Source organism: Halorubrum sp. GN11_10-6_MGM (assembly GCF_005435165.1).
GTDB lineage: Archaea > Halobacteriota > Halobacteria > Halobacteriales > Haloferacaceae > Halorubrum.
In genome coordinates, this window is the sequence record NZ_SGUC01000021.1 from 1 (window position 1) to 50,658 (window position 50,658).

50 protein-coding genes and 1 pseudogene are annotated in these 50,658 nt (G+C 66.7%); 26 read left to right on the forward strand and 25 right to left on the reverse strand.

What is annotated here, in order from left to right; translation table 11 throughout:
* Positions 1-841, forward strand: an 841-nt coding sequence (locus EXE46_RS10940; protein WP_137688432.1) for a glycosyltransferase family 4 protein, incomplete at its 5' end; no start/stop codon positions are given.
* On the forward strand, positions 838-1,623 hold the full coding sequence (locus tag EXE46_RS10945) for a class I SAM-dependent methyltransferase (RefSeq protein WP_137688433.1): 786 nt from the start codon (positions 838-840) through the stop codon (positions 1,621-1,623). The genes EXE46_RS10940 and EXE46_RS10945, both read left to right, overlap by 4 nt.
* Before the next feature lie 14 nt (positions 1,624-1,637).
* Here the strand turns inward: EXE46_RS10945 and EXE46_RS10950 are convergent, their stop codons facing one another.
* Together EXE46_RS10950 and EXE46_RS10955 are read right to left on the reverse strand one after the other, a co-directional pair.
* Positions 1,638-1,823 (reverse strand): hypothetical protein, encoded by a 186-nt coding sequence (locus tag EXE46_RS10950; RefSeq protein ID WP_137688434.1) that lies wholly within the window; start codon positions 1,821-1,823, stop codon positions 1,638-1,640.
* Between the two features lie 84 nt (positions 1,824-1,907).
* Positions 1,908-2,888 carry a formyltransferase family protein gene (locus EXE46_RS10955; protein ID WP_137688435.1) on the reverse strand — a complete coding sequence of 327 codons (981 nt, stop codon included), beginning with the start codon at positions 2,886-2,888 and terminating at the stop codon, positions 1,908-1,910.
* Between the two features lie 180 nt (positions 2,889-3,068).
* Between EXE46_RS10955 and purS the strand changes: the two genes are divergently transcribed.
* Positions 3,069-3,320 carry a phosphoribosylformylglycinamidine synthase subunit PurS gene (gene purS, locus EXE46_RS10960; protein WP_137688436.1) on the forward strand — a complete coding sequence of 84 codons (252 nt, stop codon included), beginning with the start codon at positions 3,069-3,071 and terminating at the stop codon, positions 3,318-3,320.
* Positions 3,321-3,408: 88 nt separating this feature from the next.
* A complete protein-coding gene (gene purQ, locus EXE46_RS10965) occupies positions 3,409-4,086 on the forward strand; it encodes a phosphoribosylformylglycinamidine synthase I (RefSeq protein ID WP_137688437.1) in 678 nt (225 codons plus the stop codon).
* Positions 4,087-4,119: 33 nt separating this feature from the next.
* Here purQ and EXE46_RS10970 read toward each other — a convergent pair whose 3' ends face one another.
* A complete protein-coding gene (locus tag EXE46_RS10970) occupies positions 4,120-4,491 on the reverse strand; it encodes an SHOCT domain-containing protein (protein WP_137688438.1) in 372 nt (123 codons plus the stop codon).
* Positions 4,492-4,648: 157 nt separating this feature from the next.
* On the opposite strand from EXE46_RS10970, the gene EXE46_RS10975 reads away from it, so the two are divergent.
* Positions 4,649-5,041: a VOC family protein gene (locus tag EXE46_RS10975; RefSeq protein WP_137688439.1), complete on the forward strand. Its 393-nt coding sequence runs from the start codon at positions 4,649-4,651 to the stop codon at positions 5,039-5,041.
* A gap of 110 nt (positions 5,042-5,151) precedes the next feature.
* Complete coding sequence (gene ilvD / locus EXE46_RS10980) at positions 5,152-6,939, forward strand: dihydroxy-acid dehydratase (RefSeq protein WP_137688440.1); 1,788 nt, start codon at positions 5,152-5,154, stop codon at positions 6,937-6,939.
* Between the two features lie 321 nt (positions 6,940-7,260).
* On the opposite strand, the gene EXE46_RS10985 is transcribed toward ilvD, so the two are convergent.
* Complete coding sequence (locus tag EXE46_RS10985) at positions 7,261-7,512, reverse strand: hypothetical protein (RefSeq protein WP_137688441.1); 252 nt, start codon at positions 7,510-7,512, stop codon at positions 7,261-7,263.
* A gap of 211 nt (positions 7,513-7,723) precedes the next feature.
* Between EXE46_RS10985 and EXE46_RS10990 the strand changes: the two genes are divergently transcribed.
* On the forward strand, positions 7,724-8,290 hold the full coding sequence (locus EXE46_RS10990; protein WP_137688442.1) for an NYN domain-containing protein: 567 nt from the start codon (positions 7,724-7,726) through the stop codon (positions 8,288-8,290).
* Between the two features lie 448 nt (positions 8,291-8,738).
* Here EXE46_RS10990 and EXE46_RS10995 read toward each other — a convergent pair whose 3' ends face one another.
* Positions 8,739-9,401 carry a S26 family signal peptidase gene (locus EXE46_RS10995; protein ID WP_137688472.1) on the reverse strand — a complete coding sequence of 221 codons (663 nt, stop codon included), beginning with the start codon at positions 9,399-9,401 and terminating at the stop codon, positions 8,739-8,741.
* Between the two features lie 153 nt (positions 9,402-9,554).
* Between EXE46_RS10995 and EXE46_RS11000 the strand changes: the two genes are divergently transcribed.
* Both EXE46_RS11000 and EXE46_RS11005 read left to right on the forward strand, forming a co-directional pair.
* Positions 9,555-10,739: a glycine cleavage system aminomethyltransferase GcvT gene (locus EXE46_RS11000; RefSeq protein ID WP_137688443.1), complete on the forward strand. Its 1,185-nt coding sequence runs from the start codon at positions 9,555-9,557 to the stop codon at positions 10,737-10,739.
* A gap of 55 nt (positions 10,740-10,794) precedes the next feature.
* Positions 10,795-12,537 carry a formate--tetrahydrofolate ligase gene (locus EXE46_RS11005; protein WP_137688444.1) on the forward strand — a complete coding sequence of 581 codons (1,743 nt, stop codon included), beginning with the start codon at positions 10,795-10,797 and terminating at the stop codon, positions 12,535-12,537.
* A 45-nt stretch (positions 12,538-12,582) separates the two neighbouring features.
* On the opposite strand, the gene moaC is transcribed toward EXE46_RS11005, so the two are convergent.
* Positions 12,583-13,095 carry a cyclic pyranopterin monophosphate synthase MoaC gene (moaC, locus tag EXE46_RS11010; protein ID WP_137688445.1) on the reverse strand — a complete coding sequence of 171 codons (513 nt, stop codon included), beginning with the start codon at positions 13,093-13,095 and terminating at the stop codon, positions 12,583-12,585.
* Positions 13,088-14,584: an NAD(P)H-hydrate dehydratase gene (locus EXE46_RS11015; RefSeq protein ID WP_137688446.1), complete on the reverse strand. Its 1,497-nt coding sequence runs from the start codon at positions 14,582-14,584 to the stop codon at positions 13,088-13,090. The genes moaC and EXE46_RS11015 overlap by 8 nt, the downstream gene beginning before the upstream one ends.
* Before the next feature lie 262 nt (positions 14,585-14,846).
* Here EXE46_RS11015 and EXE46_RS11020 point away from each other — a divergent pair, with 262 nt between their 5' ends.
* The 3 genes from EXE46_RS11020 to EXE46_RS11030 all read left to right on the forward strand — a co-directional run bounded on the left by EXE46_RS11020 (position 14,847) and on the right by EXE46_RS11030 (position 18,252).
* Complete coding sequence (locus EXE46_RS11020) at positions 14,847-15,911, forward strand: glycosyltransferase (RefSeq protein ID WP_137688447.1); 1,065 nt, start codon at positions 14,847-14,849, stop codon at positions 15,909-15,911.
* Complete coding sequence (locus tag EXE46_RS11025) at positions 15,912-17,693, forward strand: DUF2070 family protein (RefSeq protein ID WP_137688448.1); 1,782 nt, start codon at positions 15,912-15,914, stop codon at positions 17,691-17,693.
* A 91-nt stretch (positions 17,694-17,784) separates the two neighbouring features.
* Entirely contained in the window at positions 17,785-18,252 is a 468-nt protein-coding gene (locus tag EXE46_RS11030; RefSeq protein WP_137688449.1) for a hypothetical protein, read from the forward strand.
* A gap of 40 nt (positions 18,253-18,292) precedes the next feature.
* Here the strand turns inward: EXE46_RS11030 and EXE46_RS11035 are convergent, their stop codons facing one another.
* The gene (locus EXE46_RS11035) at positions 18,293-19,306 is read right to left on the reverse strand and encodes a lysylphosphatidylglycerol synthase transmembrane domain-containing protein (protein WP_137688450.1); all 1,014 of its coding nucleotides are present in this window, start codon (positions 19,304-19,306) and stop codon (positions 18,293-18,295) included.
* Positions 19,307-19,458: 152 nt separating this feature from the next.
* Between EXE46_RS11035 and EXE46_RS11040 the strand changes: the two genes are divergently transcribed.
* The 5 genes from EXE46_RS11040 (at position 19,459) to EXE46_RS11060 (ending at position 24,512) form a co-directional block, all read left to right on the forward strand.
* Positions 19,459-20,319, forward strand: a complete 861-nt coding sequence (locus EXE46_RS11040; protein WP_137688451.1) for a hypothetical protein — start codon at positions 19,459-19,461, stop codon at positions 20,317-20,319.
* Positions 20,320-20,353: 34 nt separating this feature from the next.
* The gene (locus EXE46_RS11045) at positions 20,354-21,388 is read left to right on the forward strand and encodes a glycosyltransferase family 4 protein (protein WP_137688452.1); all 1,035 of its coding nucleotides are present in this window, start codon (positions 20,354-20,356) and stop codon (positions 21,386-21,388) included.
* 89 nt (positions 21,389-21,477) lie between these two features.
* Complete coding sequence (proC, locus tag EXE46_RS11050) at positions 21,478-22,254, forward strand: pyrroline-5-carboxylate reductase (RefSeq protein WP_137688453.1); 777 nt, start codon at positions 21,478-21,480, stop codon at positions 22,252-22,254.
* On the forward strand, positions 22,247-23,146 hold the full coding sequence (proB, locus tag EXE46_RS11055; protein WP_137688454.1) for a glutamate 5-kinase: 900 nt from the start codon (positions 22,247-22,249) through the stop codon (positions 23,144-23,146). The genes proC and proB overlap by 8 nt, the downstream gene beginning before the upstream one ends.
* Positions 23,130-24,512 (forward strand): glutamate-5-semialdehyde dehydrogenase, encoded by a 1,383-nt coding sequence (locus EXE46_RS11060; protein WP_137688455.1) that lies wholly within the window; start codon positions 23,130-23,132, stop codon positions 24,510-24,512. Before proB ends, EXE46_RS11060 begins: the two co-directional genes overlap by 17 nt.
* A 265-nt stretch (positions 24,513-24,777) precedes the next feature.
* On the opposite strand, the gene EXE46_RS16860 is transcribed toward EXE46_RS11060, so the two are convergent.
* Together EXE46_RS16860 and EXE46_RS11065 are read right to left on the reverse strand one after the other, a co-directional pair.
* The gene (locus EXE46_RS16860) at positions 24,778-24,936 is read right to left on the reverse strand and encodes a hypothetical protein (RefSeq protein WP_158413947.1); all 159 of its coding nucleotides are present in this window, start codon (positions 24,934-24,936) and stop codon (positions 24,778-24,780) included.
* Between the two features lie 201 nt (positions 24,937-25,137).
* A complete protein-coding gene (locus EXE46_RS11065) occupies positions 25,138-25,398 on the reverse strand; it encodes a hypothetical protein (RefSeq protein ID WP_137688456.1) in 261 nt (86 codons plus the stop codon).
* A 412-nt stretch (positions 25,399-25,810) separates the two neighbouring features.
* On the opposite strand from EXE46_RS11065, the gene EXE46_RS11070 reads away from it, so the two are divergent.
* Together EXE46_RS11070 and EXE46_RS11075 are read left to right on the forward strand one after the other, a co-directional pair.
* Positions 25,811-26,815, forward strand: a complete 1,005-nt coding sequence (locus EXE46_RS11070; RefSeq protein ID WP_137688457.1) for a Cdc6/Cdc18 family protein — start codon at positions 25,811-25,813, stop codon at positions 26,813-26,815.
* Between the two features lie 682 nt (positions 26,816-27,497).
* Positions 27,498-28,625: a PD-(D/E)XK nuclease family protein gene (locus EXE46_RS11075; protein WP_137688458.1), complete on the forward strand. Its 1,128-nt coding sequence runs from the start codon at positions 27,498-27,500 to the stop codon at positions 28,623-28,625.
* 159 nt (positions 28,626-28,784) lie between these two features.
* On the opposite strand, the gene EXE46_RS11080 is transcribed toward EXE46_RS11075, so the two are convergent.
* A complete protein-coding gene (locus tag EXE46_RS11080; RefSeq protein ID WP_137687562.1) occupies positions 28,785-29,003 on the reverse strand; it encodes a hypothetical protein in 219 nt (72 codons plus the stop codon).
* 121 nt (positions 29,004-29,124) lie between these two features.
* On the reverse strand, positions 29,125-29,931 hold the full coding sequence (locus EXE46_RS11085; RefSeq protein ID WP_137688459.1) for a hypothetical protein: 807 nt from the start codon (positions 29,929-29,931) through the stop codon (positions 29,125-29,127).
* 249 nt (positions 29,932-30,180) lie between these two features.
* Here EXE46_RS11085 and EXE46_RS11090 point away from each other — a divergent pair, with 249 nt between their 5' ends.
* The 6 genes from EXE46_RS11090 (at position 30,181) to EXE46_RS11115 (ending at position 37,869) form a co-directional block, all read left to right on the forward strand.
* A complete protein-coding gene (locus tag EXE46_RS11090) occupies positions 30,181-31,950 on the forward strand; it encodes a transposase (protein WP_199234154.1) in 1,770 nt (589 codons plus the stop codon).
* Positions 31,951-32,287: 337 nt separating this feature from the next.
* Positions 32,288-33,121, forward strand: a complete 834-nt coding sequence (locus tag EXE46_RS11095; protein ID WP_137688460.1) for an MBL fold metallo-hydrolase — start codon at positions 32,288-32,290, stop codon at positions 33,119-33,121.
* 95 nt (positions 33,122-33,216) lie between these two features.
* Positions 33,217-34,989, forward strand: a complete 1,773-nt coding sequence (locus EXE46_RS11100; RefSeq protein WP_137688461.1) for an alanine-zipper protein — start codon at positions 33,217-33,219, stop codon at positions 34,987-34,989.
* A gap of 108 nt (positions 34,990-35,097) precedes the next feature.
* The gene (locus EXE46_RS11105; protein ID WP_137688462.1) at positions 35,098-36,003 is read left to right on the forward strand and encodes a hypothetical protein; all 906 of its coding nucleotides are present in this window, start codon (positions 35,098-35,100) and stop codon (positions 36,001-36,003) included.
* A gap of 461 nt (positions 36,004-36,464) precedes the next feature.
* Positions 36,465-36,845: a DUF5805 domain-containing protein gene (locus EXE46_RS11110; RefSeq protein WP_137688463.1), complete on the forward strand. Its 381-nt coding sequence runs from the start codon at positions 36,465-36,467 to the stop codon at positions 36,843-36,845.
* Positions 36,838-37,869, forward strand: coding sequence for a tyrosine-type recombinase/integrase (locus EXE46_RS11115; RefSeq protein ID WP_137688464.1), 1,032 nt, complete (start codon positions 36,838-36,840; stop codon positions 37,867-37,869). Before EXE46_RS11110 ends, EXE46_RS11115 begins: the two co-directional genes overlap by 8 nt.
* Before the next feature lie 272 nt (positions 37,870-38,141).
* Here EXE46_RS11115 and EXE46_RS11120 read toward each other — a convergent pair whose 3' ends face one another.
* The 5 genes from EXE46_RS11120 to EXE46_RS11140 form a co-directional block, all read right to left on the reverse strand.
* Positions 38,142-39,254: a TrmB family transcriptional regulator sugar-binding domain-containing protein gene (locus EXE46_RS11120; RefSeq protein WP_137688465.1), complete on the reverse strand. Its 1,113-nt coding sequence runs from the start codon at positions 39,252-39,254 to the stop codon at positions 38,142-38,144.
* 65 nt (positions 39,255-39,319) lie between these two features.
* Complete coding sequence (locus EXE46_RS11125) at positions 39,320-40,375, reverse strand: ABC transporter permease (RefSeq protein ID WP_137688466.1); 1,056 nt, start codon at positions 40,373-40,375, stop codon at positions 39,320-39,322.
* Positions 40,372-41,505 (reverse strand): ABC transporter permease, encoded by a 1,134-nt coding sequence (locus EXE46_RS11130; RefSeq protein WP_137688467.1) that lies wholly within the window; start codon positions 41,503-41,505, stop codon positions 40,372-40,374. Before EXE46_RS11130 ends, EXE46_RS11125 begins: the two co-directional genes overlap by 4 nt.
* Positions 41,502-43,076, reverse strand: a complete 1,575-nt coding sequence (locus EXE46_RS11135; protein WP_137688468.1) for an ABC transporter ATP-binding protein — start codon at positions 43,074-43,076, stop codon at positions 41,502-41,504. Before EXE46_RS11135 ends, EXE46_RS11130 begins: the two co-directional genes overlap by 4 nt.
* 32 nt (positions 43,077-43,108) lie before the next feature.
* On the reverse strand, positions 43,109-44,353 hold the full coding sequence (locus tag EXE46_RS11140) for a BMP family protein (protein ID WP_158413948.1): 1,245 nt from the start codon (positions 44,351-44,353) through the stop codon (positions 43,109-43,111).
* A gap of 218 nt (positions 44,354-44,571) precedes the next feature.
* Here EXE46_RS11140 and EXE46_RS17745 point away from each other — a divergent pair.
* Positions 44,572-45,437 (forward strand): annotated as a pseudogene (locus EXE46_RS17745) (phosphatase PAP2 family protein).
* 107 nt (positions 45,438-45,544) lie between these two features.
* Here the strand turns inward: EXE46_RS17745 and ftsY are convergent.
* The 8 genes from ftsY to EXE46_RS11185 all read right to left on the reverse strand — a co-directional run bounded on the left by ftsY (position 45,545) and on the right by EXE46_RS11185 (position 50,348).
* Positions 45,545-46,621 carry a signal recognition particle-docking protein FtsY gene (gene ftsY, locus EXE46_RS11150; RefSeq protein ID WP_137688469.1) on the reverse strand — a complete coding sequence of 359 codons (1,077 nt, stop codon included), beginning with the start codon at positions 46,619-46,621 and terminating at the stop codon, positions 45,545-45,547.
* 15 nt (positions 46,622-46,636) lie between these two features.
* Entirely contained in the window at positions 46,637-47,095 is a 459-nt protein-coding gene (gene pfdA / locus EXE46_RS11155; protein WP_137688475.1) for a prefoldin subunit alpha, read from the reverse strand.
* Positions 47,095-47,271, reverse strand: a complete 177-nt coding sequence (gene rpl18a / locus EXE46_RS11160) for a 50S ribosomal protein L18Ae (RefSeq protein ID WP_053771299.1) — start codon at positions 47,269-47,271, stop codon at positions 47,095-47,097. The genes pfdA and rpl18a overlap by 1 nt, the downstream gene beginning before the upstream one ends.
* A gap of 97 nt (positions 47,272-47,368) precedes the next feature.
* The gene (locus tag EXE46_RS11165; protein WP_137688470.1) at positions 47,369-48,184 is read right to left on the reverse strand and encodes an ABC transporter permease; all 816 of its coding nucleotides are present in this window, start codon (positions 48,182-48,184) and stop codon (positions 47,369-47,371) included.
* Positions 48,181-49,161 (reverse strand): ABC transporter ATP-binding protein, encoded by a 981-nt coding sequence (locus EXE46_RS11170; RefSeq protein WP_241981540.1) that lies wholly within the window; start codon positions 49,159-49,161, stop codon positions 48,181-48,183. Before EXE46_RS11170 ends, EXE46_RS11165 begins: the two co-directional genes overlap by 4 nt.
* A gap of 88 nt (positions 49,162-49,249) precedes the next feature.
* Positions 49,250-49,915, reverse strand: a complete 666-nt coding sequence (locus EXE46_RS11175; protein WP_137688471.1) for a translation initiation factor IF-6 — start codon at positions 49,913-49,915, stop codon at positions 49,250-49,252.
* Between the two features lies 1 nt (position 49,916).
* On the reverse strand, positions 49,917-50,195 hold the full coding sequence (locus EXE46_RS11180) for a 50S ribosomal protein L31e (RefSeq protein ID WP_004595726.1): 279 nt from the start codon (positions 50,193-50,195) through the stop codon (positions 49,917-49,919).
* Positions 50,196-50,348: a 50S ribosomal protein L39e gene (locus tag EXE46_RS11185; RefSeq protein ID WP_004050128.1), complete on the reverse strand. Its 153-nt coding sequence runs from the start codon at positions 50,346-50,348 to the stop codon at positions 50,196-50,198. It abuts the gene before it with no gap.
* Positions 50,349-50,658 lie beyond the last annotated feature (310 nt).

Consider the following 50,658-nt stretch of genomic DNA (forward strand, 5'->3'; position numbering starts at 1 on the left):
GGGGACGGCGGCGGGGGGGCCCGGACCCGGGGAGCGCCTGCGCGCCGAGCTCGGGCGACGCGGCGTCGCGGCGGTCGAGCGCCGGTTCCTCGGCGGGGTCGACGCCGCGGTGTACAACGCCGAGACGACGCGGCGCGACGCCGCCGGGCTCGGCGGTCCGGACCGGAGCGCCGTCGCGCCGCCCGCGGGCGACCGGTTCGAGCCCGTGATCTCCGCCTCCGAGATCCGCGAGCGGGCGCGGTCCGGCCCGCTGGAGGTGACGTTCCTCGGCAACGTCGTTCCCCGGAAGGGGCTCGACGCGCTCGTCGACGGGCTCGCCCGGCTCGATCGGAGCGGCGTCGAGTGGCGGCTGACGGTCGTCGGCGACCGGACGGTCGCGCCGGACCACGCCGAGGCGGTCGCGGACGCAGTCGCGGCAGCCGGGATCGGCGACCGGGTCCGCTTCGCCGGCCGCCTCGACGACGAGGCGGTCGCGGCGCGGCTCCGCGAGAGCCACGCCCTGGCGGTTCCCTCGCGCTACGAGCCGTTTGGCATGGTGTACTTGGAGGCGATGGGGTTCGGCTGCGTCCCGCTGGCGACGACCGCTGGCGGGGCCGGCGAGTTCGTCCGCGACGGCGAGTCCGGCGTCCTCGTCTCTCCGGACGACCCCCGCGCGGTCGCCGCGGCGTTCCGGGACCTCGACGACCGCGAGCGACTGGCCGAGATGGGGATCGCGGCGCGCCGGGAGTACGAGGCGCGGCCGGGGTGGCCCGAGACGCTGGACCGCGTCGTCGACTTCCTGGAGTCCGAGGCCGGCCGGCGGACGACCGAGCCCGCGAGCGCGGGAGGTGACGCGGCGTGACCGACCACGCGACGTACCTCGACGCGAAGCGCGCGCTCGACGACCGGTCGCTGAACCGCGACGTGCTCGACCGGTTCGCCGCCGAACTCCCGCCCGACCCCGAGATACTCGAAGTCGGCGCCGGGACGGCGACGATGGTGGAGCGCCTCGTCGACTGGGGCGTGATCGACGGCGGTCGGTGGGTCGCGGTCGACGCCCACGCTGACGCCCTCGCCGCGGGCGAGGATCGGATCGGGAGCGAGGTCGGCGACGCGAGCGGGGGAGTTGACGTCGAGTTCCGCGTCGCCGACGCCTTCGAGTACGCGAGCGAGGCGGCGGCCGCGGGGCGACAGTTCGACGCCGTCGTCGGCTGCGCGTTCTTCGACGTGGTCGACGCCCGTCCCGCGGTCGACGCCCTCGCCGACGTGGCCCCCCTCGCGTACGCGCCGATCACCTACGACGGCGAGACGCGCTTCGCGCCCCCCGATCCGGACGACGAGGTCGTCCTCGACCGCTACCACCGCCACATGCGGGAGTTCCGTCCCGGCGGTCCGGACGGCGCGGCCGCGCTCGCCCGCGAGGCGACCGTGATCGCCGAGGGGCCGTCGCCCTGGAGGATCGAACCGCCGTACGAGAACGGCGAGCGCGTCGTCCTCGCGCACCTGCTCGACACGGTCGAGGGGGCGGTCGCCGAGACCGGCTACGACGCGAGCGACTGGGCCGACCGGCGGCGCGAGGCGCTCGACGCGGGGCGGCTCCGCTACGAGGCGGCGAACCGCGACCTGCTCGCGCGGCTGGAGTGACGCGTCGGGGGCGGCTACGGGCCGAACGCCGCGCCCGGAATCGGGTCGGGAAGGCCCTCCAAGAGCAGGGTGGTGTAGTGGAGGAACACCGCCAGCACCGCGACGGACAGCAACAGCAGGAACAGCAGGATCAGCCGCTCGTCGCTGCGGACGACCGCGGCGGCGTCCGCGAGGAACCGCGTCCGACGACGACCGGTCATCGTCGATTCTTTCGCCCGCGTCCGATTAAAAGTAGTCGGTAGAGCGTCCAAGTCCGGAGACGTGCCCGGTCTGGTGGGGGCCGGTCAGTCGTCCGACGGCGACGGGCGCGTTCGGCCGAGCAGCTCGCCGTCGACGGGTTCGTCGGGGTTCGCCTCGACGGCGGCGTCGGAGAGGCCGAGCTGCGCGTCGACGTCGACGTCCTCGCGGACGTGGACGGTGCCGCGGTGGACCGCGATGGCGTCCGCGAGGTGGAGCCGGACGGCGTCGAGCAGCACGTCGGCTTCGAGCGGCTGCCCGCGGCGCTTGATCTCGTCGACGTCGGCGCCCGGCGGCACGTCGAACGCGCGCTGCGCGATCACCGGCCCCTGATCGAGGTCGGTCGTGACGTAGTGAGCGGTAACGCCCGCGATTCGTACGCCCGCGTCCTTCGCCTGCCGGTACGCCTCCGCGCCGGGGAACGCCGGCAGGAGCGACGGGTGGACGTTGATGATCCGGCCCTCGTACCGGAAGACGACCTCCGGCGAGAGGATGCGCATGTACCGGGCTAAGGCGATCAGGTCCACGTCGTACTCGGCCAGCAGATCGAGGAGACGGCCCTCGTCGGTGTTGCCGTTGCCGTCGCCCACGTCGTAGAACGGCTTATCGTAGCGCTCCGCGAGCGACCTGAGGTCGCCGCGGTTGCCGATGACCACCGGGATCTCGGCCTCCGCGCCGTCGTCGGCGAGATCGCCGTTCGCTTCCGCCTCCAGCAGGGCCTCCGGCGCGTGCGTCTCCTTGGTGACGAGCAGCGCGACCCGACGCGCGTCGCGGTCGCTCGGGAACCGGACCTGGATGTCGACGTCGAGCTCGCGGCCCAACTCGGCGAGCGCGCGCCGGAGCTCGCCGCGGGAGGTCTCCATCTCCGCGGTGTCGACGCGGGTCGTCATCCGGAAGACGCCCTCGCGGACCGCCTGATCGAGGTCCTCGATGTTGATCCCCCGCTCGAACAGCAGGGAGGTGACCCGCGCGATGAGTCCGGTCTTGTCTCCTCCGACCACCGTGATCTCGGTCAGTTCGCGGGTCATGCGACGATCACCTCCGCGGGTTCGAACGGCTGCATACACCCACCACAGCAGTCGGAGGGGTTTGCCCCTTTCGTTCCGCGCGGTCCCTGCCACCCGCACGAACGACCGATATGTATCCACGAACGTGAGTATAAACGCCGTTCCAAAACGGTTTTTACACACGACTCCGCACCAACGGGTATGACCGCGTACACGGCGACGGTAACGGTCCGGCTGAAGCGGGGCGTCCTCGACCCAGAAGCCGAGACGACCCAGCAGGCGCTCGAACGGCTCGGCTTCGAGCTCGATGGCCTCCGGTCGGCGGACCGGTTCGAGGTCGACCTCGACGCCGCCGACGCCGACGAGGCGGCCGCGCGCGCCGACGAGATGGCCGAGCGGCTGCTCGCGAATCCCACGATCCACGACTACGACGTGGCGGTCACCGAGCGATGACGGTCGCAGTCGTCGAGACGACGCCGACCGTCACTGGCGCGAGCGGTGCCGGCGGAACCGCCGCGGCCACCCACGCGAGGTGGGCGGCGTGACGGTCGCAGTCGTCCAGTTCGGCGGCTCGAACTGCGACCGCGACGCGGTCCGCGCGCTCCGGCAACTCGGCGTCGACGCCGAGCGCGTCTGGCACGCGGACGGCCTCCCGGACGACGCCGACGGGATCGTGCTCCCCGGCGGGTTCTCCTACGGCGACTACCTCCGCGCCGGCGCGATGGCCGCGCGCGCCCCGGTCATGGAGGAGGTCCGCGCCGCGGCCGACGAGGGGATTCCCGTGATCGGGATCTGTAACGGCGCGCAGATCGGCTCGGAGTCCGGGCTGACGCCGGGCGCGTTCACCACGAACGCCTCCGCGCGCTTCCAGTGTGAGCCGGTCCACCTGCGCGTCGAGCGCGCGGACACTCCCTGGACCGCCGCCTACGACGAAGGCGACGTCATCGAGGTCCCCATCGCGCACGGCGAGGGGCGCTTCGAGATAGGCGAGGACGCCCACACCGACCTCGTCGCCGACGACCGCGTCCTGTTCCGCTACTGCGACGCGGACGGAAACGTCACCGACGCCGCCAATCCGAACGGCTCGACCGACAACGTCGCGGGCGTCCTCGGCGAGCGCGAGACGGTCGCCGTGCTGATGCCCCACCCCGAGCGCGCCACGCTCCCGGACCTCGGCCGAAGCACCGACGGCGCCGGGATCCTGACGGCGTTCGCCTGACCGGGCCCGAAGGTCGCCAGAATCGGCGCTCGCTTACCGCGCGCTCGCGGCCTCTCCGCTCTGTTCCGTCTTCGCCGGTGACCCCGTCTCGACCCCGTCCGCCCCCTCGGAGTCCAGTTCTCGCTCCAGCGCACGCTCGAACTCCGCCTCGGTGAGTTCGCCTTCGGCGTACCGACGCTGGAGGCGTTCGACCGGCGTTTCGTCGCCGTCGCTCGCGTCCGAGCCGTCGTCGGTCCCGCTCGCGAGGAGCTTGATCCCGACGAGACTCACGGCGAGCAGCGCCGCGACGGTGAGCAGGGCGATGAGCGGGAAGAGGAACATCCAGCCGCCCATCCCGCCCGCCATCCCCGAACCGGCCATGCCACCCATCAGCGGCGCGACGGCGGCGGTGTCGAGAACGATCATGTATGATACTCACATTTCCGCCGATAAGTACTCTCCGGGCGTTCGCAGTTCGCGAAACCGCTCTCCGGCGTCGCGGGCGGACGCGCCGGCGACGCCCGGAAACGTCAGTCGTGCCGCCCCCGGACGACTTTTGCGCCCGGCCGCCGAACCGGCTCCCATGCGAGCGCGACACATCGACCACGTCAACCTCCGGATCCCCGAGGACGGCGCCGACGACGCGCGCGAGTTCTACGGCGAGAGGCTGGGGTTCGGCATCGAGGACGCGCTGTACGCGGCCGACGAGAAGCCCTTCTTCGACGTGCGCCTCTCGGCGACCGCGGTGATCCACCTCTGGCCGACCGACGAGTTCGAGGCGCCAACGAAGACGAACTACGACCACGTCGCGGTCGTCGTCGAGGAGTCGGTCGAGGAGATGGAGGCCGAACTCGCAGAGGCGGGCGTCGAGGTTGAGAAGACGCTCGACTCGCCGCTCGGCGCGACCGGCGAGGCGGGCGCGGTGTACGTCCGCGACCCGTTCGGCTACCGGGTGGAGCTGAAGGCGCGGGTGTGACGGCGCGAGCCCGTTATCGTGTCTATCGCTCCGGCTCGAACCCGTTCGCGCCCCCGAGCAACCCTCGCCCCGACGCGGTCGTTTAAGAGTCCCGAGCGACAGGGGCGAGTATGAGCGAACAGCAGCCGCGACCCGACGACGAGGAGCGGAGTCGTCGCCGGGGGGACGCGGACCGATTCGCCGGCAGCAAAGACGAGAACCTGCGCAGCCGCGACGTGACCGAGGGGCCGGACAAGGCGCCGCACCGCGCGATGTTCCGCGCGATGGGGTTCGACGACGAGGACCTCTCGTCGCCCATCGTCGGCGTGCCGAACCCGGCGGCGGACATCACGCCGTGTAACGTCCACCTCGACGACGTGGCCGACGCCGCACTCGACGGGATCGACGCCGCCGGCGGGATGCCGATCGAGTTCGGGACGATCACCATCTCCGACGCCATCTCGATGGGGACCGAGGGGATGAAGGCGAGCCTGATCTCGCGGGAGGTCATCGCGGACTCGGTCGAGCTCGTCTCCTTCGGCGAGCGCATGGACGCGCTGGTGACGGTGGCGGGCTGCGACAAGAACCTCCCCGGGATGATGATGGCCGCGATCCGGACGGACCTCCCCAGCGTCTTCCTGTACGGCGGCTCGATCATGCCCGGGCAACACGACGGGCGCGACGTGACGATCGTTCAGGTGTTCGAGGGCGTCGGCACGTACGCGCAGGGCGACATGGACGCCGACGAGCTCGACGACTTGGAGCGCCACGCCTGCCCCGGCGCGGGCTCCTGCGGCGGGATGTTCACCGCGAACACGATGGCGTCGCTCTCGGAGGCGCTCGGGCTGGCGCCGCTCGGCTCCGCCTCCCCGCCCGCCGAGGACGAAGCGCGCTACGCGGTCGCCGAGCGCGCGGGCGAGCTGGCGATGGACTGTATCGAGAACGACCGCCGGCCCTCCGACATCCTCACGCGTGAGTCGTTCGAGAACGCGATCGCGGCCCAGACCGCGATGGGCGGCTCGACGAACGCGGTCCTCCACCTGCTCGCGCTCGCCGGCGAGGCGGACGTGGACCTCTCGATCGAGGACTTCGACGAGATCTCCAAGCGCACGCCGAAGATCGCGAACCTCCAGCCCGGCGGGAGCCGCGTCATGAACGACCTCCACGAGATCGGCGGCGTCCCCGTCGTCCTCCGGCGGCTGCTGGAGGCCGACCTGCTCCACGGCGACGCGATGACCGTGACCGGCCGGACGCTCGCCGAGGAGATCGCCGAGCTGGAGGCGAACGGCGACCTCCCCGACGATTCGGAGATCGAGGCCGACTTCCTCTACTCCGTCGACGACCCGAAGGAAGAGGAGGGCGCCATCAAGATCCTCGACGGGAACCTCGCGCCCGACGGCGCCGTGCTGAAGGTGACCGGCGACGACGAGTTCTACCACGAGGGGCCCGCCCGCGTGTTCGAGAACGAGGAGGACGCGATGGAGTACGTCCAGTCGGGCGGGATCGAGTCCGGCGACGTGATCGTCATCCGGAACGAGGGCCCCCGCGGCGGCCCCGGGATGCGAGAGATGCTCGGCGTCACGGCCGCCGTCGTCGGCGCGGGCCACGAGGACGACGTGGCGCTGCTCACCGACGGCCGCTTCTCGGGCGGTACCCGCGGCCCGATGATCGGTCACGTCGCGCCCGAGGCGGCCGTCGGCGGCCCGATCGGACTCATCGAGGACGGGGATCACGTCACCGTCGACATCCCCGAGCGCGACCTCACCGTCGACCTCTCCGACGACGAGCTCGACGAGCGCCGCGAGGGGTGGGAGACGCCCGAACCCCCGTACGAGGGCGGAATTTTAGCGAAGTACGGCCGTGACTTCGCCTCGGCCGCGGAGGGTGCGGTGACGAACCCCCGGCTCACGCGGGACTGAGCGCGGCGGTCGACTGCGACCCCCGTCTCTCCTTAGCGGACGAACACGACCGTGTCGTACGCCTCCGCGCGGTCGACGATGTCGCGCGCGGGATATACCCACGCCGGCGACCGTCTCGACCATCGCCTCGTGCTACCGTCATCGACAGCGAGTACCTATCATCTCGTCGACAGCAGACCCGACGGGTGAGCACTCGCGTCGGCGAGAGCGAAGGAGGGCAAGGGAGTCGAAAGGGAGCGGAGAGCGCAAGAGAACCGAGAGAGCGAACGACTCGAAAAGGCGAACTGGCAGGGGGGACACCGCCGCGACCGACGAGCCCGCTTACTGACGCTCACCGCCGTCCGTCCGGGCCGGCTTGACCGACTCCGCGCACCAGACGTTGCTGCGGCGCCCGGCGCGCGACAGCTCCATCTTCACCACCGACCCCACCGGCAGGTCGGCGACGCGCTGCCGGGCGTCCTCGTCGGCGTACTCGACAACGTGGTACGTCTCGTTGCGCGGATGGGCACGTACGGTGGTACAATCGTGATCGTTCTGTGCGGAAATGACGGTGTACGCGTTTGATTGCGACATCTTATCCGCTTATTGCTGGACATCCCACTTTAATTCTCCGTATATTCACTACGGTCGTGGGGCAAGTCGTAATATCGATATAAGGAGTTAAATCGTCGATCCGATCGAGCGGGTTCGGGGGGTCGTACCGACCGCAGAAGCGGCGACGGTCCCGTCGCGCTCCGCGCCCGCGGATCACCATCCCTATTTCCGCCGACGGCGAAGGCCGGCCATGGACCGAGGCGACGGGCCGGACGGCGGGACGGGCGCGGACGGCGAGGCGAACGCCGACGGCAAGACGGGCACGGATACCGGCGGCGTGGCGCTGTTCGTCGACGGCCCGAACGTGTTGCGCGAGGAGTTCGACGTCGACCTCGACGACGTGCGGCGGGCGGGCGAGGCCGAGGGGCCGCTGGTGACGACGCGGCTCTACCTCGACGAGCACGCGACGCCGGGACTGATTCAGGCCGCAGAGGCGCGCGGCTTCGAGGTCGTGGTCACGAGCGGCGACGTGGACGTGAAGCTCGCGGTCGACGCCGCCCGGTTCGCGGCCGAGCGCCGGATGGACACGCTCGCGATCGCCTCGCGAGACACGGACTTCAAGCCGGTCGTCGAGACCGCCAACGGTTACGGGATCCGGACGCTCGCCATCGCGCCCGGCGAGTTCGGTCGGTCCGACGCGCTCCGCAACGCCGCCAACGGCTCCGTGACGCTCGACGGGGACGAGGTCGATGCGGACGAGGTCGACGCGACCGAGGGCGGCGACGAGACGGATACCGAACCGACCTGGCACCGGTAGCGATCGACCGACGGCGGCGGCTATTTATTAGCGAACGGCGGCTCCGCGCTGAACGCAGCCGAAGCCCCAGTCGGGAGGCTGTACGATGGTGATTCTGTTTATAAACGTCCGATCGACACGAACACCGCCGAAGCCCCAGTCGGGAGGCGGGCGCACGCTCGCTGCGGTCCTCGTCGCTCGCTGTGCTCGCTCCTGTGGTCCTTACTTCGCCTGCGCCCGCCTCCCGACTGCCCCTTCGAGTCCCGCCCCGTACAGCACCGCGCCTCACGCCTCCCCAGCCTCGTCAGTCGCCGTCGCTTCGCTCCGGCGACTGACTCCCTCGCGCGGCGCTCCTCGCGGCCGCCTCCGGCGGCCGCTCGGAGGCGCGCGCCGACCGCACCGTATTTATAAGTAATCTCTGTCGCCGTCCGTTGGTGTTTAGATAGTGTACCGCTGTCGCCGGGCCGCGTCACCGCCGCCTCCCCCGCCGGAGCCGACCCAAAAACAGGGCACCGACTCCCCCCGCGAGTCCGGCGACGCCGACGAGGACGACTCCCGTCGCGACGCCGCCGTACCGCGCCGCGGCCGCGTCGATCCCGACCCGAATCCAGCCGAGGTTCGGCACCGCGAACAGCGCCTTCCCGGCGATCCACGCCTCGGGGACGACCGGCGCGATACCGGCGCTCTGGTCGTACAGATCGTTCGCGTCGCCGCGCGTGACGTACCCGTCGTACGGCGCCGGACAGGTGGCGAGCTCCGCGCAGTCGCCGGAGAGGAGCGCCGGGTCCGCCCGCTCCGTCCAGTCCTCGCCCGCGTCGACCGCGAACGACAACCGGTGGAACACCGGTCGCCCGCCGGCGCCCGGAACGGTGTACACCACCACGTCGCCCGGCTCGCCGAGCCTGTCCGGCGCGTTCGGGTCGGCGGCGGCGTCGAGGTCGCCCCACGGCGCGCGGTCGGCCGCGGTGACGACGACGAGGTCGCCGCGCTCGACGCCGGGGGCCATGCTCCCGCTCTCGACCGCGACGAACGGCGGCCACGTCCCGACGAGCGCTCCGAGCAGAACCGCGGTCAGGAGGACCGCGACGGCGGGGGCGACGAGACCGGTTCGGTCGGGACGACGGCTGCTCACGCCCGATTGAGAGGCCGGCGGCCGCTTGAGACTGTCGGCCGACTCGCTCCGCTCCTCCGGGTGCGGACTCGACGCGACCACCGGCGAGCGGACGGCCGCCGAGCGGACCGCCGATGTCACAAAACCTTAGGCTCGTCCCGGAGAGGTGCGAGTATGACCGATCGCCTCCCTCCGCTCCACGACGTTCACGACGCGCGCGGCGCGAAGTTCACCGACTTCGGCGGCTGGCAGATGCCCGTCGAGTTCGATTCGATCCGCACCGAACACGCCGCGGTCCGCGAGTCGGTCGGCGTCTTCGACGTCTCGCACATGGGCGAGATCGAGGTCGCCGGCCCGGACGCGACCGAGCTGCTGAACCGGCTCACGACCAACGACGTGAGCGCGCTCGACCCCGGCGACTCCCAGTACGCCGCGATCACGAACGAGGAGGGCGTGATGCTCGACGACACGGTCGTCTACCGACTCCCGGACGGCACCGCGGCGGGAGATGCGGCCGACTCGCTCGCGGCCCTCGAAGCGACCCACGACGGCGACCTCGACGCGCCGAGCGGCGACCCCGCCTACCTCTTCGTGCCGAACGCGGGCCACGATGGGCAGATGAACGACCGGTGGACCGCGCACCGCGACGAGTGGGGGCTCGACGCGACCGTCGCGAACGCCACCGACGACTGGGCGATGCTGGCGGTTCAGGGCCCCGACGCGGCCGACGCCCTCGACGAGGCCACCCCGCGCGACCGCGTCGTCGACCTCGCAAAGTTTGAGGCGACGGCGGCGGCCGTGGCGGGTGTCGAGAGCTGGGTCGCGCGCACCGGCTACACCGGGGAGGACGGCTTCGAGGTGATGTGCCCAGCCGACGCCACCGAGTCCGTCTGGAAGGCGTTCGTCGACGCACCCCGCGAGGCGCAACCCTGCGGCCTCGGCGCGCGCGACACGCTCCGGACGGAGATGGGATACCTCCTCTCCGGGCAGGACTTCGACCCGGAGGACGAGCCCCGCACCCCCTACGAGGCGCGGATCGGCTTCGTCGTGAAGCTCGACACGGAGTTCGTCGGCCGCGACGCGCTGGCGGCCCAGAAGGAGGAGGGCGTCGACGAGACGTTCGTCGGCGTCCGCCTCTTGGAGCGCGGCGTGCCCCGCGGCGGCTACGCGGTCACTGACGGCGATCTCACCCGCGTCGGGAAGCTCACCTCCGGGACGATGAGCCCGACGCTCGACGAGCCGATCGGGTTGGGCTACCTCCACGAGACGTACGCCGACGCCGGGACCGAAGTGAGCGTCGTCGTGCGCGGCGACGAGAAGCGCGCCGAGGTCGTGATCCCGCCGTTCCTCGACCGCTGAGAATTGTCACCACGTCCCGAGCAACGCTCATTGGACCTGCCTGAGAAGCGCCGGTATGGCACCGACCGATCCCGCGAGCGACGCGACCGGGGTACCGGAGTCGGATCTCGCGGTCGCGCGAGCGACCGACGCCCGTCCGATCGAAGCCGTCGCCGCCGATCTCGGCCTCTCCGCGGACGACGTCGAGCGCCGCGGCGAGGGCGTCGCGAAGCTCACGCACGCGGCGGTCCGCGAGGCCGTCGGCGATGCGGCGAGCGCGGCCGACGCTTCGAGGAAAGCCGACGGGACGACCGTCCTCGTGACCGGCATGTCCCCCACGCCGAAGGGCGAGGGGAAGACGGTGACGACCGTGGGGCTGGGACAGGGGCTCGCGGCGCTGGGCGAGCGGACCGCCGTCGCCGTCCGCGAGCCGTCGCTCGGGCCCGTGTTCGGGATCAAGGGCGGCGCGGCCGGCGGGGGCCGCTCGCAGGTGTTACCGATGGAGGCGATCAACCTCCACTTCACGGGCGACATCCACGCGCTGACGGCCGCGCACAACCTCCTCGCAGCCGCGCTCGACAACCACCTCCATCAGGGGAACGACGCGGGGATCGACGCGCGGCGGGTGGAGTGGCCGCGCGCGCTCGACGTCAACGACCGGGCGCTCCGCGAGACGGTCGTCGGGCTCGGCGGGACGACCGGCGGCGTCCCGCGCGAGGACGAGTACGTCATCACCGCCGCCTCGGAGCTGATGGCCGTCCTCGGGCTCGCGTCCGACCTGACGGACCTGAAGGAGCGAATCGGCCGCATCGTCCTCGCGGCCGACGCGGACGGCGAGCCGATTACGCCGGCCGATCTCGGAGTGACCGGCGCCGCGGCCGCGCTGCTGCGCGACGCCTTCCGGCCGAACCTCGTCCAGACGGTCGAGGGCGTCCCCGCGTTCGTCCACGGCGGCCCCTTCGCGAACATCGCGCACGGCACGAACACGGTCGTCGCCGACCGCGTCGGCGCCGCGCTCGCAGACTACCTCGTCACCGAGGCCGGCTTCGGCGCCGACCTCGGCGCGGAGAAGTTCGGGAACATCGTCGCCCGCGAGGGCGTGGTCCCCGACGTCGCGGTCGTCGTCGCCACCGTCCGCGGCGCGAAGCGACACGGGCTGGAGATGTGGCCGACCGACTTCGACGCCCTCGCGGAGCCGGACCCGAACGCGGTTCGAGCCGGCGCCGAGAACGTCGCGAAACACGTCTCGATCGCCGAGTCGTTCGGGGTCCCGACGGTCGCGGCGATCAACGTCTTCGCGGACGACACCGAGGCGGAACTCGCGGCGCTGGAGGGGGCGCTCACGGAGCGCGGGGTCCCGGTCGCCCGCTCGACCGCCTACCGCGACGGCGGCGCGGGCGCGACCGATCTGGCCGAGCTCGTCCGGGAGCGCGCCGGGACCGGGTCGTTCGAGCCGCTGTACGACGCCGACGCGCCGCTCCGCGAGAAGATAGCGACGGTGGCCAGCGAGGTGTACGGCGCCGCGGGCGTCGAGTACGTCGACGGCGCGGCCGACGACGTCGAGCGCGTCGAGCGGTGGGGGTACGCCGACCTACCGGTCTGCCTCTCGAAGACGCCGTACTCGCTCTCCGACGACGCCGCGCGGACCGGCGTACCGGAGGGGTGGACGCTGACCGTCCGCGAGGTGACGCCCTCCGCGGGCGCCGGGTTCGTCGTCGCGAAGACCGCCGACGTGATGACGATGCCGGGGCTCCCGGCCGAGCCGGCGGCGGAGAGCATCGACGTCGACGCGGACGGCGACGTGAGCGGGCTGTTCTGACGAGCCTCGACGACCGACGCCGACCGGGGAGGCGGTCCCGCGACCCTACTCCCCGACCGTCTCCTTCCGCTTGTTGACCACTTCGACGTCCGCGATCCGCGTGTCCGGATACCCTCCGTCGGCGTCTTTCTCCGCGGCCTTCACCATGTCCCAGACCGTGTTGAGCCCGGTGGTGACGCCTTCGAGCGCCTCCATCTCGCAGCCCGTCTTCCCGGTCGTCTCGACCGCGACGGTCAGCTCGATCCGGTCGTCGCCGACGGCGAACTCGGTATCGACGTTCGTGATCGGAATCTGATGACACATCGGGATCGTCTCCCACGTGTGTTTCACGGCCTGAACCGCGCCGATCCGGGCGGTCGCGAGCACGTCGCCCTTCTCGACCTCGTCGGCCTCGACCGCCGCGATCGTCGCCGGAGTCAGCCGGATCTCGCCGCGCGCGACCGCGCGGCGGCTGCTGTCGGGCTTGCTGCCGACGTCGACCATCTGGACGTCGCCGGCGTCGTCGGTGTGGGTCAGCGCGTCCGTGTCGGGGGAGCGACCGCCCTCCTCGTCACTCATCACGCATCGCCTCCGGCAGCCGGTCGGGTAAGTCCGTCGCCACCAGCCCGGCCCCGTTCGCTTCCGCCGCGGCGTCGCCCGCGCGCCCGACGGCGTAAGCGCCGACCGCCGCCGCGCGGAAGTGATCGGTCACGGCCGCCAGCGCGCCGACCGTCCCCGCCAGCACGTCGCCCGTCCCGCCGACGGTCATCCCGGGGTTGCCGGTGCGGTTGAGCCGGACGTCGCCGCCATCGGCGACCACGTCGACCGCGCCCTTCACGAGCAGGGTGTGGCCGATCTCGGCCGCGAACTCGCTGACCAGTTCCGCGCGCTCGTTCGGGTCGTCGGCCGTCTCGCCGCCCATGCCGACGAGTTCGCCCTGGTGCGGCGTACAGATCAGCTCGGCGTCGGTGTCGACCTCGGGGACGATCCGGAGGGCGTCCGCGTCGACGACCGCGCGTCCCTCGTACTCCGTCAGGAACTCGCGGACGAACGCCTCGGTCCCGTCGCCGCCGCCGAGGCCCGGACCGAGGACGACGACGTCGTGCTCGGCCGCGAGCGACGCGACCCGTTCGGTGTGGGCGGCCCCGACGCGGTCGCCGGGCAGGGGCCGGACGATGAGGTTCGGCGAGAACCGCTGGACGGCGTCCGCGACGGACTCGGGGCACGCGACCCGGACGAGGTCGGCGCCCGCCCGGAGCGCGGCGAGCGCGGACAGCGTCGGCGCGCCGGTGTACGGGCCGCCGCCGACCACCAGCACCTCGCCGTTGTCGCCCTTGTGCGAGTCCGGGTCGCGGTCGAGCCCGAGGAGGTCTCCCGGCCCGGTGTACCGCTCCGCGGCAGCCGGGATCCCGATGTCGGCGACCGTGACGTCGGCGTCGAGCGCGGCCAGCCCGGGCTTCTCGTCGTGGAACGTCACCACGCGGTCGGCGTTCACGGCGACCGCGTCCCCTCCGGCGTCGGCCGCAGCGGCGTCCGAACCCCCGGTCGGCTCCCCCGTGTCGGCGTCGATCCCGGACGGCGCGTCGACCGCGATCACCGTCGCGTCGCTCGCGTTGATCGCCGCGGCCGCCGTGCGCTCCGGCTCGCGGAGCGCGCCCGAGACCCCGGAGCCGAGCATCGCGTCGACGACCACGTCCGGGCCGTCGTCGGAGTCGGTATCGGCGGGGGCGGCGAGGGCGAACTCGCGCGAGTCGGAGACCGCCTCGGTCGGGAGTTCGGCGCTCGCCAGCGCGTTCCAGTTCCCCCGCGCGATGTCGGTCCGGATCGTCTCGGGGCGGCCGAGCAGCTGGACCGTCACGTCGTACTCCTCGAGGAACCGCGCCGCGACGAAGGCGTCGCCGCCGTTGTTCCCGCGGCCGCAGACGAGCGCGACGGTCGCGCCCGGCTCCGCGACGTCGCGGACCTCCCGGGCGACCGCGTTGCCGGACGACTCCATCAGCTGCTTGCGGGGCACGCCGAGCGCGGCCGCGTTGGCGTCGACGGCCGCCATGCGGTCGGTCGTGATCATGCGTCGGCGTTCGTGGGCCGGCGGATTAAGCGGGCGGGATCGGGAAATGAACACGAGCGGGATCGGGAAATGAAAATGTTGAAGCGGTCAGGTGGTGAATCTCGCGACCAACAGTGGTATCGGTAGCACTCGTCGTCGCAAGCGACCGCCGGCCGGACCGAACCACCGGCCGCGTCCCCGCCGCGACCGACGCACCCCCCTCCGACCGCGGCGGGAGACGCCGCCCCGGCCGGACGCGACCCCTCCACGCACGACCGCAATCATGAACATCGGTTTCTTCACCGACAGCTACTTCCCCGGTATCGACGGGGTCACCTACACCATCCAGGCGTGGCGCGACCGCCTCGAAGCGCGCGGTCACGACGTGTACGTCGTGTATCCGGAGAGCGACCACGAGCCGGACGACCACGAGATACCGGTCCCCTCGCTGCCGAACCCCTTCTACCGACAGTACCGCTTCCCGACCTACCGCCGCCTCTCGACGCTGCCCGACCTCGACGTCGTCCACTGCCACGGGCCGGCGTCGACCGGGCTGATGGGGCTCCGCTACGCGAAGCGGCGCGGCGCCACCTCTGTGTACACCCACCACACGCCCGTCGAGGACTACTTCGTCCAGGGGCTCAGGTCCGAGCGGCTCGCCGCGCTCGCCGGCCGGGCGTACGTCGCCTACGAGAACCGCTTCCTGAACGCGTTCGACTGCGTCACGGCCTCGACCTCGCGCATCCGCCGCGACGTGGAGCCGTACCGGCTCCCGGTCGGGATCGAGATGGACCGCTTCCGCCCGCGAGAGGACGCCCGGGTGGACTCGCTGGCGGCGGACGGCGGCCCGACCGCGGCGGACGCGCCGGTGGTCGGCTACAGCGGTCGGCTGACGCACAAGAAGAACGTCGACGAGATCCTCCGGCTCGCGGACCGGCTGCCCGAGGTGCGGTTCGAACTCGTCGGCGAGGGGCCGGTCCGGTCGGAGTTGGAGGCCGACGCGCCCGAGAACGTCCGGTTTCACGACTTCCTGCCCCGCGACGACCTCCCCGACTTCTACGCCGCGATCGACGTGTTCGTCACGGCCTCGACCTGCGACACGCTCGGGCTCTCGACGCTGGAGGCGAACGCCTGCGGCACTCCGGTCGCCGCGGCGGACGTGGCGCCGTTCGACGAGACGATCGGTCCCGAGAACGGGAGTCGCTTCGCGCTCGGCGACCTCGACGACATGGAGCGCGCGGTCCGCGACTGCCTCGACGGCGACAGGGACACCCGCACCGCGGTCGAGCGGTTCTCGGTGGAGCGAACGATAGACGAACTCGAATCTATCTACGGGGTGACCGCGTAGATGGGCGCGGACAACGTCGACGCCTTCCAGCGGTTCATCTTCTCGGTTCCCCCGCTCAGGATTCAGGCGGCCGCACTCGTCGTTCTCAGCGCCGTGTACGGGGTCGCCACGGTCGGCGGGTTCTGGCTCTTCACGCCGTTCGAGCCGGACCCGTCGCGGATCGTGCCGGTCGCGGTCCTCATCTTCCTGATCCCGTTCGTCGCCGCGGCCGAGCTGTTCCCCCGCGTCCTCGACGGCTACCCGCGGTCGTGGAGCTACTTCCTCGCGCTCACTTCGCAGTTCGTCCTGTTCGTGTACGCGCTGGTGCTCTCGGGCGCGGACAACGTCGGGAACGCGTGGAGCATCATCTGGCTCAGCTTCATCACGCTGTACCTGATCAACATCCTCGTCCTCGTCGTCTCGACGGGGATCGACCGGTCCGACCGGATCCTCTTCGTCTCGCTGACCCAGCCCGGGCTGCTCATCGCCGCGTTCTACGCACTGGGCGGCAACGATTTCGGCTTCACGACGTACCGCCACGTGTTCGCGTTCGGCTCGCTGCTCATCGCGGCGGGCTTTCTCGTGTTGGTCCTCGTCGTCGTCGACTACCTGATCAAGAGCAACACCGACGTCTCGGCGTTCGCGCTCACCTCCGGGCTCCTCCGGAACGACCGCGAGTCGCTGGACCTCGGCGTCGAGGCGTGCCCGTCGGTCGAGACGTTCGCCGTCGACAACGGGAGCCAGCTCACGGTCGCGGCCCCGTGGGTCCACCCCGGTCCCCTCGGCGGTTTCGGCGGCGGCCAGCTGAGCGGGAACCTGATCGACGCGCTGAACGGCGGTCGAGGGGGCGACGCGGCCGACGGCGGCGAGACCGCGACCGACGGCAGCGGCGAGACTGCGACTGACCGCGGCGAGACCGCGACCGACGGCGGCGCCGAGACCGCGTCGGGCGGCGACGCCGGCTTCTTCTTCCACGTCCCGTGTACGCACAAGGAAGACCTCTCGAACCCGGCGGACGCGGAGCGGCTCCTCGACGCGGTCGACGAACCGGAGCGGACCGATCGCGCGTCGCGGCTCGTCACCGAGTCGTACGGCGACCGCGATAGGTACGCGGACGTGCGGTTCCACGGCCGCCGGATCGGCGACAAAGAGCTGATCGTCCTCCACGGGGAGGGGATCGACGACTACGACACGGGCGTGTTCATGCGCGACGTCGACCACGACGAGGTGCTGTTGATCGACCAGCACAGACACGACATCCAGCGGGGGCCGGACGTGGAGATCCAGTACGGCTCGGCGGAGGCGGACCGCCTCAAGCGCGCGTTCGACGAGTTCCGCGAGCGGCTGGCGGACGCCGAGCTCGTCGACGACTACGCCGCGGGCTTCGAGGTGACGCGGGCCGGACAGGACGCGTTGGCGATGGTCGAGTCCGTCGACGGGCAGGAGGTGCTCTGGATCGGCGTCGACACGAACGGACTCACCCCGGACGTGCGCGAGACGGCCGACGAGTTCCGCGAGACGTTCGACGCGGTGATCCCCTTCTCGACGGACACCCACGCGTCGATCCACGAGCTCGCGAATATGCGCGAGTCCGACACCGACGCGATCGAGCGCGCGGTCGACCGCGCCGTCGACGACCTCGCGCCCGCGACCGTCGGGTTCACCAGCCGTCGGTCCGATCCCGTGAAGCTCCTCAAGAACGACTACAACGGGCTCGTCTTCAGCGTCAACATCCTCATCCGCCTGACGCTTATCTCCCTCGTGACGCTGTACGCGCTGCTCGTGTTGTGGCTGTTCTTCTGACCCACCGTCCGCGCCGCTTCTCGGGGACCGGCCTCACGTCCGTTCTCGATTACGGCCGGGATTTTTCACCGTCCCCGTCGAGCCGGGACGCATGAAGTTCCGAGCCCTCCTCCTCGGAGCCGACCGGACTCCGAAACGCGCGCTCGGTACCGTCGCGGCCGCGTTCGTGGCCGCGTCGCTCCTCGTCGTCATCCTCCCGTGGGAACCGACGGGACCGGGTGGACGCTACGCGCTCTGGGCGGGCCTCGTCGCCGTCGGCCTCGCGAGCGCGGCGCACGCGGGCCGAGTCCGCGGCGGTCTCCTCGCCGGCTGGACGGCGGTGTTTCTCGCCGCCGTCTGGATCTTCGTCGTCCCGCCGCTCGCGGCGCTCGTCCGCGGCGACGGGGTCGACGCCAGCGGCTACGCGGTCCCGCGTCCGTCGGCGGTCGCGCTGTCCCCGCGCGCCGAACTGCTGACCGGGCTCCGGATCGGGCCGGTCGTCGCGCTCGCCGTCGCGCTCACGGCCGGAAGCGCGGCGTTCGCGCTCGGCGCTGGGCTCCGACGGCGGTCGGCGCGGTGACTCGACGCGGTGACTCGACGCCGGGGCCCGGAACCGCCGATCACTCGAAGGCCTTGACGCCCAGCGCCGACGCCGACGCGCCGCCGATGACCATCGGGAGCCAGTAGACGGCGCCGCGGAAGACGAGGACGGCGGCGGTGATCGCCGACGCGGCGACGCCGGTCGTCGGAACGAGGAGGCCGACGAGCGCGGCCTCGATGCCGCCGAGTCCGCCGGGCAGCGGCGTCGCGCCCGCGACGTACGACAGCGGGACGACGAAGACGGGGATCAGCGGCGAGATCGGATGGCCGATCGCGGCGAACGCGGCGGTGAGCGCGGCCGCCTGAAACAGCCAGCCGACGAGCGACAGCGCGACGATGCCGAGGAGTCGCCGGCGGTCGGTGCCGACGCGCTCGATGTCGGCGAAGAAGTTCCCCAGCCGGTCCGCGAGGCCCGCCTCTACCGTCTCGGCGTCGAACCGGTCGAACCGACCGAGGAACGGGCCGACCGCGCCCGGCACGCGGTCGACGACGGCGACGCGGTAGCGCCAGACGAAGGCGATCGCCGAGACGATCGCGGCGATCAGCGCGACCGCGCTCGCGACGGCGAACCCGACGCGGTCGCCGACGGCGGTGGTGGCCGCGTACGAGCCGACCCCGAGGAACACGAGCGAGACGGAGGGGACGACGTTGAGCACGTCGACGCTCGCGATGCCGACGAGTCCGGTCTCGTACCGCGACTCGGCCACCTTCGAGATGAGCGCCGCGGCGACCGGCTCGCCGCCAGCCTGCCCGAACGGCGTGACGTTGTTCGCGAAGGCGGCGCCGCTGTAGACGAGGAACGACGTCGCGACCGACAGGCGAACGTCGAGCGCGCCCAGCACGGCGCGGAGCATGAGGCTCCACGCGACGAGCCAGCAGAGCCCGAGTCCGGCGGTCGCGGCGACGAGCGCCGGGTCGGCCCGGGCGAGCGCGTCGAGAATGCGGTCGACCCCGACGACGACGAAAAGCACCGCGAGGAGGGCGACCGCCCCCGCTCCGCCGAGGATCAGCGCGCGCCGTTGTGGGCCGTCCATAGGCGAGGTGGGGTGGTAGCGAACTTGAAACGTCTGCTTCGCGTCCGCCGGGACGGAGCGGCCCTCCCCCGGTTCCGGTTCGATCGGACGGACCTCCCGTCCGGGGCCGAGAATGGGAATACATACGTACCGCCGGACCGACGGCCCATCCAATGGAAGACCAGCGGTTCCTCGAGTCGGAGTGGGATTACTGCCTGGTGCTCGACGCGTGCCGGTACGACGTGTTCGCGGACGTGTACGACGAGTACCTCGACGGAACGCTCGAAAAGCGACGCAGCGTCGGCTCGTCGACGCCGGAGTGGGCCTACCGCACGTTCACCGGCGACCACGACATCGCGTACTTCTCCGGGAACCCCTTTATCAACGACCTCGGGATCCCGCTGAACGAGCTCAAGTGGGGCGCCAGCTGCGACTACGAGTGGACCGCCTCCGAACACATCAGCGACATCCACGACGTGTGGAAGACCGACTGGGACGACGACCTCGGGACCGTCCCGCCGGAGGGGCTCGCGGACGCGTTCCACCGCAATCGGGACGCCGTCGAGCGCGCCGACCGCACCGTCCTCCACTACATGCAGCCGCACGCGCCCTACCTCTCGCGGGGGAAGGGCCAGAAGCTCAAGCAGATCCAGAAGGGGATCAGAGAGCAGGGAGAGGACGACGGCGGAAGCGACGACGACGGCGGGCTGCTCTCGTCGCTCAGCGACACCGTCCGCCCGAAGATCGAGAGCCGACTGGACGACAGCGAGTTCGCTCAGAAGGCCGGGCTGTGGCTCGAACTCGACCCGAAGGACCTCGTGAAAGACGGCACGCGCGTCACCGCGCTGTCGATGTACGAGGAGAACCTCCGGATCGCCTTAGAGAGCGTCGCCGACCTCGTCGAGGAGCTCGACGGCGACGTGGTGGTCACCGCCGACCACGGCGAGGCGTTCGGCGAGGAGGGCGTCTGGGAACACCACATCGAGACGTACATCCCGCCGCTGATGGAGGTCCCGTGGCTGGAAGTCGAGTGACCGGTCGTCCGAAAGGGGACGACCGGCGCCGCCGATGAAGGTCAGCCACTACTTCGAGTTCGAAGAGCACGTCACCGGCGGGATGGCGGCGTCCGTCGACCACCAGCGGAAGATGTTCGACCGGGTCGGGATCGACTACACCACCGAGCCGACGCTGGACGCCGACGTACTCCACTGCAACCTGATGGGGCCGCGCTCGGTCTGGTACGCGCGCCGCGCCCGGAGGGCCGGCGTTCCGGTGGTCGCGCACACCCACGTCACCGCCGAGGACTTCGGCGACAGCTTCCGGTTCACGAACGCGCTCGCGCGACCGCTGAAGCCGTATCTGCGGCGCGCCTACGGGCTCGCCGACCGACTCGTCTGCCCCTCCGAGTACAACCGCGAGGTTATCGGGGAGTACACCGACGTCCCCACCACCGTCGTCTCGAACGGCGTCGACCGCGAGAAGCTGGCGGGGTTCGAGGGGTTGGAGTCCGAGTACCGCGACCGCTACGACCTCGACCCCCCGACCGTGTTCATGGTCGGCCACGTCATCAAGCGGAAGGGGTTGGAGACGTTCGTCGAGACGGCCCACCGGATGCCGGACGTGGACTTCGCGTGGTTCGGCCACGTCGACCGATCGCTGAAGGGCCGCGAGACGAAGCGGCTCATCGACGAGGCGCCGTCGAACTGTACGTTCACCGGCTACGTCGACGACATCCGCGGCGCGTACGCCGCGGGCGACGTCTTCTGTTTCCCGACCCACGAGGAGAACGAGGGGATCGCGTTGCTGGAGGCGATGGCGGCCGGGAAGGCGCTCGTCGTCCGCGACATCGAGACGTTCTCTTGGCTCGACGACGGCGAGGACTGCCTGAAGGTCGGCGACGAACGCGGCGAGGCGGCCGACTCCGACGCGGGGGGCGGCGACGCGCGCGGGGACGACGTCGAGGGGTTCGTCGAGGCGATCGACGCGGTTCGCGACGCCGACCGGCGGGCGGCGCTCGGTGCGAGCGCCGCCGAGCGCAGCGAGGCGTTCTCGCTCGACGCGATCGCCGAGCGGTACGAGTCCTTGTACGCAGATCTGACGTAGACGGAGCGAAAACGGCTGAAATCGCCAGCTGCGCGGAATCTTGCGAAAACCGCAGTTGGTATGTCCGCCGACCGACTCCGTAGGGCCAAATGACTCGAGTGAGCGTAATCGGCTGCGGGAACATGGGCGGCGCCCTGCTCAGGGGCCTCGCCCGCGCGGAGGGGTACCACCTGACGGCGATCGACCTCGACTCCGAGGCCCTCGCCGCGATCGAAGACGCCGTCGACGAGACGACCGAGGACGTGGCGGCGGCGCGCGACGCCGACATCGTCGTCCTCGCGGTGAAGCCGGACGTGGCGCCGGCGGTCCTCGACGAGCTCGACCTGCGGGCGGACCAGCAGCTCGTGACGCTGGCCGCGGGGCTCCCCCGCGAGTTCGTCGACGAGCGCACGGACGCGTCCGTCGTCCGCATCATGCCCAACCTCGCCGCGGAGACGGGCGACATGGCCGCGGCGGCGACGAACGCGGGGCTCACCGACGAGGTCCGCGCCATGCTCGGCGCGGTCGGGGAGTTCGTCGAGGTCGACGAGTCGCTGATGCACGTCTCGACCGCGGTCAACGGCAGCGGCCCCGCGTTCGCCTTCTACCTGATCGACGCGATGAAACAGGGCGGGATCGACGGCGGGCTCGACCCCGAACAAGCGGAGACGCTGGCGGCGCAGACGTTCAAGGGTGCGGCGGAGACCGTGCTGCGCGACGACCGCAGCGTCGACGAACTCATCGACGCAGTCTGCTCGCCGAACGGGACGACGATCGAGGGGATGGAGGTGCTGTGGGACAGCGACGCCGACGCGGCGGTCGAAGACGCCGTCGCGGCCGCTGAGCGTCGGTCGCGAGAACTCGCCGAGGCGTTCGACGATGCCTGAGGACGCGGGCGTCGAGCGGACGGACGCCGGCGGCGGGAGTCGAGTCGGCACGGCCGACCCGGAGCGCGTCGAAACCGCCCGGCGAGAGGCGGCCGAGGCGGATCGGGTGATCGTCAAGGCGGGGACGAACTCGCTGACCGACGACGCCTCCCGGCTCGACCGCGTGAAGCTGGACAAGCTCGTCGCGGACGTGATGGACCTCCGCGAGCGCGGCACGGAGGTCGTGCTGGTCTCCTCGGGCGCCGTCGGCGCCGGGACGGGCCGGCTCGACGTGGGCCCCGAGTCGCGAGAGGGCGTCGAGTCGATCGCCGAGAGCCAAGCGCTCTCGACGGTCGGCCAAGGGCTGCTGATGCGCCACTACACGCAGAGCTTCGAGCGGTTCGACCAGGACGTGGCGCAGATCCTCGTGACGGGGACCGACCTCGACGCGCCCGAGCGGTTCGACAACTTCACAAACACCGTCGAGACGCTGCTGTCGTGGGGGGTCGTCCCGGTCGTCAACGAGAACGACGCGGTCGCGACCGACGAGCTGCGGATCGGCGACAACGACATGCTGTCGGCGTCGATCGCGATCGGGCTCGACGCCGACCTCCTCGTGACGCTCACCGACGTCGACGGCGTCTACACCGGGAACCCGAAACGCGACGCCGACGCGGAGCTGATCGAGGCGGTCGACGACGGCTACGAGCGGCTCCGCGAGATCGTCGGCGGCGGAACGGAGACCGACTTCGGCGGCATCCGCACGAAGGTGGAGGGCGCCCACGACGTGAGCCGCCACGGGATCCCCGCGATCATCGCGGGCTCCGCCGAGCGCGACGTGCTGGCGCGGATCGCAGCGGGTAAGCCGGCGGGCACGCTATTCGTCCCGAAGACGGGTGACGACGATGAGTGAGAACGCCCCCGACACCGAACCCGATAGCGACGTGGAAGCCGACACCGACGAGCTGGCCCGGCGGGCCGAGCGCGCGGCGCTCCGGCTCGCGAACGCCGACGAGGCGACTCGAAACGAGGCGCTGCGCTCGATCGCCGACGCGATCCGCGACCGCGAGGCCGAGATCCTCGAGGCGAACGCCGAGGACGTCGCGGCGGCGGAGGCGATGCTCGCGGACGGCGAGTACACGCAGGCCCTGGTCGACCGCCTGAAGCTCGACGAGACGAAAATCGAGGAGATCGCCTCGATGGTGGAGTCGGTCGCCGAACAGGACGACCCGCTCGGCGAGACGCTCGCGGCCCGCGAGCTCGACGAGGACCTGGAGCTGTACCGCGTGGCGGTGCCGATCGGCGTGGTCGCGACCGTCTTCGAGTCGCGGCCCGACGCGCTGGTCCAGATCGCGGCGCTCGCGCTGAAGTCCGGCAACGCCGTCGTCCTCAAGGGCGGCAGCGAGGCGAGCGAGTCGAACCGAATCCTCCACGAGGCGATCGTCGAGGCCACTCCCGACCTCCCCGACGGGTGGGCGGCCCACGTCGAGGCCCACGAGGAGGTCGATCGCCTCCTCGAACTCGACGACCGGGTCGACCTCGTGATGCCCCGCGGCTCCTCGGAGTTCGTCTCCTACATCCAGGAGAACACGCAGATCCCCGTGCTCGGTCACACCGAGGGGATCTGTCACGTGTACGTCGACGCGGACGCCGACCTGGAGATGGCGGAAGACGTGGCCTTCGACGCGAAGGTACAGTACCCCGCCGTCTGTAACGCGGTCGAGACGCTGCTCGTCCACGACTCCGTCGCCGACGCGTTCCTCCCGGATCTCGTCGCGCGCTACGAGGACGCCGGCGTCGAACTGCGCGGCGACGAGCGCACGCGCGAGGTCGTCGACGTTGCGCCCGCGACCGACGACGACTGGGACACCGAGTACGGCGACCTCGAACTGTCGATCAAGGTCGTCGGCGACCCCTACGACGCGATCGACCACGTCAACGACCACGGCTCGAAACACACCGAGTCCATCCTCACCGAGGACACCGAGACGGCGGAAGCGTTCATGACCGGCGTCGACGCCGCGAGCGTCTTCCACAACGCGTCGACCCGGTTCGCGGACGGTTACCGCTACGGCCTCGGCGCGGAGGTCGGGATCTCCACCGGGAAGATCCACGCCCGCGGCCCGGTCGGGCTGGAGGGGCTCACGACGTACAAGTACTACCTCGAAGGCGACGGCCACCTCGTCGCGAGCTACAGCGGCGAGGACGCGCTCCCGTTCACGCACCTGGAACTCGACGGCGTCGACTGGACGCCCGGTCGGCTGTCGAGGGAGCAGTAGCGGTTCGCGCGGGTCGGAATTTCACTCTCGATTTCCCTTCCGAGTAGACGGCGTCTCGTTCCGATTTTTCGGTAGATCGCGGATTGGGGCGAATCAGGTGACACGCACACTGTAGTTGCGGATGCCAAAATTGCTGTACGGGATTCAATCTAGACGACCTCTACTGAAACCATCCGTTAGAAAATATTGTCTCCGTTGAAATACCCTTCTTCAGATGTATTCTTGTCTGAAACAGCTGTTCGATGAGACCTGCGTATCTTACTTCTCAACGATCAAACTCGTTATTCCCAACCAGATACGAACCATATAATAAGAGGGCAACAGGCACTAAAAACCCGAATATATCTGACCCTCGGTAGAAGTTAGCTACCGCCAAGCCTAGTATCGATACCTGAACACCGATGATACTCTTGTTTGCGCTCATGTTAATCATATTCTGTTCATTACAGATAATCTCTCGCCATCTCAGCCGGCCTCGTACTATATGGAGATCTAGTCTACTAGTGAGGCTCTGTTGAAATCCTATTCTTCAGACATAACATCATGTGAAACAGCCGGTCATATTGAGCCGATTTAGTATCTACCACTCGCTTAGACGAAAGCCAGCAGTCAGTACAATACCGCGTTACTCCACCTTTTTAGAGAATTTCTTGAGTACGTAGTCTGCGACTTTTCCGGCAACTGAGATGCCGATCAAGAAGGCTACTGCCAGCAGGAGTATTTGCCACAAGAAAGCGGCACCAAGGTTCAGGTTAAACAGAATAGCTGTATCTACGAAAAACACATACATAGCATACATCAATGGAAGCCCGACTACGAGAACAGATCCGAAGTAAGTCAGGCCGGCTATTGCCAACGGGCGACGGCTGTACGTAGAGGTGCTCATCACGTGTAAATGTGTACTTTTTACGTAAAGTCTTTCGGGCAGATTGCTCCAAATGGACTCTTTCACTCATAGAACGACTGGCTGATCCACACAAGAACGTATGAAACCGATAATAACTGAACGCTGACTTCACCATCTGTACTGGCCGCGACTGGGTCAGAATATATCACTGTTTGAGGATTTCAACAGAGCCACATTCTCCTGATGTCGGATACTTGTACTGAGCGATTCCTGAGTCACCTACACTGACCGGAACCGGGCAGAAATATGTACTCACTGGGGATTTCAACAAAGCCCAGCCGATTCCTCTGTGGGGAGACAGTGAACTCATGATTTCAAAACGCCAGGATACATTCGGAAGATTCGGAAACGCCACACTTCCATTTATTAGCCTCGCCTCTCGTCGACACCCATGATCACGGACGCTCGGGTACTCCAACCGGAGTTCATCCCACGGGAGGTGACGCATCGAGACGCCGAAGTCAACACGCTCTCAAGCGTCCTGCAGCCCATTCTTGATGGAAACTCTACTGACCCCGCATTCCTCCACGGCCCATCCGGCGTCGGGAAAACCTGCATCGCACAGTTCACCGTTGAGCGACTGCGCGAGAACGTCGTTGACCTCAACCACCAGTACGTCAACTGCTGGGAGGACTACAGCCGCTTCAAAACGCTCTACACCCTCCTAGAGGGCATCAACAAAACAATCGACATTCACCGACAGTCAACCCCGCGAGACCAGCTCCTCGATCGTCTCCGCGACTACGACGGCCCACCCTATGTTGTTATCCTCGATGAAGTAGACCAGCTAGAAGACAAGAGTCTCCTGTACGATCTGTACCGGATTCGCGGCCTCACAATGATCCTCATCGCAAACAATGAACAGGGAGTCTTCGCAGATGTTGATGACCGAATCAACAGCCGCCTCGCTAACGCCACCCGCATCCATTTCAGACAATACCACCACGACGAATTGGTTGCTATCCTCCACGATCGTGTCTCTTGGGGACTCAACCCAGACGTAATCAACGCGAACGAATTGAGTCTAATTGCGAATAATGCAGCTGGTGATGCTCGCGTGGCTATTGGAATACTTCGCCAAGCTGCTCGCACCGCCAACGCTCAACAGATGAATAAAATCGGCGATGGCGTTATTCGGAAAGTGACTCCGGAAGCGAAATCGGAAATCAAGCAGAAAACCGTTGATCGTCTCACTACCCACCAGGAAGTCCTATACAAGGCCATCACCGAGTACGGAGAAATCCAACCGAATGAATTGTACGAGGAGTATTGTAATCGAGTGGGTGATCCAAAGACGCAACGCATGGTCCGGAACTACTTATCGAAGCTTGAACACTACAATCTCATCGAGGCAGAAGGCAACACGCGGGGGCGGACCTACCGTACAGTCGCGTAATGAGCCCTGTTGAAATCTCTTCTTCAGACATATTTATACCTGAAACAACTGGCCGCTGAATACTGCAAGTGGTTCGGCTTCCCTGTGATAATATTTTATACAACGCAGGTTGTTTTTTGATATATGGCCCCCTCGCTCTCACCCGCTACACGACAATTCCTTGTATTCGTATTTGTAGGAATATACGCTCTGTTGAGCCTTCTCCGACTCATGGAGGGTGGTTTCATTCCATGGGGCTCTGTTGTGGGTATTGGAGTCGGTATCGCACTCCTTGCCGGTCCGGTTGTCTGGGTTGCGCGTGACCGATATCCGGAACAGCGCCGAGAGCGTTTGTCATTAGTAGCATTTGGTATCGGTATGATTGTCTTTCCTCTCACTCTCGGTCTTCTACTTGCGTTCGGCGCACCCCCGTTTATACCGTCATCTGACGTTCTCATTATTGGGGCTTACGTTGGACTGCTCTTTGCTCACACAGCAGAACGCACGGTTGTGCCGGAACGGTTGCGAGCTGTCAATTAGAAATCTGACTACTGATTGTATATGTATATACTGTACTGAATGACTCGTGAGCCCCCTGTACTGACCACAACAAAGCCAAATCTCTCATCTACTGAGGGCTTCAACAGAAGCTTTCGGAAACAACACGCCCTTGCCTTTGACCCCGACTGCACGTCCTATTCGTATGACTGGTGATAATCCACAGAAAGGCCCCGAGTTCAATATTCCCGTCGACGAAACAGGCGCGGTTGGTACTGATCTCAACGTCACAGAGAACATCGTTCACCGTGTCTCGAATCGGACCTTCACCGAGTGGTACAACGAACAGCAATTTGAGCAGAACATCTTGGAGGGCAAAGCGTATTTCAATGGGCTGTCGCCGCCGAAAGACCCGGAACGTCACACCCCGAGCAAACTGCTACAGTGTCACCGGAAAGCGAGCTACGCCCGACAGAACGCACCACGAGAAGGTGTGCCCCCGAAGGGGCTATTCTGGGTCGGCAGTGCCTTCGAGGAGGATTTCATCGTCCCATACCTGCAAGAGGTCATCCCCGACCAGTTGTACGTACAGAACTCGTTGTGGATAGATACGACCATCAGTCGAGACAGGACAGAGCTCCGGATTCGAGGGTCTACTGACCCAGCAATCGTCACGAGTGAGGCTAACCCACTGTTTCTGACAGAAATTAAGACAACAACCTCTCTAGACCACCTTGATGAGCCGAAGAGTCACCACAAAGCGCAGCTCCACGCCTACCTACATGCACTCAATGAGATGAGTGACCACTCCATTACCGACGGAATGCTCGTGTACGGATCGCGTGAAACATTTGATCTCAAAACCTTCCATGTCACGTTCAACTCAGAGTTCTGGGACACAATCGTCGAGTGGATGGTAGCCCAAACGGAGTATGAACAGGATGGTGAATTACCGCCGGCAACGCCCGAGCGTGACTGGGAGTGCAACTATTGCTCTTTCAAACATCGGTGTGGGAAAGCTAATACACCGTACGCAGACACAGGGTACACCGGGTTACTCCCACTGTTTGAAGAGTATGACCGAGAGAACCTCACCGACTATCTTGACTCACGGGCCGATGCGAAACTCACCCCAACACTCGCTCATGTATTCTCTGATCTCACGGACACGTACAGTGTGTACGACTGGTCGTGCCCCCGGTGTAGTGAGACCTACGCTTGGGATGCTGTAGACTGGGACGGTGATACGTCTGAACCACCGGTCTGTTCTGAATGCCTTACTGATGGGGAGCTACTTACTCTAAGCGGGCCAGAACCGGCTGAACAGCAGTGACCCGGGCTCTTAGAATCCGATTCTTCAGACATATTCTTGTCTGAAACAGCTGGTCACTGAACGGTGCTTGTTCGTCAGTAACTCGTCCCCGTGGCGATAGTACTGTAGAGAGTAAGAGTATCACCAACGTTTTCGAATAGCGTAAACGAGGACCGTCAGTTAGTTGCGACTCCAAATGTAGACGACGAGTGCGAGTATCCCCCCGAAAAACGTCGTGATTGTGAGCACGCCGACACCAATAGCCCACAACGCGGCGTTGTTGTTGCCGCGTTTCTTGGCATCGGTGTACACCCAGTAGCTTACTACAAAGGGCAAAATAAGCCATACTATAGCCAGAAGCCCAACAGCAGGAGGAATCGCAAATTGGAGCGAGATCATAATATACTATACAATCTTTATAATAAAAAGAGCATCGACTGTTGCTACGTCTATCCCCTGTACTGACCACAACGGGAACAACACGTAGCATCACTGAGGAGTTCAACAGAATCGCAACTCCCTACGAATCAGTGTCGTCGTCTTCTTCGCTCGGTGGATATTCATCATAGGATACTTCTTCGAGCCTTTCTTGTTCCAATTCCTCTGGGTCTGTCGATTGATCGAGATCGGGAGCACGATCTGATGAAGAAGCAGACCCACTCGATGAATCATCGGTGGTTTCCTCGTCATCGTCCGCCTCTGTATCGCTAGTTTCTGAATCCGAATCCTCGGGTGGTATCAGGTCCACAGGTAACTCATCTTCAGGAGGGAAGTTATCTCCCTCACTCGGCCGTGCAGGTGGCTCGGTTTCTGGGTCATCCAAGTTGCTAGCGTACTTGTCAGCATCAGGTACTTCCTCACGTTCACTCGGTGATGGGGAATAGTTCGTGTTTGTTTCACTGTCCGAATCCTCGTCCATGTCGTCTTTGCTGATAATGGTTCCATCACCACCATTTCGAAACTGTAGGAGCTCCGATGGGTTCTCTTTCATCCACTGTACAAGACCGTCTGTCTGTTCGTCTACCGATTGTTGATGCGCCCGCATCTTTCGGTAGTTACTGACAATTCCCTCTCGTGCCATCTTGTCCGTCAGGAACTCGCCCATATCGGTCAAAGTATACACGCGTTTGGTCCCGACTTCACCCTCACCGAGAGAAACGTCCAACAGTCCGAGTTCGGCAGCCTCGTCACGCCGTGCAACAATAGTTGAAGACGTCACATCTATTTCCGGTTCGATTTCCGAATACGTCATCGGGCGCTCGTGAAGTAGCGACAGTAGCCCAACTCCGCCTTTACTCTGTAGAAACTCCTGAAGGGTTACAGCCATCAGATCTCCGTTCAAGGCCGGTCCATTTAGAAACCCAGTCTAACTCCAATTTGGAAATAACTAGATATTCGAGAAACCTAGAAAACCTGAAGAATAGGCCTCAAGACACTTTATTTAACCATTCATTCGGAAACTACACCCGCATACATATGCTCCATATTCGAGTTACTATCTCTATGGTTGGCGCAATCGCACTCTGTCGTATCTCACGGACGTATTGCGCGCGTTCACGCGTGGACGGTGGTTTCGATGAGTGACCCATCCGCTGTCGATGAACTCGGTTCTGGTCCTGCGTTGAATATGATCTCACAGCAAGCTGACGATGTCATAGACGATGGAACTGATTGGGCGGATCTCGGTCAGGAACTTGATGTCTCAATGTACCAGCGTGATGATGCGTACCCTGAGTGGCACGCTGAAACAACAGATTTCGAGCCGATGTTCTTGGCAATGCTGTGGGCAAAAACCGAGGATGAATCCGTTACTGGTCTTTCTGACCGTCTAAAATCGAACCCAGAGACTGCTGAGGCGTTTGGGTTCTCCGAAGATGACATCCCACACGGGGACACGTTCGCTCGCGCATGGAGAGAACGATTTGAGTCCCTACAGGGGACTATCGAAACGACCGCAAAAACAATCGACGAAATTGCTACTGAACGCGGCAGTCCAATCGGTGGGCACACTGGCTTGGAATTCGAAGAAACAGATGGGACGTCGAAACGAACAGAACAGCGTCTACTCCGAAAGAAGACGAAGGAAGTGTTGAACGAAATGGCTGGCGTTGTGTTTCCTGCTCTCGATCTCCCTCGTCCTAAGAACGCGATTTACGATCAGGACGATATGTTGGAATTGATGACTATCATGGGAATGAAGGGTGTAGCTGCGAATAACGGCGCGGACCTCCACGGCGATAAACTCGCAGACAAGAAGGACATCCAACCGAGCGACCCGTTCTATGAAGACGGGATGCGAGGTGAGACATTACTCAACGCTATCCACAAACTCTCGGTAAACGCGATTACGGACATGGTGAACAGCGCAGCTCACCGCGCGTTGACCCGTATCAAACCGTACGCTGAGTTCCCAGACCCTGTGTTCATGGCGATCGACATCACGTACGTCGCGTACTACGGTGAACGTGAAGGGCTCAAATGGGTGTCAGGCACGCCTGATCACAAACAGTACAAGTGGTGTCACAAATTCGCCACTGCAACACTCGTCGGGGAGGGAGTCCACATGGTTGTCGGGATGCTGCCAGTCGGTAACCCAGACTTCACCGACAACCAAGCGTATCCGGGAGGTGAAGAGAAATCGTACGTGGCAGGGGATGTCGTTCGGAAACTTCTCTCGAAAACGAAACGCCACGTGACGCCGCGGTGCGTGTACGCTGACCGAGCATTCGCATCCGCTGATACGATTGCAGCGTTTGAACAGCATAACATGCGGTACTTGATGCCAGCTCCGCGGAACGACCGAACGAAACTCTGGCTCAAGCGGAACGTAGACATGGAGCAAGGAATCGTTTCTGTTGAGCAGGAGTGGGCGTTGCGCGGAGCGGTGAAACACGGGGTGTCGAACGAGCGCGTCACGACAACGCTCATCGGGTTACCTGGTGATCCTGATGACGAACAGTACGGGTACGGCGAAACGGCTGATGAAGGTGAAGAACTCATTCCTGAAGAGGACCAAGCTGCGGTTCCGTTCTATACGAACACACATGCAGACGATGAGATTGCGCTTGACCGCCGGCAGACCAAGCGAAAAGTTGAGCAGTACAACCGGAGAGGTGGGATTGAAACGGCGTACAAGAAGATCAAAGAGTTCGCTGCATGGACGACATCGAAGGAGTTTGAGGTTCGGTTGTGGCATTTCGGGTTCGCTGTGCTTCTGTACAATGCGTGGCTGATGGTTGATTTCCTTGTACAGGCTGGGCTCGACAGAGAATTTCGGTCGAAACCGCGGATAACTGCGCAACGGTTCCTATCGTTTCTCGATCGGCAGCTAACACGACTAATATAGCCGCTCACTGAGGTTCGCGTTCGACTGTTCGCGTAGAGCCTTCAGTACACAGCTCCTTGATTTTTACCGGTATTTTAGCAGATGTCCTGTCTTTGACAGTTATATGGAGAGTTTTCGCAGTGATCAGCGGCTGATTGGCGAGTGAGTTGGTCAAAAACTGGGGATTCCGTACAGCAAACACCGGGGAATCGCAACCACAGCGCACACATTTGGTATAGCGGAATGGGGTTTACTCGTTGCGTCCGCGACGAAAATGCGTCGGATCCATGCCGACGCAATCCTCCGAAAACCGACGAACTCCGGAATTATTACCTCCGCCGCTCCCGCAGCGTCGTCCATGGCCGACTCCGACTGGGGCGACTGGCTGCCGCGCGCGGTGGCCGACGCCGACCCCGACACGGTGGCGCTGTGGTATCTGGGCTGTAACGGCTTCGCTATCAAGGGGAGCGAGGGGACCGTCCTCTGGATCGACCCGTACGTCGGCACGGGCGACCCGCCGCGGACGATACGCATGATCCCGATCCCCTTCGATCCCGCGGACGTCGACGTCGCGGACGCCGTGCTCGCCACCCACGAGCACACCGACCATGTCCACGGCCCCTCGCAGGCACCGATCCTCGAAAACACCGACGCCGACCTCGTCGCGCCCGACGACTCCCTCGCGGTCGCGCGCGACGAGGAGGCGTGGACCGACGAGTACGCGCTCAGCGAGGCCGCCTTCACCGAGGTTCGGGAGGGCGACGAGCTGCGGATCGGCGAGTTCACGGTTCACGTCGTGGAGACGCGCGACGCCGACGCCACCCACCCGGTCGGCTACGTGATCGAACACGACGCGGGCACGGTGTTCCACGCGGGCGACAGCAAGCCCTCGCCGTCCTTCACCGAGCTCGGCGAGCGGTTCGACATCGACCTCGGCATCCTCGCGTTCGGCTCTGAGGGAACGATTCCCGACAAGGAGACGGGCGAGCCGGTCCAGACGAAGTGGTACAGCGACGAGAACGAGATCGCGACGGCCGCGAACGACCTCGGGCTCGACCGGCTGGTTCCGACCCACTGGGACATGTGGAAGGGGCTGACCGCCGACCCGACCGCGCTCCACGACCACGTCCGGAGCTACGAGTCGCCGGACCGGCTGGAGATAGTCGAGATCGGCGACCGGATCGACCTGTAAACGGGAGTCGAGCGGCCGATTTCGCGGCGTGTGTCGGTTATCAGCCGCGAAACCCGGCCCGTGGAATTTAAGCCCCTGCTCCGGGACCGTGGGATATGAGCGAACGGACGGCTGAGGCGGCCACGACCGTCGACGAGGACGGCATCCGCGTCGAGAAATCCTTCACGGACGACGCGTTCCCGGTGCCCGCGGTCATGTACACCCTCTCTTCGCACCGCGAGGATCCCGTACGGGTGCGTATCGTCGACCGGATCCCGGAGTCGTTCCCGATGGACCGAGTCGGGTTCCACCCGGAGTACGAGAGCGAGAACTGGACGGCGTACAAGGACCATCGGGTGGAGTTCGAGCGCGTCATCGACCCCGACGAGAGCGTCGAGACCGTGTTCGGAATCCGCGACGAGGACCCCGACCTCGACGGGTTCCTCGGAACGCCGGTGATCGAACACGTCCCGGTCGGCGAGGAGATCGAAGACGTCCTCGGCGCCGGTGACACGGACGCGGTGCGCGAGGTGCTCTCCGGAGACCGTGCGACGCTCCCCGGAATGGCGGAAGACGAGGAGCTACTGCCGGAAGATCCGGCCGGCGGCTCCATCGAAGAGCCCGAACCGGACGCCCCCGAAGCTGAACCCGACGCCCCTGAGGCCGAACCGGACGCCCCCGAAGCTCACGACGAACCCGACGCACCCGAGGTCGACGACGAACCCGACGCACCCGAACCACGTGCGGTCGGCGAAGGGACGGCCGCCGTCACGGCCCACGAGGGAGACCCGCTCGGCGCCGCGACCGAGCCGGAAACCGAAGCCGAATCGGCCGACGAGACGGTGTCGACAGACGACGACGAGGAACCCGAGGAGCCGCCTGAAACGGACGACGCGGGTGCCGAAGAGTCCGTTGACGGCGAGCACGAGGGGGTCGCCGACGCCGAGTCGGAGCCCGACGAGACCGCGAGCCTGCCCGGCGAAGGCGGTCTCGCGGCGGCGCTGGCGGCGGAGATCCGAAGCGGCGCGGCCGACGAGGAGGACATCGCCACGATCGAGCGGGAGTTTGCGGGCGGCGTGCCGCGCAGCGTCGACGTGCGGATCGCCCGGCTTCAGTCGAGCGTGGCCGACATCGAGGCGTACGCCGACGCGCTCGCCGAGTTCATCGACGGCGAGGGCACCGCCCGTGAGATCCTCGACGGGATCGACGAACGCGTCGACGCCGTGGAGTCCGAGGTCGACGCTCTCGATGATCGCCTCGACGACGCGGACGACCAGCGCGAGGCGATCGAGTCGGACGTCGACCGCGTCGACGCCGCCATCGCGTCGACCGCTGACGATGTCGACGCGGTCGACGATCGCGTGGACGCCGTCGAGGACGACGTGCGCAGCGTTGAAGCCGACGTGCGGGCCGTCGAAGACGAGGTCGAGACTATCGACGACTCGGTCGAATCGGTTCAGGCGGCCGTCTCGGCCGTCGAGAGCGACGTGGAGGGGCTCGACGCCGACGTCGACCGAATCGAGGGGCAGGCGGACGCGGTCGCGGAGACCGTCGACGACCTGGGCGACGACGTCGAAACGCTGTACGAGGAGGTCGACAAGGCAGCCGAGCGCGCCGAGAGCGCCGAGGAGCAGGCCCAGGACGCCGAAGAGCGGGCCGCCGACGCCGCCGAGCGCGTCGGCGACGTGGAGTCCGGACTCGACCGCTTCGACGAGGAGTTCGACGACCTGTGGGACGACCTCGCGGAGGTCGACTCGCGGCTCACCGACATCGAGAACCGTCTCGGGGACGACCTCGACGACGTCGCCGCCGAGTTAGACGAGATAAACGAGCACCTCGACGAGCTCGACGAGTTCCGCTCTCGACTCAACGAGGCGTTCGGTCCCTGAACCGACCGTCTTCGACGCCGTAGTCGGAGACGAGGAAGCGTCGATCGCCCGCCGTCGACCCGGTTCAAAAACGCAACCCGTTTTACGCGCCCGCTCGCAGAACGGACAATGAGTGATCCGGTTCCGGTCGCGGTTCCCCGCAAGGGGCGCCCGCTCGAAGCGGTTTTAGAGCGGATCGCGGCCGTCGCGGACGGCGACCGCCTCGACCGGCTCGCGGACGGCGTGAGCAACACGCTCCGGTACGAGAAGGCCGTCACGAAGGGGTCCGTCGACGCTGACGCGGGTCCCTACGAGCGCCTCGCCGAGTACTCCGACCCGGCGACCCCGGCCGAGCCCGAGTTCACGCTGCTTCGCGACGACCGAAACGGCAAACCGCGTCGGATCGTCTTCGACGCCGCGACGGTCGATCTAGGCGACGTAACGGTCAAACTTGTCGGTCGCGAGGAACCGTTCCGGGCGCTCCGGACCCACGAGTTCGCGCTCGGATTCGACTCGGCCGACCTCGTCTTAGAGGAGGTGGTCGGGATCCGAGACACGGGGCTCGGCACCATCTCCGACATCAACGACCGCATCGACCCGCTCGACACCGACGTGCGCGTGGTGACCGGGCTCGGAGACACCGTGTTCCACACCCTGATGGGGCGCGAGGAGGAGCGGGCGCCGAACACGACGTTCGACCGCGCGTATCTCGCCGACTACGAGGGGCCGCTGTGTATCTCGCCGCGGTACGAGCGCCTCGTCACCGCCGTGTTGGGAACCGACGCGCTCGACGGCGTCGAATTCGTCCATCCGGGCGCCGACGAGGAAGAGGAGGCCGCGATAGCGAGGGTCGGACTCGGCGTGTACCTCACCGTCACCGGCTCGACGGCGCGTGAACACGGTCTCGCCGTCGGCGAACACCTCTTCCCGAGCGAGACGGTTCTGATGCGTAACGCCGCCGAGACGGGCGATCCGGTCTCCCGCGTGCTCCGAGCGCTCGAACGCGAGGCGACCGACTCGGAAATTCGCGTCTGACCCGCAGACGATATCGCGAAATACGATATACGCGTTCCACCTGAGAGGCGTTCCCGAGGGCGTGGGGTGTATGAATCTACGTTGATCGCGAATCGATAGGTGATCGCCACCCCATCCGTCTCCTGTGTTCCAAACCGTAGTTCTCCTGCCCAACTTCGAGCTACCGCCGAGAGCTCGCTCGCTTCGTTCCCGTGAGCGGGTGCGACAACACGACCGGGCCGAAGGTGTGCCCGACCGACTCGGCGACACGAACTCGATTCGATCCGGCCGCGTTCGGTGGATCAGCGAGCGTTTTGTATATCTTTTATTCTAGTACTACTTATCGATGGCTGTAGTCTTACAATCCAGCATATGCTATTTTATCCGGGTGAATATGAGTTCTATAGACGAGGATAAGTGACTTTATCCGAAATTGTGGGATAGATTGAAGTCGGGCCGCCGAGAACGCCCGTCCGAGAACGATGGGAGGCGACCGACAGTCGGTGAAGACGTACGTGCCGACGGAACAGAAGGACGTGTGGCGCGACCACGCCGACGAGCTCGGGATGTCGCTGAGCGAGTTCGTCAGAACGATGGTCCAAGCTGGACGCCGTGGATTCGCACCGGCCGAATCCGGGGAACGAGTGGAACCCGCTTCCGACCCCTCCGACCCCAGCGGTCACGACCTCGAAAGTGGGGTCGAGAGGGCTCTCGAATCGGGACCCCGTTCGTGGGACGAACTCGTTCAGGTCGTGGTCGGTGACGTCGAGGACGAGTTGGAGGCGACCCTCGACGATCTCCAGGAACGAAACCGCGTTCGGTACAGCGGTCGAGAGGGAGGGTACGTGTTGACCGATGAGTAGCGCGCGAACGGCTCCCGATCCCGACGATCCGGTCGGCTACTTCCTCGAAGATCTCACGTACCACGGGAAGACGGACCGAACGAGGGCGGCGTACGAGCGCGTACTCAGGCGCTTCGAGGGGTTTCTCGACGACGCGACCCCGAAATCCGCGACCCACCGCGACTGTATGTCGTTCGTCCACTCGCTGCGGGGCGACGTCGCCGACAGCACGGTCGCGACGTACGCGGCGTACCTCCACCGGTTTTACGGGTATATGACGGAGGTGGGCGCCTTCGACGCGAACCCGATGACGCTGGTAATGGAGGAGATGGACGAGACCGTCGACAAAGACCCGGCCCGACGCGACGTCTCAGTTCCGGCGATGCGGTCGTTCGTCGCCGGGATCCGTCACCCGCTCCATCGCGCGCTCGTGGTGACGCTCCTGAAAACCGGAATGCGGGTCGGCGAGCTGTGTAACCTCGATCTGCGGGACCTCTCTGTCACGGATTCGGAGCTCAACGCGGAGTATTCGCTCGGGGAGCGCCCGGCGCTGTCCGAGCGACCGGACTCGATCTTCGTGACCGCCGAGGCGGCGGTCGGCGAGGAGTTGAACGGCGAGGTGCGAACGGCGGCGAACAAACGGAAGCGCGGGACCGTGATCCCGGTCGACGACGAGCTCCGCCGGACGCTGAAGGCGTGGCTCGCGGTGCGACCGGACTCGCCGTCGCCCGCGGAGCCGCTGTTCGTCGGCACCGCGGAGGGATGGGGAGAACGACTAGAGCCGCAGGCGGTCAGGCACGTCGTCGAGCGGCACGCACGCGAGGAGGGGTGGTACCGGACCGGTGGCGGCGCCGACGAGAACGTTACGCCGCACTACTTCCGCCACTTCTTCACGACGCACCTCCGGGACAGGACCGGCGACCGCGGCGTGGTGAAGTACCTCCGCGGCGACGTCGCCGACGACGTGATCGATACCTACACGCACAACTGGGGGGATCAGGTGCGGCAGGTCTACGAGGCGAACGTGTACCGACTCCGTATCTGAACGATCCGCGTCTTTTCGTCGGGTTCGATCGGTCAGATATCTGTTCGGCGCGAAACTGATAAACTGTATATCGCGATATCCAATTGTGGGGCCGTCCCCGTGAATCGGCTCCGCTCGTGGGAGCGCCGAGCGACGGTCTCGACGGGTTGCGTGACGCCTTCCGAAGCGACGATTCGATGACGGCGGCGGCGCAAGGACTCGCGCGGATGTCGAATCGGCGAGAAATCGGCCGAGTGACCGGGTACGGGACGACGAAACGGATCGACGCGCGGCTACATCTTCGAGGAGGAAGCGAGCAGTTCGGAGACGGACTGATCGGTCGTCTCGGGGACCTCAAGCCGGACCCGTCTGGCCTCGTACGTCTCCATGATCGCGCCCGGCCCGCCGACGGTGAACTCCTCGGTTCCGTCGTCGAGTACCAACGCGTTCTCGATGGGGATGTTGTTCGTCGTCGGTTCGACGAGCCCTTGCCGCACGGTGGTCACCCGACCGCGCCGCGTCTCGAACGGCTCGGAGGACCGGGCGGGACGCACCGACACCTCCGCGATCAGTTCACGGCCGTAGCGGCGGTGGAGCGTCGCGTCCAACACCGCGTGTCTGAACCGGTCGTACGTCTCCGGGGGCTCGCTCGGCTCGTCGACGTACACCTCCGTCGCGAGGGGCCAGTAGTTCCCGAGAAAAGATCCGACCAGCGCCGGTGAGAGTCGGTCCTCGGTGAAGCCGATGGCCTGCTGGTCGGTCGGGGGGCCGACGACGACCTCGGGCGGGGAGAACAGGCCGTGGGTTCGGTCGACGCTGAGGATCATCGGACCGGTGTGGTCCCAGACGCGCACCGCGCTGCCCAACCCGTCGAATCGGTCCCTTTCGGCCGCGTCGGTCCCGTCGTCGTTGACCAGCACGAGCGTGAGTACGCCGCGGTCGACCGCGGACCTGAGGTCGGCGGCGAGGTCCGAGACGATCGACGCGTGGACCGAGAGGCTGACCTCGTTTTCCGCCTCCCGGAGCAGCCGCGAAATACGCTTCCTGACCGTCGCCGTCGACTTGATAACCTCGTAGCGCCGGTCGACCTCCGGGTCGGGATCGTAGAGCGCGTCGAGGTTCTCTTCGAGGGCCGAGAGGGTGCCGGAGAGCCGGTCGACGACGGTCGACGGGTCCAACGCCCGTACGGTGGTCGGCGTCTCGTGGTCGTGTATCTCGACGAGCCCGCGGTCCTCGAACTCTCCCAACACGTTGTAGACGTACCGCTTGGAGACGTCGGCCCCCTCTGCGATCGCGCTCGCTTTCGCCTCGCCGAGGGTCAAGATAGTCGTGTACGTATCAATCTCCTTGTCGGAGAACCCGAACGACTTCAGTTGGTCCCTGAGACCGGGATCGGTTCCGCTCATGACGCCGCCCTTCGGTAGGACGGGTAATGAAGTGCCCGGACGGGCCGAGCGCTCGGACCCGCCGGTCAGTCTTCTTTCGAGTACGGTTCACCGACCGCCGCCGGGACCCGCGTGTACCCGACCACGACGAGCACGACGAGGACGGCGACGTACGGGAACAGCCCCGTGATGCTCCCGGGCAGCGAGATACCGATGGTCTGAAGCTGGATCTGGAGCATGTCCATCGCACCGAACAACAGGGACGCTCCGTACGTACCGAGCGGGTTGTAGTTGCCGAACAGGTACGCGACGATCGCGATCCAGCCGCGGCCGTCGACCATCGTCACTCCCGTCCCGGTGAAGCCGCTCCCGATGCCTATCGACAGCACGGCACCGCCGAGGCCGGCCATGACTCCCGAGAAGACGAGCGTGGCGTAGCGGACGCGGTTCACGTCGACGCCGGCCGTGTCGAGCGCCTCCGGATTCTCCCCGGCCGCCTGTACCCAATAGCCGTATCGGGTCCGGAACAACACGATCCACGCGCCGACCGCGAGGACGACCGTGAACAGGACCAGCGGCGACGCGTCGAAGAACAGCCGCCCCGCGATCGGGACCTCGGAGAGGACGGGCACGACCACGTTGTCGATGTTCGGGAGCGACGGGCTCGAAACGCCGCCCCAGACGACCGTGGAGATGAACGGCCCGAAGCCCAGTCCGATGAACCACACCGCGAGCCCGGCGACGATCTGGTCGGCCTCGTAGCGGATCAGGAGGACGGCGAACAGCGCCGCCATTAGACCGCAGACGACCATCGCGGTCAACACGCCGAGCCAGAGATCCGCTTGGCCGACGCCGTCGCTTCCGGACGCGGTCCAGGCCGTGACGGCTCCGAACAGCGCGCCGAATATCATGAACCCTTCTAGCCCGATGTTGAACACGCCGCTCTTCTCGGCGTAGAGCCCGCCGATGGCGGCCAGCGCGATCGGCGTCGCGGCCTGAAGCGCCCGTTCCATCGCGCCGACCGTCACGAGATCGGAGCCGGGGATGTCGGTAACGAGGAACGCGATCAGAGCGACCGCGAGCAGCGCGAGCCCGCCGACGAACGCAGAGCGCCCGTCCATCGCTTCGCGGACGGCGCTCATCGGGCGTCACCTCCGAGACCCGTGTACCGTCCGGCGGCGCGAAACAGCTCCGGCGCCGCGACGAACAGGACGATTAGCCCGATCACGCCGTCGACCAGTTCGCTGGGCACGTCGAGCGTGAAACCGATGTACTGTCCGCCCGCGTCGAGCCCGCCGAAGAGGAGCCCGGCGGGGATCACCCCGAGCGGGTTGTTCGCGGCCAAGAGGCTCACGGCGATGGCGTCGAAGCCGAACGTCGGGAACGTGTTCGGGTCGCTGTAGTACCCCAAGATCATCACGGCGAACAGCGCCCCGGCGAGCCCGGCGATCATCCCCGAAAGCGTCATCGTCCGGACGATCATTCGGTTCGGATCGACGCCGGAGTACTTCGCGGCGGGCTCCTGGAAGCCGCTGGTGACGAGGTCGTAGCCGGACCCCGTCTGCGTCATGTACACGTAGACGACGGCGACGGTCACCAGCGCGATCGCGAACCCGATGACCGAAAACGACGGGCTCCCGAAGGCGAATCCCGGTAGGTCGACGTAGTCGGGGAACGACTCCGTGTTCGGCGCCGCCGCCCCCGGCGGACGCAGGTACGCGTCCAAGAGGAAGTAGACGACCCCGGAGGCGATGAAGTTCAGCATGATCGTCGTGATGACTTCGTTCGCACCGGCGTACGCCTTCATCAACCCGGGCAGCGCACCGTACGCCCCACCGGCGACGACGGCGGCTCCGGCGGCGACGACCATCAGAACGACACCGACGAAGGTGTTCCCGGGGAGCAGCGGCGTCAGGAACAGTATCGCGAGGGTGGCGGCGAATCCGCCGACCACGAACTGCCCCTGAACGCCGATGTTCAACACGCCGGCGCGGAACGCGACGGCGACGGCGACGCCGGCCAAGATGAGCATCGTCGACTGTCTGAGGGTAAAGGCGACGTTCGAGAGCTCGCCCACCGCCCCGTACACGAGCGAGTAGACGAACTCGACGGCGTCGTATCCGGAGAGGGCCACGATACCCGCGCCGATACCGAGCGCGAGGGTCGTCGAAATGATCGCGATGACGATCCGCTCCAGTACGGTCGCCCGGACCATACGGTCGACCAGCCGGTCGAGCGCGGTCCGGACGCGCGAAGCGCCGGCGTCGCTCACGCGTCACCCCCCGCGTCGACCGCGACCGTGTCGGGCTCGTCGAGCGACTGTCCGGCCATCATCAGTCCGAGTTCCTCCTCGGTCACGTCGCCGGGATCGACCACGTCGACGAACTCTCCCTCGTACATGACCGCCGTTCGGTCGGAGAGCCGCTTGACCTCGTCGAGCTTCGAGGAGACCAAGATCACGGCCGCGCCCTCGTCACGCATCTCGCGGAGCCGCTCGTGAATGAACTCGATCGACCCGATGTCGACGCCCCGCGTCGGATGCGCCGCGACGAGCAGCGACGGGTCTCGTTCGAGCTCGCGACCCACGACGAACTTCTGTTGGTTCCCGCCGGACAGCGACTCCGCCGCCGCGTCCGCGTCGGCCGGACGAACGTCGTACTCCTCGACGATGGCGTCCGCGTGGTCGGTGATCGCCCGCCAGTCGAGGAAGGCGCCGTCCGCGAAGGGTTCGACGGTCTGGTTGCCGAGCAGCGCGTTCTTGACGAGACTGTACTCCTGAACGAGCCCCTCGCGAGTCCGGTCGCCGGGAACGTACGCGACTCCCGACTCGATGCGCTCCCGCCGACTCAGTCCCGTGATGTCGTCGCCGAACAGCGTCACGGCGCCGCGTTCGGCGTCTCGCATACCGGTTATCGTTTCGATCAGCTCCCGCTGTCCGTTGCCCTCGACGCCGGCGACGCCGAGAATCTCTCCCTCCCTGACGGCGAAGTTCACGCCGTCGACCTGACGGATCCCCCGCTCGTCGTCCGTACAGACGTCGTCGACGGAGAGCGCGACGTCACCCGGAGAGCGCTCTCGGGGCTCGATGTCGAAGAGCACCTCTCGACCGACCATCATCCGGGCGAGCTCGTTCCGCGACGTCTCGTCGGCGTCGACCGTCCCGACCGCGCTGCCGTCCCTGAGAACCGTGATCTCGTCGGCCGCCGTCATCGCCTCGTCGAGTTTGTGCGTGATGAAGACGAGCGAGCGCCCGTCGGCGGTGAGCGCTTCCATGACGTCGAACAGTCCCTCGACCTCCTGTGGCGTCAGCACCGCCGTCGGCTCGTCGAAGATAAGCGTCTCGGCGCCCCGGTAGAGGCTCTTGACGATCTCGACGTGTTGCTGGACGCCGAGACCGAGGTCCTCGACGTCCGTGTCGAGGTGTTCGTCGACGGAGAACCCGTAGGCGTCGCAGATCTCTCGGACGCGCTCGCGAGCCTCGCTATCGTCGACGAGTCCGTTTTTCGACGGTTCGTGACCTAAGACGATGTTCTGGAGGACAGTCATCGTGTCCACCAGTTGGAAGTGCTGATGGATCATCCCGATGCCGGCGTCGATCGCGTCGCGCGGCGACGCGAACGTCCGCGGCTCACCGTCGACGGTCACCGTCCCCTCGTCGGGGTCGTAGAGGCCGTACAGTACCTTCATCAGGGTCGTCTTGCCGGCGCCGTTCTCGCCGACCACGGCGTGGACGGACCCGTTCCTGAGAGAGAAGTCGACACCGTCGTTCGCGACGACGTCGCCGAACCGTTTCGTGATGTCGGTGAGTTCGACGGCGCACGCGTTGTCTGTGGATTCTGGCATAGTGGAAAAATACTCGCGGGCACCGCCCGCTGTCAGCAACCGCCGGCGCTACAGGGAACCGTGACCTCCCCGTCGATGATCGCCTGCCTGCTCTCCTCGAGGTTCTCGGCCGCGACGTCCGGGAGGCTGTCACCGACGGCCTGCCCGAACACGACCTCGACGCCCTCGGATTCGAGGCCGAGGACGTTCGACCCCTGAACGCTGGACCAGTTGTCCTCGACGACCGCTTCGGCGACCTCGTACGTCCCCTCGTTGATGTACTTCACCGCCGACGCCATGATGACGTCCTGGTAGTCCGGGAGCGTCACGGACTGGTCGGCGTCAACGCCGATAGCGAACCGACTGGCGTCCTGTGCGGCCTGGAACACGCCTTGGCCGGCCGCCGCGGCGGCGTGATACACGATGTCGGCGCCCGCGTCGTACTGCGAGGTGGCGATGTTGTTCGCGGTTTGGGTGTCGGTGTAGTTCCCGATGTAGCCGACGTTGACCTCGATACCCTCGTCGACCCACTCCACCCCGGCGCGGTAGGCTCGCTCGAACGCGTTGATGAGCGAGCCGTCGACGCCGCCGACGAACCCGACGACGCTCTCGTCCGGGTTGAGCGAGTTGCCCTCGTGAGAGAGTTCGCGCGTGGTCATCGTCCCGGCCAACACGCCCGCCTGGAAGGACATCTGGTGGTTCGCCCACGTGTACCCCGCCACGTTCGGCTGGTCGACCGACGCGTTGATCAGCATCCAGTTCTGGTCCGGGTACTCCTCGGCGTTCGTCTGGAGCGCTTGCGTGTGGTTGTAGCTGACCAAGACGATGAGGTCGTAGTCCGGGTCGCCGCTCTCGGCGAGTCGCGACTGAACCGTCTGATAGTTCGACTGGTTGGTCTCTTCGACCTGCTGGATCTCGATGTCGTACTCCTCGGCCGCGTTCTGGAGCCCGTCGAGCGCGAGGTCGTTGAACGCCTGATCGCCGAACCCCGCCGGGCTGGAGACGATGGCGACGTTCGTCGTCTCGCTTCCGCCGTCGGAACCGTCGGAGCCGTCTGAACCGTCGGAGTCGTCGGAGTCGTCGGAGCCGTCCGAGCCGTCGGACCCATCCGAACCGTCGGAGCCGTCCGAACCGTCCGAACCGTCCGAACCGTCGTCGGTGAGACACCCCGCGAGCCCGGCGATCCCTACCGCCCCCGCCCCCACCTTTAAAATATCGCGGCGCTGCGATCCGCGTTCGGACGCGGTTGTCTCTGGGCTGTGCGTCGACCCGTCCCCGTGATTATCGCTGTCAGTCATGACGTTGTCCTCAAACTAACCGGACTCTGAGTAACGTAAATAATTATCCACTATACTCATCGACGTCACTGATAATAAAAAAGCGTGAGAAATCTCTTTATCGCAGTTCGAACCGGCAGGCGATCGGCGCTCGGCGCGCGAGGAACCGAGGAGGCCCGCGTAAGCGGTGCCGCCACACCGTGTCACTCATCTGTCGGGAGGACTGTGAAGAGACGACGATGTCGCTCCTCGAAGTGATCGCCATCACCGGCCTCTCCGTCCTCGTCGGGACGGCGATCACAGCCCTCCTCTGTGTCGGGCCTCGACAACTGTCCCGCGCGGTGACCGGCTTCGACGATCGCCTCCGTGACGTCGCCCCGTACCTCGGGGCGGCGCTCGCCCTGCTCGCGGTCAAGCAGATCACGCAGGGGTACCGCATCCGGATATCGCGCGCGCTCGACTGGCGTATCACCGACGAGCTGTACGCGGTCGACGGCGAGTTCGTGGCCGTGCTACAGCGCGCGACGCCGGAAGCGGCGCTCGAACCCTTCCGGTCGCGTACATGCTCGGGTTCGCCGTGCTCCTCGCTGCCGGGCCAGCGGTGTACTTCCTGGGCGGGAAGACCGGACAGCGACACCTGAAGGAACTGCTCGTCGCCTACATGCTGAACTACGCGGTCGGGACCGTCTGCTACACGCTGTTCATCGGATACGGGCCCCGCAGGTACCTCGAATCGGTCGACGGGCTGATGTACCAGTTCTACCCCGAGACGCAGGAACTCACGGCCGCGGTCGCGTCGAACACGAACGTCTTCCCGTCGCTCCACGCCTCGCTCTCGGTTGCGGTGTTCGCCGTCGCGTGGCGCTCTCGGCGCCGGTTCCCGCGGTGGACGGCGCTCGCCGCGGCGCTCGCGGCCGCCGTCGTCTACTCGACGATGTTCCTCGGGATTCACTGGGCGATCGACGTCGTCGCCGGCGCCCTCCTCGGCGTCGGCTCGGTCGCGGCCGCGACACGGATCGTGGCGCGCGTCGAGAGGGCGCCCGTCGGTGCGGACGTCGACACCGTCGACCGCGCGACGCCGGAGGGACGTTCGGACGACGATTGAGCCGTCCGAGCGTCGAGAGTCCGTCGTCACGCCGCTGACGGGCGAGAAGTGAAACGGCGCGAGAAGGGCAACGGCGAGAGAAGGGCAACGCGGCTCCGAGCCTTCGGCTACTCCTCGTCGAGCAGGCTCTCGACGAGGTCCTCGGGGTCGAACAGCGTGATGTCGTCGTACCCCTGTCCGGTGCCGAGGAAGAGGATCGGCTTTCCGGTGACGTACGCGACCGAGATGGCGGCGCCGCCGGAGGAGTCGGCGTCGGCCTTCGTCAGGATGGCGCCGTCGATCGCGGCGGCGTCGTCGAACTCCTTCGCGCGGTTGACCGCGTCCTGCCCGGCGACCGCCTCGTCGACGAAGAGGGTCATGTCCGGGTCGACGACGCGGTCGATCTTCTCCAGTTGCGCCATCAGGTCGTCGCTCGTGTGAAGTCGCCCCGCGGTGTCGCCGAGGACGACGTCGACGTCGTTCGCCTGCGCGTACTCGACGCCGTCGTAGATGACGGCCGCCGGGTCGCCGCCTTGGTCGTGGCTGATCAGATCGCGGCCGAGCCGGTCGGCGTGCTCGCGGATCTGCTCGTTGGCCCCCGCGCGGTAGGTGTCGCCGTTCGCGAGGACGGAGGAGTAGCCGCGGTCGGCGAGCCACTCGGAGAGCTTCGCGATGCTCGTCGTCTTCCCGACGCCGTTGACGCCGGTGAAGACGATGGTGACGGGCTTGTCGGCCTCGGCGATCCGCTGCTCGAAGTCGAACTGCCCGACCGCGATGACGTCGAGCAGCGCGTCGTGAAGCGCCGACTCGACCAGTTCGCCGGTGGTCTCGACCTGCTTCCGGGACTCGCCGAGCATGCTCTCGCGGACGGAATCGAGGATCTGTTCGGCGACGCTCATCTCCACGTCGCTTTCGAGCAGCGCCATCTCGAGGTTCCACAGCGGCTCCTCTAAATCCTCCTCCTCGATGATGATCCGTCCGGTCGCGAACGCCTTCGCGCGCTGGAAGGTGCTCGGCTCGTCGTCCGACCCCGACTCGTCGGCGTCGGACTCGTCCGCGTCGACCTCCGCGGGTTCGGCGGTCGCGGCGGCGTCGCTCCCGGCCGGCGCCGCCTCGTCGGGCGCCGCCGCATCTTCCTCGGCCTCGGTCGACTCCTCGACGTCCTCGCGGAAGCCGGAGAGCTTGTCTTTCAGTCCGTCGAACACGGTCGGGGCCCTCCGTTACTCCCCGTCGTCTTCCTGCGACTGCTGCATCTGCTGCATCTGCTGCTGTTGCATCTGCTGTTGCATCTGCTGGGCCTGCTGTTCGAGCTCGTCGCTCTCGGACTCCAGCTCGTCGACCTCCGCTTCGGTCTCCTCGATCCGATCGTCGAGCGCCTCCTGCTTGCGCCGGAGGACGTCGATGGCGTCGTCCTGCTCCTGCTCGGCGGAGTAGTTGCCGCCCAGCGAGACGATGACCTCGTCGATGTCCTGGACCTCAGCGCGGAGGTAGGCGCCGCCGCCGAGCGGGACCTGAACGGTCGCGCCCGTGTCGAGCGTCTCGATGGCCTCGATCGCGTCGTCGATGTCGGCCTTCTCCTCGCGGTAGTCGGCGATCTCGGCTTCGAGCGCCTCGATCTCCTCGTCGAGTTCCTGTAGCTCCTGCGAGAGCTGCTGGAGCTGCTGTTGTCCGCCGCCCATCATGCCTCGGACACCTCCTCGATCTCGATCTGGGTGCGCTTGCGGTTGTGCTGGCTCCCGACCGTGGTGTAGATGCGCTCGCGGGCGAGGTCCTCGTTCTCCGCCTCGACGTCCTTCGTGAACGGCTGGTCGCCGTCTCGGCTCTGGAACCGTCCACTCACCGTGTAGGTACTCATGTTCCCCGATCCGGCAGGGACAGGGAAGTATCTTCCTAAAAAAGGACAGGCGGCGAGGCGGCCGTGAGCCAGACGGAACGGTCTCGAACTCCGGGGTTCACCCCGAGAGGTCCGCGCGTCGGAACCGAACGACCGCGAGCGCGACGAGACCCGCCGTCGCCGCGAGCAGAATCGCGGCGCCGGTCAGGTCGTACTCGCCCAACACGAGCGCCGCGGAGGGATCGTAGTGCGCCGTCGGGCTGACGTCCCCGACCGCCGCGTAGTCGGTGCTGGCGACCACGGACTCGAACATGAACAGCGCGAACAGCGCGCCGAGCGCGACCCGCTGCGCGACTCCCGGCCGCGAGACGAGCGTCGACACGGCGATCCCGGCCGCGACGCACGCGAGGTGGTACGGCACCGCCAGCGCGTGGACCGCGACGAGCCGTTCGACCGCGATCGTCTCGCCGACCGCGAGGACGCCGACGTACGCGACGACCGGCAGGACGAGGTTGAGGAGGACGACGAACGGGACGAGTCCGAGGAACCGCCCGATCACCACGTCGCGCCGCGCGACCGGCGCCGACAGCGTGAGGTCCATCCGGCCGGAGGCGACGTCGCCGGCGATCGTCCCCCCGGCGAGGTACGCGAGGTAGAGGCCGACCAGAAGCAGCCACGCGAACTGGTAGAACTCCACCGCGAGGAATCCCTCGATCGAGGAGATGGCGATGATCCCGAACGCCTCCTGGAACGCGGGCGGGAACGCCTCGACGTACGCGTCGAGGTCGATACCGGCGGTCGACAGCGAGGGGAAAAAGGCCAGAAACAGGAGGAGGAACGCGGAGAGCAGCCCCGTCACCACGAGCGACCCGCGGGCGCGGCCCGCGGCGTCGTAGCGCGCGATCGCGATCCACGGCGCCGGGCGGTCGCTCATCGCGACTCACCCCCGGACGACGCGGTCGCGTCGCGCTGCTCGTCGCCGTCCCGTGCCGCGCGGTCGCCCCGGGGCGTGCCGCCGCTCCCGGTCGGTCCCGGGACGTCGCCGTCGTAGAACGTCATGAACGCCTCTTCGAGCGGCGCGTCGACCACGTCGAGGTCCAGCACGGAGTACCCGGAGAGCAGGTCGATCAGCGCGTCGTACTCGCCGGTCCACGTGAACGAGACGGTCTCGCCGACCCGGAGGTTCATGATTCCGCGGAGCTCGAAGTCGGCCCGATCGACGTCCTCGGCGACCCGGACGCGGACCTGTTTGCCGCCTCGCGACCGGAGGTCCGAGACGGACTCGACCGCGACGAGGTGGCCCTGCCGGAGGACGCCGACGCGGTCGCAGAGCGCCGCCACCTCGCCGAGGACGTGCGAGGAGAGGAGGACGCTCGCGCCGTCGTCGACGCGCTCGCGCACGAGGGCGGCGAACTCCTCCTGAAGCAGCGGGTCGAGCCCGGAGGTCGGCTCGTCGAGCAGCAGCAGGTCCGGGTCGTGCATGAACGCGGCCACCAGCGCCACCTTCTGTCGGTTCCCGCGCGAGAGGTCGGCGATTCGGCGCGACTCGTCGAGACCGAACCGGTCGACGAGTGCGTCGCGACTCGACTCTCCCCTGAGCGCCGCCTGATGGTCCAGAAACGCCGCCGCGGTGCGGTCGCGGTCGAGTCCGGGGTCTCCCGGGAGGAACCCGGTCCGTTCGCGGGCGCGACGCGACGCGGCCGGGTCGGTCACGTCGTGGCCGAGCAGCGCACCGCCGCCGCTCGTCGGCGACAGGAATCCCAACAGGGTGCGGATCGCGGTGGTCTTTCCCGCGCCGTTCGGCCCGAGGAAGCCGAACACCTCACCGTCCTTGACGGTGAACGAGACGTCTTCGATCCCCCGGACGTCGCCGTAGTACTTGGTGAGGTTTCGACACTCGATAGCGGGCATACCGTCCGCAACTCCGCTGTGGCTCTTAAATGTAGGAGTGTCAGCGAAAGAGAACGGAGAGCGGAGGTCGGGAACGCCGGCGGGCGGCTCAGTCGATGAAGCCGAGCGTCTCCTCGATCCGGCCCAGCTCCGGCCCGGTGGTGTCCTCGCCGACGACGTACCCCTCGTCGGTGGCGACGAGCCCGGAGCCGACGAGCGGCGCGCCGTAGTTGACCGTGCCGAGATCGGCGCGGACGTCGAGCGCCTCCTCGACCGCCTGAAGCTCCGACTCGGTCGACTGCGGGTGGCACAACACGCCCGTGTTGTTGGCGACCGCCGCGGTGCCGACGGTCCGGACGTCGCCGAGGTCGCCCCGGGTGACGGGGACGTCGAGCGCGTCTTTGACCGTCTGGATCGCCTCGCGCGAGAGGTCCGGATGGACGTACGCGCCGTAGTCGTTCGCGAGGACGACGTTTCCGGCGGCGTTGATCTCGCCCGGGAGTTCGTACACCGGGACGCCGGCGGCGTCCGCGATCCGGTCTTTCTCGCGTTCGGTCGCTCGCGCGGAGACGAGGAGGCCGTTCTCGTTGCCCGTCGCGAGCGCGCCGACCGTGTTGGACCCCCCGACCGTCGTCAGCAGCGGCTCCGCGCCGAGTTCCGCTCCGAGGTCCTCGGCGAGCGCCTCGTCGACGTCCGGCCGGACCAGCAGGAGGTCGTCGACGGCGCGGGCGAACACGCCCACGTACGACGAGCCGGTGAAGGTCGCCCGTAACACGCTACTCGGCGTGCTCGGCCTCGACGACCGGCTCGCCGTCCTCGACGAACCGAGCCGCGCGGACCCGCACCGTGCTGGGCGGGTTCTGCCGCCCGTTCTCCCAGACCGCCTCGTTGACCGAGCCGTCGATGATCACGTCGCCCTCGTCGACGGAGAAGTGCTTCGCGAGGTGCTGACGGGTGATCTTCATGGCGTAGTCGGCGCGCTGCTGGACGGGCTTCTCCTTGGCGTCGCGGAGCGGGACGGTGACGACGCGCTCCTCGAAGTCGTTCGTCGACATTTACTCGTCCAGGTCGTTCCGGCGCCAGTTGCGCCGCTTCGGGTTTCGCGTCACGTTCATGTCCGTCTTCATCATGACCCACGCGGGGACGCGGGTGTTCTGGCGCTCCGCCTTCGCCAGACGCTTCTTTTGAGCCTTCGATTTGTCTCCCATAGTGGCGCACACTTTCCGCGGGTCGCATAAAACCCCTTCCATACGGGGTCGCGCACAGCAGGATCGAGCCCGAGATACGTGACTGTGGACCATACTTTTTGTAACGTACCGATAGAACCGAACAGCAAGTGGACAACGTATGACGAAAGTCGATGAATCAGTCCAAAACGGCGAGATGGATCCGGTACGTGTTTACCCTGAAGACTCAACAATCGGAGCAGCTTGATCCCGTGAGATCATCTCGTTGTCGCGGACAACTCGCCTGAGTTCGTCGTAAGGATTGCGTCCCTGCTGGCGCCACGTCGCCAGC

Excerpts from the sequence above, each read along its gene's own strand:
- EXE46_RS10950 (WP_137688434.1), bottom strand. The coding sequence starts at position 1,823 with ATGACCGGTCGTCGTCGGACGCGGTTCCTCGCGGACGCCGCCGCGGTC.
- EXE46_RS10955 (WP_137688435.1), bottom strand. The coding sequence starts at position 2,888 with ATGACCCGCGAACTGACCGAGATCACGGTGGTCGGAGGAGACAAGACC.
- purS (WP_137688436.1), top strand. The coding sequence starts at position 3,069 with ATGACCGCGTACACGGCGACGGTAACGGTCCGGCTGAAGCGGGGCGTC.
- EXE46_RS10970 (WP_137688438.1), bottom strand. The coding sequence starts at position 4,491 with ATGATCGTTCTCGACACCGCCGCCGTCGCGCCGCTGATGGGTGGCATG.
- EXE46_RS10975 (WP_137688439.1), top strand. The coding sequence starts at position 4,649 with ATGCGAGCGCGACACATCGACCACGTCAACCTCCGGATCCCCGAGGAC.
- ilvD (WP_137688440.1), top strand. The coding sequence starts at position 5,152 with ATGAGCGAACAGCAGCCGCGACCCGACGACGAGGAGCGGAGTCGTCGC.
- EXE46_RS10985 (WP_137688441.1), bottom strand. The coding sequence starts at position 7,512 with ATGTCGCAATCAAACGCGTACACCGTCATTTCCGCACAGAACGATCAC.
- EXE46_RS10990 (WP_137688442.1), top strand. The coding sequence starts at position 7,724 with ATGGACCGAGGCGACGGGCCGGACGGCGGGACGGGCGCGGACGGCGAG.
- EXE46_RS11000 (WP_137688443.1), top strand. The coding sequence starts at position 9,555 with ATGACCGATCGCCTCCCTCCGCTCCACGACGTTCACGACGCGCGCGGC.
- EXE46_RS11005 (WP_137688444.1), top strand. The coding sequence starts at position 10,795 with ATGGCACCGACCGATCCCGCGAGCGACGCGACCGGGGTACCGGAGTCG.
- moaC (WP_137688445.1), bottom strand. The coding sequence starts at position 13,095 with ATGAGTGACGAGGAGGGCGGTCGCTCCCCCGACACGGACGCGCTGACC.
- EXE46_RS11015 (WP_137688446.1), bottom strand. The coding sequence starts at position 14,584 with ATGATCACGACCGACCGCATGGCGGCCGTCGACGCCAACGCGGCCGCG.
- EXE46_RS11020 (WP_137688447.1), top strand. The coding sequence starts at position 14,847 with ATGAACATCGGTTTCTTCACCGACAGCTACTTCCCCGGTATCGACGGG.
- EXE46_RS11025 (WP_137688448.1), top strand. The coding sequence starts at position 15,912 with ATGGGCGCGGACAACGTCGACGCCTTCCAGCGGTTCATCTTCTCGGTT.
- EXE46_RS11030 (WP_137688449.1), top strand. The coding sequence starts at position 17,785 with ATGAAGTTCCGAGCCCTCCTCCTCGGAGCCGACCGGACTCCGAAACGC.
- EXE46_RS11035 (WP_137688450.1), bottom strand. The coding sequence starts at position 19,306 with ATGGACGGCCCACAACGGCGCGCGCTGATCCTCGGCGGAGCGGGGGCG.
- EXE46_RS11040 (WP_137688451.1), top strand. The coding sequence starts at position 19,459 with ATGGAAGACCAGCGGTTCCTCGAGTCGGAGTGGGATTACTGCCTGGTG.
- EXE46_RS11045 (WP_137688452.1), top strand. The coding sequence starts at position 20,354 with ATGAAGGTCAGCCACTACTTCGAGTTCGAAGAGCACGTCACCGGCGGG.
- proC (WP_137688453.1), top strand. The coding sequence starts at position 21,478 with ATGACTCGAGTGAGCGTAATCGGCTGCGGGAACATGGGCGGCGCCCTG.
- proB (WP_137688454.1), top strand. The coding sequence starts at position 22,247 with ATGCCTGAGGACGCGGGCGTCGAGCGGACGGACGCCGGCGGCGGGAGT.
- EXE46_RS16860 (WP_158413947.1), bottom strand. The coding sequence starts at position 24,936 with ATGAGCGCAAACAAGAGTATCATCGGTGTTCAGGTATCGATACTAGGC.
- EXE46_RS11065 (WP_137688456.1), bottom strand. The coding sequence starts at position 25,398 with ATGAGCACCTCTACGTACAGCCGTCGCCCGTTGGCAATAGCCGGCCTG.
- EXE46_RS11070 (WP_137688457.1), top strand. The coding sequence starts at position 25,811 with ATGATCACGGACGCTCGGGTACTCCAACCGGAGTTCATCCCACGGGAG.
- EXE46_RS11075 (WP_137688458.1), top strand. The coding sequence starts at position 27,498 with ATGACTGGTGATAATCCACAGAAAGGCCCCGAGTTCAATATTCCCGTC.
- EXE46_RS11080 (WP_137687562.1), bottom strand. The coding sequence starts at position 29,003 with ATGATCTCGCTCCAATTTGCGATTCCTCCTGCTGTTGGGCTTCTGGCT.
- EXE46_RS11085 (WP_137688459.1), bottom strand. The coding sequence starts at position 29,931 with ATGGCTGTAACCCTTCAGGAGTTTCTACAGAGTAAAGGCGGAGTTGGG.
- EXE46_RS11090 (WP_199234154.1), top strand. The coding sequence starts at position 30,181 with ATGAGTGACCCATCCGCTGTCGATGAACTCGGTTCTGGTCCTGCGTTG.
- EXE46_RS11095 (WP_137688460.1), top strand. The coding sequence starts at position 32,288 with ATGGCCGACTCCGACTGGGGCGACTGGCTGCCGCGCGCGGTGGCCGAC.
- EXE46_RS11100 (WP_137688461.1), top strand. The coding sequence starts at position 33,217 with ATGAGCGAACGGACGGCTGAGGCGGCCACGACCGTCGACGAGGACGGC.
- EXE46_RS11105 (WP_137688462.1), top strand. The coding sequence starts at position 35,098 with ATGAGTGATCCGGTTCCGGTCGCGGTTCCCCGCAAGGGGCGCCCGCTC.
- EXE46_RS11110 (WP_137688463.1), top strand. The coding sequence starts at position 36,465 with ATGGGAGGCGACCGACAGTCGGTGAAGACGTACGTGCCGACGGAACAG.
- EXE46_RS11115 (WP_137688464.1), top strand. The coding sequence starts at position 36,838 with ATGAGTAGCGCGCGAACGGCTCCCGATCCCGACGATCCGGTCGGCTAC.
- EXE46_RS11120 (WP_137688465.1), bottom strand. The coding sequence starts at position 39,254 with ATGAGCGGAACCGATCCCGGTCTCAGGGACCAACTGAAGTCGTTCGGG.
- EXE46_RS11125 (WP_137688466.1), bottom strand. The coding sequence starts at position 40,375 with ATGAGCGCCGTCCGCGAAGCGATGGACGGGCGCTCTGCGTTCGTCGGC.
- EXE46_RS11135 (WP_137688468.1), bottom strand. The coding sequence starts at position 43,076 with ATGCCAGAATCCACAGACAACGCGTGCGCCGTCGAACTCACCGACATC.
- EXE46_RS11140 (WP_158413948.1), bottom strand. The coding sequence starts at position 44,353 with ATGACTGACAGCGATAATCACGGGGACGGGTCGACGCACAGCCCAGAG.
- pfdA (WP_137688475.1), bottom strand. The coding sequence starts at position 47,095 with ATGGGCGGCGGACAACAGCAGCTCCAGCAGCTCTCGCAGGAGCTACAG.
- rpl18a (WP_053771299.1), bottom strand. The coding sequence starts at position 47,271 with ATGAGTACCTACACGGTGAGTGGACGGTTCCAGAGCCGAGACGGCGAC.
- EXE46_RS11165 (WP_137688470.1), bottom strand. The coding sequence starts at position 48,184 with ATGAGCGACCGCCCGGCGCCGTGGATCGCGATCGCGCGCTACGACGCC.
- EXE46_RS11170 (WP_241981540.1), bottom strand. The coding sequence starts at position 49,161 with ATGCCCGCTATCGAGTGTCGAAACCTCACCAAGTACTACGGCGACGTC.
- EXE46_RS11180 (WP_004595726.1), bottom strand. The coding sequence starts at position 50,195 with ATGTCGACGAACGACTTCGAGGAGCGCGTCGTCACCGTCCCGCTCCGC.
- EXE46_RS11185 (WP_004050128.1), bottom strand. The coding sequence starts at position 50,348 with ATGGGAGACAAATCGAAGGCTCAAAAGAAGCGTCTGGCGAAGGCGGAG.